This is a genomic window from Amycolatopsis sp. SB7-3 (assembly GCF_041021335.1).
Taxonomy (GTDB): domain Bacteria; phylum Actinomycetota; class Actinomycetes; order Mycobacteriales; family Pseudonocardiaceae; genus Amycolatopsis; species Amycolatopsis japonica.
In genome coordinates, this window is sequence record NZ_JBFPJQ010000010.1 from 55,108 (window position 1) to 111,082 (window position 55,975).

Annotated in this window: 56 protein-coding genes and 2 pseudogenes (2 of these 58 running past the window's edge); 37 read left to right on the forward strand and 21 right to left on the reverse strand. The window is 69.7% G+C overall.

Features of this window, described 5'->3' with window-relative positions:
• Positions 1-782, forward strand: the 3' portion of a protein-coding gene (locus AB8M46_RS38980) for a C40 family peptidase (RefSeq protein ID WP_394363419.1). It extends 271 nt beyond the left edge of the window; 782 of the gene's 1,053 nt are visible here — the last part of the coding sequence; its start codon lies off the left edge, out of view; it ends in the stop codon at positions 780-782.
• 77 nt (positions 783-859) lie between these two features.
• The gene (locus AB8M46_RS38985; RefSeq protein ID WP_199755070.1) at positions 860-2,017 is read left to right on the forward strand and encodes a glycosyltransferase family 4 protein; all 1,158 of its coding nucleotides are present in this window, start codon (positions 860-862) and stop codon (positions 2,015-2,017) included.
• A gap of 4 nt (positions 2,018-2,021) precedes the next feature.
• On the opposite strand, the gene AB8M46_RS38990 is transcribed toward AB8M46_RS38985, so the two are convergent.
• Positions 2,022-2,645, reverse strand: coding sequence for a uridine kinase (locus AB8M46_RS38990; RefSeq protein WP_394363420.1), 624 nt, complete (start codon positions 2,643-2,645; stop codon positions 2,022-2,024).
• Positions 2,646-2,769: 124 nt separating this feature from the next.
• Here AB8M46_RS38990 and AB8M46_RS38995 point away from each other — a divergent pair, with 124 nt between their 5' ends.
• From AB8M46_RS38995 to AB8M46_RS39040, 10 genes are all read left to right on the forward strand, one after another.
• Positions 2,770-3,123, forward strand: coding sequence for an SRPBCC domain-containing protein (locus tag AB8M46_RS38995; RefSeq protein ID WP_016336029.1), 354 nt, complete (start codon positions 2,770-2,772; stop codon positions 3,121-3,123).
• 24 nt (positions 3,124-3,147) lie between these two features.
• Positions 3,148-4,347: a cytochrome P450 gene (locus tag AB8M46_RS39000; RefSeq protein WP_378426761.1), complete on the forward strand. Its 1,200-nt coding sequence runs from the start codon at positions 3,148-3,150 to the stop codon at positions 4,345-4,347.
• Positions 4,348-4,372: 25 nt separating this feature from the next.
• Positions 4,373-5,653, forward strand: coding sequence for an adenosylmethionine--8-amino-7-oxononanoate transaminase (locus AB8M46_RS39005; RefSeq protein WP_394363421.1), 1,281 nt, complete (start codon positions 4,373-4,375; stop codon positions 5,651-5,653).
• Positions 5,654-5,892: 239 nt separating this feature from the next.
• The gene (locus tag AB8M46_RS39010; RefSeq protein WP_037344769.1) at positions 5,893-8,145 is read left to right on the forward strand and encodes a bifunctional SulP family inorganic anion transporter/carbonic anhydrase; all 2,253 of its coding nucleotides are present in this window, start codon (positions 5,893-5,895) and stop codon (positions 8,143-8,145) included.
• 284 nt (positions 8,146-8,429) lie between these two features.
• Positions 8,430-10,628 (forward strand): bifunctional SulP family inorganic anion transporter/carbonic anhydrase, encoded by a 2,199-nt coding sequence (locus tag AB8M46_RS39015; RefSeq protein ID WP_152611084.1) that lies wholly within the window; start codon positions 8,430-8,432, stop codon positions 10,626-10,628.
• A 55-nt stretch (positions 10,629-10,683) separates the two neighbouring features.
• On the forward strand, positions 10,684-11,400 hold the full coding sequence (bioD, locus tag AB8M46_RS39020; protein WP_394363443.1) for a dethiobiotin synthase: 717 nt from the start codon (positions 10,684-10,686) through the stop codon (positions 11,398-11,400).
• Positions 11,401-11,484: 84 nt separating this feature from the next.
• A complete protein-coding gene (bioB, locus tag AB8M46_RS39025; RefSeq protein WP_394363422.1) occupies positions 11,485-12,501 on the forward strand; it encodes a biotin synthase BioB in 1,017 nt (338 codons plus the stop codon).
• Positions 12,488-12,691 carry a hypothetical protein gene (locus AB8M46_RS39030; protein WP_081809725.1) on the forward strand — a complete coding sequence of 68 codons (204 nt, stop codon included), beginning with the start codon at positions 12,488-12,490 and terminating at the stop codon, positions 12,689-12,691. The genes bioB and AB8M46_RS39030 overlap by 14 nt, the downstream gene beginning before the upstream one ends.
• 150 nt (positions 12,692-12,841) lie before the next feature.
• Positions 12,842-13,447, forward strand: a complete 606-nt coding sequence (locus AB8M46_RS39035) for a DUF2567 domain-containing protein (RefSeq protein WP_394363423.1) — start codon at positions 12,842-12,844, stop codon at positions 13,445-13,447.
• Between the two features lie 48 nt (positions 13,448-13,495).
• On the forward strand, positions 13,496-14,554 hold the full coding sequence (locus tag AB8M46_RS39040) for a M48 family metallopeptidase (protein ID WP_037344775.1): 1,059 nt from the start codon (positions 13,496-13,498) through the stop codon (positions 14,552-14,554).
• A gap of 93 nt (positions 14,555-14,647) precedes the next feature.
• On the opposite strand, the gene AB8M46_RS39045 is transcribed toward AB8M46_RS39040, so the two are convergent.
• Together AB8M46_RS39045 and AB8M46_RS39050 are read right to left on the reverse strand one after the other, a co-directional pair.
• The gene (locus tag AB8M46_RS39045; RefSeq protein ID WP_016336020.1) at positions 14,648-15,364 is read right to left on the reverse strand and encodes an LON peptidase substrate-binding domain-containing protein; all 717 of its coding nucleotides are present in this window, start codon (positions 15,362-15,364) and stop codon (positions 14,648-14,650) included.
• Between the two features lie 40 nt (positions 15,365-15,404).
• The gene (locus tag AB8M46_RS39050) at positions 15,405-16,040 is read right to left on the reverse strand and encodes an NUDIX domain-containing protein (RefSeq protein WP_016336019.1); all 636 of its coding nucleotides are present in this window, start codon (positions 16,038-16,040) and stop codon (positions 15,405-15,407) included.
• A gap of 115 nt (positions 16,041-16,155) precedes the next feature.
• On the opposite strand from AB8M46_RS39050, the gene nadA reads away from it, so the two are divergent.
• Genes nadA through AB8M46_RS39070 form a run of 4 tightly spaced genes read left to right on the forward strand, consistent with a single transcriptional unit; the run spans position 16,156 to position 20,921 of the window.
• Complete coding sequence (nadA, locus tag AB8M46_RS39055) at positions 16,156-17,166, forward strand: quinolinate synthase NadA (protein WP_063277377.1); 1,011 nt, start codon at positions 16,156-16,158, stop codon at positions 17,164-17,166.
• The gene (locus tag AB8M46_RS39060) at positions 17,163-18,818 is read left to right on the forward strand and encodes an L-aspartate oxidase (RefSeq protein ID WP_394363424.1); all 1,656 of its coding nucleotides are present in this window, start codon (positions 17,163-17,165) and stop codon (positions 18,816-18,818) included. The genes nadA and AB8M46_RS39060 overlap by 4 nt, the downstream gene beginning before the upstream one ends.
• Complete coding sequence (nadC, locus tag AB8M46_RS39065) at positions 18,815-19,705, forward strand: carboxylating nicotinate-nucleotide diphosphorylase (protein ID WP_378429046.1); 891 nt, start codon at positions 18,815-18,817, stop codon at positions 19,703-19,705. The genes AB8M46_RS39060 and nadC overlap by 4 nt, the downstream gene beginning before the upstream one ends.
• 46 nt (positions 19,706-19,751) lie before the next feature.
• Entirely contained in the window at positions 19,752-20,921 is a 1,170-nt protein-coding gene (locus tag AB8M46_RS39070) for a S8 family serine peptidase (protein ID WP_394363425.1), read from the forward strand.
• A gap of 64 nt (positions 20,922-20,985) precedes the next feature.
• Here AB8M46_RS39070 and AB8M46_RS39075 read toward each other — a convergent pair whose 3' ends face one another.
• The 6 genes from AB8M46_RS39075 to AB8M46_RS39100 form a co-directional block, all read right to left on the reverse strand.
• The gene (locus AB8M46_RS39075) at positions 20,986-21,363 is read right to left on the reverse strand and encodes a hypothetical protein (protein ID WP_037344784.1); all 378 of its coding nucleotides are present in this window, start codon (positions 21,361-21,363) and stop codon (positions 20,986-20,988) included.
• A 10-nt stretch (positions 21,364-21,373) separates the two neighbouring features.
• Complete coding sequence (locus AB8M46_RS39080; protein ID WP_394363444.1) at positions 21,374-22,720, reverse strand: alpha/beta hydrolase; 1,347 nt, start codon at positions 22,718-22,720, stop codon at positions 21,374-21,376.
• 29 nt (positions 22,721-22,749) lie between these two features.
• Positions 22,750-24,054, reverse strand: coding sequence for a WXG100 family type VII secretion target (locus AB8M46_RS39085; protein ID WP_394363426.1), 1,305 nt, complete (start codon positions 24,052-24,054; stop codon positions 22,750-22,752).
• On the reverse strand, positions 24,051-24,455 hold the full coding sequence (locus tag AB8M46_RS39090; RefSeq protein WP_037344789.1) for a hypothetical protein: 405 nt from the start codon (positions 24,453-24,455) through the stop codon (positions 24,051-24,053). Before AB8M46_RS39090 ends, AB8M46_RS39085 begins: the two co-directional genes overlap by 4 nt.
• A gap of 109 nt (positions 24,456-24,564) precedes the next feature.
• The gene (locus AB8M46_RS39095) at positions 24,565-24,867 is read right to left on the reverse strand and encodes a hypothetical protein (protein WP_005155348.1); all 303 of its coding nucleotides are present in this window, start codon (positions 24,865-24,867) and stop codon (positions 24,565-24,567) included.
• Positions 24,868-24,888: 21 nt separating this feature from the next.
• The gene (locus AB8M46_RS39100; protein ID WP_076153289.1) at positions 24,889-25,230 is read right to left on the reverse strand and encodes a WXG100 family type VII secretion target; all 342 of its coding nucleotides are present in this window, start codon (positions 25,228-25,230) and stop codon (positions 24,889-24,891) included.
• A gap of 230 nt (positions 25,231-25,460) precedes the next feature.
• On the opposite strand from AB8M46_RS39100, the gene AB8M46_RS39105 reads away from it, so the two are divergent.
• Positions 25,461-26,405, forward strand: coding sequence for a hypothetical protein (locus tag AB8M46_RS39105; RefSeq protein ID WP_394363445.1), 945 nt, complete (start codon positions 25,461-25,463; stop codon positions 26,403-26,405).
• 63 nt (positions 26,406-26,468) lie between these two features.
• On the opposite strand, the gene AB8M46_RS39110 is transcribed toward AB8M46_RS39105, so the two are convergent.
• Positions 26,469-27,173 carry a trypsin-like serine protease gene (locus AB8M46_RS39110; RefSeq protein WP_052120975.1) on the reverse strand — a complete coding sequence of 235 codons (705 nt, stop codon included), beginning with the start codon at positions 27,171-27,173 and terminating at the stop codon, positions 26,469-26,471.
• Between the two features lie 176 nt (positions 27,174-27,349).
• Here AB8M46_RS39110 and cpt point away from each other — a divergent pair, with 176 nt between their 5' ends.
• Entirely contained in the window at positions 27,350-27,877 is a 528-nt protein-coding gene (cpt, locus tag AB8M46_RS39115; protein ID WP_394363427.1) for a chloramphenicol phosphotransferase CPT, read from the forward strand.
• On the opposite strand, the gene AB8M46_RS39120 is transcribed toward cpt, so the two are convergent.
• Positions 27,864-28,280 carry a neocarzinostatin apoprotein domain-containing protein gene (locus tag AB8M46_RS39120; RefSeq protein ID WP_394363428.1) on the reverse strand — a complete coding sequence of 139 codons (417 nt, stop codon included), beginning with the start codon at positions 28,278-28,280 and terminating at the stop codon, positions 27,864-27,866. The genes cpt and AB8M46_RS39120 overlap by 14 nt on opposite strands.
• Before the next feature lie 215 nt (positions 28,281-28,495).
• Here AB8M46_RS39120 and AB8M46_RS39125 point away from each other — a divergent pair, with 215 nt between their 5' ends.
• Positions 28,496-29,248: a hypothetical protein gene (locus tag AB8M46_RS39125; protein WP_394363429.1), complete on the forward strand. Its 753-nt coding sequence runs from the start codon at positions 28,496-28,498 to the stop codon at positions 29,246-29,248.
• Positions 29,249-29,599: 351 nt separating this feature from the next.
• On the opposite strand, the gene eccCa is transcribed toward AB8M46_RS39125, so the two are convergent.
• Positions 29,600-33,541, reverse strand: a complete 3,942-nt coding sequence (eccCa, locus tag AB8M46_RS39130) for a type VII secretion protein EccCa (protein ID WP_394363430.1) — start codon at positions 33,539-33,541, stop codon at positions 29,600-29,602.
• A gap of 152 nt (positions 33,542-33,693) precedes the next feature.
• Here eccCa and AB8M46_RS39135 point away from each other — a divergent pair, with 152 nt between their 5' ends.
• Genes AB8M46_RS39135 through eccD form a run of 6 tightly spaced genes read left to right on the forward strand, consistent with a single transcriptional unit; the run spans position 33,694 to position 39,131 of the window.
• Positions 33,694-34,473, forward strand: a complete 780-nt coding sequence (locus AB8M46_RS39135) for a WXG100 family type VII secretion target (RefSeq protein WP_037344800.1) — start codon at positions 33,694-33,696, stop codon at positions 34,471-34,473.
• 20 nt (positions 34,474-34,493) lie between these two features.
• Positions 34,494-35,540, forward strand: a complete 1,047-nt coding sequence (locus AB8M46_RS39140; protein ID WP_125735315.1) for a hypothetical protein — start codon at positions 34,494-34,496, stop codon at positions 35,538-35,540.
• An 18-nt stretch (positions 35,541-35,558) separates the two neighbouring features.
• Complete coding sequence (locus AB8M46_RS39145; RefSeq protein ID WP_125735314.1) at positions 35,559-36,908, forward strand: WXG100 family type VII secretion target; 1,350 nt, start codon at positions 35,559-35,561, stop codon at positions 36,906-36,908.
• 14 nt (positions 36,909-36,922) lie between these two features.
• Positions 36,923-37,432 (forward strand): hypothetical protein, encoded by a 510-nt coding sequence (locus tag AB8M46_RS39150; protein WP_038522815.1) that lies wholly within the window; start codon positions 36,923-36,925, stop codon positions 37,430-37,432.
• Positions 37,429-37,758, forward strand: a complete 330-nt coding sequence (locus tag AB8M46_RS39155) for a YbaB/EbfC family nucleoid-associated protein (protein WP_016336001.1) — start codon at positions 37,429-37,431, stop codon at positions 37,756-37,758. The genes AB8M46_RS39150 and AB8M46_RS39155 overlap by 4 nt, the downstream gene beginning before the upstream one ends.
• Positions 37,755-39,131, forward strand: a complete 1,377-nt coding sequence (gene eccD, locus AB8M46_RS39160; protein WP_125735313.1) for a type VII secretion integral membrane protein EccD — start codon at positions 37,755-37,757, stop codon at positions 39,129-39,131. The genes AB8M46_RS39155 and eccD overlap by 4 nt, the downstream gene beginning before the upstream one ends.
• A gap of 142 nt (positions 39,132-39,273) precedes the next feature.
• Here the strand turns inward: eccD and AB8M46_RS39165 are convergent, their stop codons facing one another.
• On the reverse strand, positions 39,274-40,347 hold the full coding sequence (locus AB8M46_RS39165) for a type VII secretion protein EccE (RefSeq protein WP_394363431.1): 1,074 nt from the start codon (positions 40,345-40,347) through the stop codon (positions 39,274-39,276).
• A 147-nt stretch (positions 40,348-40,494) separates the two neighbouring features.
• Here AB8M46_RS39165 and eccB point away from each other — a divergent pair, with 147 nt between their 5' ends.
• From eccB to AB8M46_RS39180, 3 genes are read left to right on the forward strand one after another with little or no spacing between them, the layout of a single operon-like run.
• Positions 40,495-41,919 (forward strand): type VII secretion protein EccB, encoded by a 1,425-nt coding sequence (eccB, locus tag AB8M46_RS39170; RefSeq protein ID WP_394363432.1) that lies wholly within the window; start codon positions 40,495-40,497, stop codon positions 41,917-41,919.
• Positions 41,920-41,926: 7 nt separating this feature from the next.
• Positions 41,927-42,655 carry a response regulator transcription factor gene (locus tag AB8M46_RS39175; RefSeq protein ID WP_161791127.1) on the forward strand — a complete coding sequence of 243 codons (729 nt, stop codon included), beginning with the start codon at positions 41,927-41,929 and terminating at the stop codon, positions 42,653-42,655.
• Positions 42,652-43,308: a response regulator transcription factor gene (locus tag AB8M46_RS39180; RefSeq protein ID WP_037344813.1), complete on the forward strand. Its 657-nt coding sequence runs from the start codon at positions 42,652-42,654 to the stop codon at positions 43,306-43,308. Before AB8M46_RS39175 ends, AB8M46_RS39180 begins: the two co-directional genes overlap by 4 nt.
• Before the next feature lie 21 nt (positions 43,309-43,329).
• On the opposite strand, the gene AB8M46_RS39185 is transcribed toward AB8M46_RS39180, so the two are convergent.
• A complete protein-coding gene (locus tag AB8M46_RS39185; protein WP_394363433.1) occupies positions 43,330-44,226 on the reverse strand; it encodes an SMP-30/gluconolactonase/LRE family protein in 897 nt (298 codons plus the stop codon).
• Positions 44,227-44,294: 68 nt separating this feature from the next.
• Here AB8M46_RS39185 and AB8M46_RS39190 point away from each other — a divergent pair, with 68 nt between their 5' ends.
• Positions 44,295-44,783 (forward strand): Lrp/AsnC family transcriptional regulator, encoded by a 489-nt coding sequence (locus tag AB8M46_RS39190; RefSeq protein WP_394363434.1) that lies wholly within the window; start codon positions 44,295-44,297, stop codon positions 44,781-44,783.
• Here AB8M46_RS39190 and AB8M46_RS39195 read toward each other — a convergent pair.
• Positions 44,731-45,525 carry a carbon-nitrogen hydrolase family protein gene (locus AB8M46_RS39195; protein WP_350596780.1) on the reverse strand — a complete coding sequence of 265 codons (795 nt, stop codon included), beginning with the start codon at positions 45,523-45,525 and terminating at the stop codon, positions 44,731-44,733. The genes AB8M46_RS39190 and AB8M46_RS39195 overlap by 53 nt on opposite strands.
• Positions 45,526-45,609: 84 nt before the next feature.
• On the opposite strand from AB8M46_RS39195, the gene hisD reads away from it, so the two are divergent.
• The 3 genes from hisD to hisB are packed head-to-tail and all read left to right on the forward strand — an operon-like array spanning position 45,610 to position 48,628.
• On the forward strand, positions 45,610-46,935 hold the full coding sequence (gene hisD / locus AB8M46_RS39200) for a histidinol dehydrogenase (RefSeq protein WP_394363435.1): 1,326 nt from the start codon (positions 45,610-45,612) through the stop codon (positions 46,933-46,935).
• Complete coding sequence (locus tag AB8M46_RS39205; protein WP_037344823.1) at positions 46,932-48,032, forward strand: histidinol-phosphate transaminase; 1,101 nt, start codon at positions 46,932-46,934, stop codon at positions 48,030-48,032. The genes hisD and AB8M46_RS39205 overlap by 4 nt, the downstream gene beginning before the upstream one ends.
• On the forward strand, positions 48,029-48,628 hold the full coding sequence (gene hisB, locus AB8M46_RS39210) for an imidazoleglycerol-phosphate dehydratase HisB (RefSeq protein ID WP_007029930.1): 600 nt from the start codon (positions 48,029-48,031) through the stop codon (positions 48,626-48,628). The genes AB8M46_RS39205 and hisB overlap by 4 nt, the downstream gene beginning before the upstream one ends.
• A 17-nt stretch (positions 48,629-48,645) precedes the next feature.
• Here hisB and AB8M46_RS39215 read toward each other — a convergent pair whose 3' ends face one another.
• The 3 genes from AB8M46_RS39215 to AB8M46_RS39225 are packed head-to-tail and all read right to left on the reverse strand — an operon-like array spanning position 48,646 to position 50,023.
• Positions 48,646-49,218, reverse strand: coding sequence for a dihydrofolate reductase family protein (locus AB8M46_RS39215; RefSeq protein WP_037344827.1), 573 nt, complete (start codon positions 49,216-49,218; stop codon positions 48,646-48,648).
• A complete protein-coding gene (locus tag AB8M46_RS39220; RefSeq protein ID WP_394363436.1) occupies positions 49,218-49,688 on the reverse strand; it encodes an SRPBCC domain-containing protein in 471 nt (156 codons plus the stop codon). Before AB8M46_RS39220 ends, AB8M46_RS39215 begins: the two co-directional genes overlap by 1 nt.
• A complete protein-coding gene (locus AB8M46_RS39225) occupies positions 49,685-50,023 on the reverse strand; it encodes an ArsR/SmtB family transcription factor (protein WP_394363437.1) in 339 nt (112 codons plus the stop codon). Before AB8M46_RS39225 ends, AB8M46_RS39220 begins: the two co-directional genes overlap by 4 nt.
• Positions 50,024-50,111: 88 nt before the next feature.
• Between AB8M46_RS39225 and AB8M46_RS39230 the strand changes: the two genes are divergently transcribed.
• Both AB8M46_RS39230 and AB8M46_RS39235 read left to right on the forward strand, forming a co-directional pair.
• Entirely contained in the window at positions 50,112-50,267 is a 156-nt protein-coding gene (locus AB8M46_RS39230; protein ID WP_016335988.1) for a hypothetical protein, read from the forward strand.
• A gap of 43 nt (positions 50,268-50,310) precedes the next feature.
• Positions 50,311-50,747: pseudogene (locus AB8M46_RS39235) on the forward strand (NADAR family protein).
• A 59-nt stretch (positions 50,748-50,806) separates the two neighbouring features.
• On the opposite strand, the gene AB8M46_RS39240 reads toward AB8M46_RS39235, so the two are convergent.
• Positions 50,807-52,987: an MMPL family transporter gene (locus AB8M46_RS39240; protein ID WP_394363438.1), complete on the reverse strand. Its 2,181-nt coding sequence runs from the start codon at positions 52,985-52,987 to the stop codon at positions 50,807-50,809.
• A 160-nt stretch (positions 52,988-53,147) separates the two neighbouring features.
• On the opposite strand from AB8M46_RS39240, the gene AB8M46_RS39245 reads away from it, so the two are divergent.
• Complete coding sequence (locus AB8M46_RS39245) at positions 53,148-53,717, forward strand: TetR/AcrR family transcriptional regulator (RefSeq protein ID WP_016335985.1); 570 nt, start codon at positions 53,148-53,150, stop codon at positions 53,715-53,717.
• 46 nt (positions 53,718-53,763) lie between these two features.
• Positions 53,764-54,636, forward strand: a complete 873-nt coding sequence (locus AB8M46_RS39250) for a hypothetical protein (RefSeq protein WP_394363439.1) — start codon at positions 53,764-53,766, stop codon at positions 54,634-54,636.
• Here the strand turns inward: AB8M46_RS39250 and AB8M46_RS39255 are convergent.
• Together AB8M46_RS39255 and soxR are read right to left on the reverse strand one after the other, a co-directional pair.
• Positions 54,610-54,932, reverse strand: a pseudogene (locus AB8M46_RS39255) (hypothetical protein). The gene AB8M46_RS39250 and the pseudogene AB8M46_RS39255 sit on opposite strands and share 27 nt — an antisense overlap.
• Before the next feature lie 47 nt (positions 54,933-54,979).
• On the reverse strand, positions 54,980-55,441 hold the full coding sequence (gene soxR, locus AB8M46_RS39260) for a redox-sensitive transcriptional activator SoxR (protein WP_016335982.1): 462 nt from the start codon (positions 55,439-55,441) through the stop codon (positions 54,980-54,982).
• Positions 55,442-55,493: 52 nt separating this feature from the next.
• Here soxR and AB8M46_RS39265 point away from each other — a divergent pair, with 52 nt between their 5' ends.
• Positions 55,494-55,975, forward strand: partial view of a transketolase gene (locus AB8M46_RS39265; protein WP_394363440.1) — the 5' portion only. It continues 211 nt past the right edge of the window; 482 of the gene's 693 nt are visible here — the first part of the coding sequence; its start codon is at positions 55,494-55,496; its stop codon lies off the right edge, out of view.

Here is a 55,975-nt window from a genome sequence, read left to right on the forward strand (position 1 = left end):
AGCTCGGTATCAAGGCGGCCGGTGACGAGAAGACCTTCCAGGCCGAGGTGAACAAGTTCGCCGGTGCCTCCTTCACCAGCGGTGTGCAGCTGAACAAGCTGTCGTCGCTGCTGTCGGGCGCGTCGACCCAGGACTTCCTGGAGCGTTCCTCGGCACTCGAGGTCCTCGCCGCGAACAAGAACACCGCTCTGACCAACCTGAGCGGCGCCGTCGCCCAGGCCGCGGCCGCGGCCAAGCAGGCGGCGGACGCCCAGAACGCGGCCACCGCCGCCCGTGACACGGCCGCCAAGCTGACCACGGACATCGAGGCGCGCCAGAAGACGCTGAACGACCAGCTCAAGGAGATCGAGCGGGCCGGCGGCAACCTGAGCGCCTCGGATCGCAACGCCCAGAAGGACAAGGGCGGCGCGTTCCCCAACCTGCCCGCCCCGGGTCCCGCCGCGGCGGCGGCCCTCGCGGCCGCGAAGAGCAAGCTCGGCAGCCCGTACGGCTGGGGTGACACCGGACCGTCGTCCTTCGACTGCTCCGGTCTGATGCTCTGGGCGTACAAGCAGGCCGGTCTGACCCTGCCGCGGTCCAGCCGTCAGCAGTCGACCTTCGGCGCCCCGGTGCAGAGGTCGCAGCTCCAGCCGGGCGACCTGGTGTTCTACAACTCGCCGGTCTCGCACGTCGGCATGTACGTCGGCAACGGCATGATGGTGCACGCGCCGACCACCGGTGACGTCGTCAAGGTGTCGCCGCTGCAGAACAACTACGTCGGCGCCCGTCGCCCGACGGCCTGACGAACAGACGACAAGGGGCGGTACCGCGCGAGCGGTGCCGCCCCTTTCGCATGCGGAGGGCCAAGTAGCCTGCAGGGGTGCTGAGGACGCTGCTGGTGACCAACGACTTCCCGCCCCGGCCGGGCGGTATCCAGAACTACCTGAACTCGCTGGCCACCCGCCTGCCCGCCGACGACCTCGTCGTCTATGCCCCCTCCTGGGAATCGAGCACCGGCTCGCACGGCGAGTTCGACGCCGCCGCCCCGTTCGAGGTGGTGCGCCATCCGACGTCACTGATGCTGCCGACCCCGGACGTGCTCAAGCGGGCGAAGGAGATCATGCGCGCCCGCGACTGCGAGGCCGTCTGGTTCGGCGCCGCGGCGCCGCTGGCGCTGCTGGGGCATCCGCTGCGCTCGGCGGGCGCGCGCCGGGTGCTGGCGTCGACGCACGGCCACGAGGTCGGCTGGTCGATGCTTCCTGGTTCACGGCAGGCACTGCGGCGGATCGGCGACACCGTCGACGTCGTCACCTACGTCAGCAAGTACACACGTTCCCGCTTTTCGGCCGCTTTCGGCCCGATGGCGGGGCTGGAGATGCTCCCGTGCGGCGTCGACACCGCGCTCTACCGGCCGGATCCGGCCGCGGGCAAGGAGATCCGCGAACGGCACGGGCTCGCCGACCGGCCGACGATCGTCTGTGTTTCGCGGCTGGTGCCGCGAAAAGGCCAGGACATGCTGATCAAGATCCTGCCCGAGCTCCGCAAGCGGATCCCGGACGTGGCGCTGCTGCTCGTCGGCGGCGGCCCCTACCGCAAGACGCTCACCGGGCTCGTCGGAGCGCTGGGGGTCGAAGACAGTGTCGTCATCACCGGATCGGTGCCGTGGAAGGAGTTGCCCGCGCACTACAACGCGGGCGACGTCTTCGCGATGCCGGCGCGGACGCGCGGGAAGGGGCTCGACGTCGAGGGTCTTGGCATCGTGTACCTGGAAGCCTCCGCGACCGGATTGCCGGTCGTCGCCGGGAATTCCGGCGGGGCGCCGGAAACGGTGCTGGACGAGGTCACCGGGCACGTCGTCGACGGCCGCGACGAGCAGCAGCTGCGGGAGACGCTGGCGGCGTTGCTGGCCGATCCGGTGCGAGCACGGCGGATGGGGGCCGCCGGTCGCGACTGGGTCGGCGAGAACTGGCGGTGGGACACCATGGCGAGCCGGCTTTCCGGCCTGCTCGACGGCGACCCCGTCGCGGCGGTGCGCTGACGAATCAGGGTTCGTAGCGCGCCGGATGCTTCGGATCGTCGACGCGGATCACCACGTCCGACAGCGCCGACGGATCGACTTCCTGTTCGTAGCGCGCGTAAGCGGGGAGCGCCCAGGCGTCCGGCACCCGCCGCCTCAGCGCGCCGGGGGAGAGCCACAGATGCACGCTCAGGTCGAACGCGAGCCCCGCGCCGAACAGGAACTCCCCGTCCAGCAGGACGACGCCGCCCTCGGGCAGTTCGACGCGTTCGGCGCGCGTGGCGCGATCGCGGACCGGATCCCACAGCGACGGGAGGACGAGACCGCTGCCGTCCTCGGCGAGCGGGTCGAGCACTTCACGCCGCAGGGCGCCGAGGTCGAGCCAGTCGCTGTAGCGCGAGTCCGGATCCTCTTTTCCGCGTTCGAAGCGCAGTGAAGCGGGACGCAGGAAGTCGTTCGCCGAGATCCGCAACACCGCGTGACCGGCGATCCGCAGGGGATCGACCAGGGCGTCGGCGAGTTCTGTGGTGTTGGTCGCACCGGCCGCGCCGTCGATGGCGACCGCGATCCGGCGGCGGCCCGTGATCGAGGTGATGCGTTCGGTCAGTTCGGACACCAGCAGAGCGGGAGAAATCGGACGGTAGCGCACGGGAAGACATCCTCCACCCGGACCGGTGACTGCCGCACGGTACACCCGATGGGATGATGGCCCGGTGACCAAGACAACGGCCAAAACAGCCGGAAGTGGTTGGCAGGTAGGCGTTTCCCAGACGGTGCCGTACAGCGGCACCCAGGTGTGGGACTTCCTGGTCGGACGCGAGGGTGTGGGCATCTGGCTCGGTCCGGGCGCCGAACTCGGCCACGAGCTGGGCGCGGCGTACGAGACGGCCAACGGGACGACCGGCGAGATTCGCGGCCGCTCCGAAGGCGACAAGCTCCGGCTGACCTGGCGTCCGAAGGACTGGGACCACGACTCGACCCTGCAGATCACGGTGAGCGGCACCGACCAGAAGACCACGCTCCGTTTCCATCAGGAATGGCTCGCGGGCGCCGACGAACGCGAGGAACAGCGGGCATACTGGACCGAAGTGACCGAGCGAGTCGTGGCCGCGCTGGCCGAACGCTGACCGGCGCGCCGGGGAGGCGTACCGATGGGGGAACCGAAGAACCTGGAGTGGGATCTCGTCCAGGAACCACACCGGGTTTCGGCGCTGCTGCGCGAAGAGGGCCCGGCCCGCAAGGTCCGCCTGCCGCGCGGCCTCGAGGCCTGGATCGTCACCGGATACGCCGAAGCCCGCGCGATCCTCGCGGATTCCCGCGTGGGCAAGGATCCGGCGGCCATCCAGCGGCTCTTCGAACGTGACGGCTTCGTTTCCGCGGCCGACAGCGCCGTACGCGCGCTCGGCGCGCACATGCTCAACTCGGATCCGCCGGACCACACCCGGTTGCGCAGACTGGTCAACCAGGCCTTCACCTCGCGTACGGTTTCCCGGCTGCGGCCGAGGATCGAGCAGATCACCGCGGAACTGCTGGACGGCATCGGCGACGCCGAGCGCGTCGACCTGCTGCCCGTTTTCGCCGTCCCGTTGCCGATCCGGGTGATCTGCGAACTGCTCGGCGTCCACGCGGGCGACCAGCCGGCGTTCGCGACCTGGTCGAACACGATGGTCGCCTGGTCGACGCCGGAGGAACTGCAGGCCGCGGCCGCGAAGATGCACGCGTACCTCGTCGACCTCATCGAAGAGAAACGCGCCGAGCCCGCCGAAGACCTGCTTTCGGGCCTGATCCACGCCAGCGACGAAGGCGATTCGCTCGCCGCGGACGAATTGCTGGCCATGGCGTTCCTGCTGCTGGTGGCCGGGTTCGAGACGACGGTCAACTTGATCGCGAACAGTGTCTTGGCGCTGCTTCGCGAGCCGGAACAGCTGGCCGCCCTCCGCGCCGATCCCACGCTGCTGCCCGGCGCGGTCGAGGAGTTCCTGCGCTACGACGGCGCGATCCACCTGGCGACCATCCGGTTCACCAAGGAAACCGTGTCCGTCGGCGAAGTCGAGATCCCGGCGGGTGAGTTCGTCCTCGTCTCCCTGCTCGGCGCGAACCGGGACGCCGGACGCTTCGAAGAACCGCACCGCCTGGACGTCACCCGCTCGGCGGCGGGGCATCTCGCGTTCGGGCACGGCATCCACCACTGCGTCGGCGCCCCGCTGGCCCGTCTGGAGGCCGAGATCGCCTTGCGCGGGCTGCTGGAGCGGTTCCCCGGCCTCGGCTTGGACGCCGAGCCGGAAACGTTGCGGTGGCGGGAAAGCACCCTGGTCCACGGGCTGGAAACCCTCCCTGTGCGCCTGCGCTGAGGAGGGCGTGTCGTAGGGTCGCCGGATGGACGCCGCCGAACTCCTCGCGCTCGACGCGGAACACGTCTGGCACCCGTACGGGCCGATGCCGAGCACGATCGATTCCCTGCTGGTCCGCGAGGCGAGCGGGGTCCGGCTCACCCTCGACGACGGCCGCGAACTGGTCGACGGCATGTCGTCCTGGTGGGCGGCGATCCACGGCTACCGGAACCCGGTGCTGGACGCGGCGCTGGCGGAGCAGGCGGGCCGGATGAGTCACGTGATGTTCGGCGGGCTCACCCACGAACCGGCCATCAGGCTGGCCAAGACGCTGGTCGACCTCGCGCCGGAGGGGTTGCGGCACGTCTTCCTGTGCGACTCGGGCTCGGTGTCGGTCGAGGTCGCCGTCAAGATGTGCCTGCAGTACTGGCAGTCGGTGGGGCGCAAGGAAAAGCGGCGCCTGATGACCTGGCGCGGCGGCTACCACGGCGACACCTTCACGCCGATGAGCGTCTGCGACCCCGAGGGCGGGATGCACTCGCTGTGGCGCGGGATCCTGCCGGACCAGCTGTTCCTGCCCAAACCGCCCGGCGGTTTCGCCGACGAGCCGGATCAGGACTACCTCGATCTGCTCGCCATCGAGATCGGGCGGCACGCGGGCGAACTGGCCGCGATCATCGTCGAGCCGGTCGTGCAGGGCGCCGGCGGAATGCGGTTCCACCCGCCCGCGTACCTGCGCGCGCTGCGCGAGATCACCGAAGCGAACGACGTCCTGCTGATCTTCGACGAGATCGCCACCGGTTTCGGCCGCACCGGCCGGATGTTCGCCGCCGAGCACGCCGGGGTCACGCCCGACGTCCTGTGCCTCGGCAAGGCACTGACCGGTGGGTACCTGACGATGGCGGCGGCGCTGTGCACGCCGGAGATCGCCGACGGGATCTCGCGCGGTGAGCTGCCCGTGCTGGCACACGGCCCGACGTTCATGGCGAATCCGCTGTCCTCGGCCGTCGCCAACGCCTCGCTGGGGATCCTGGCCGAAGGCGGCTGGAAGTCCGACGTGCCGCGGATCGAGGCCGCGCTGAAGGCCGGGCTCGAACCGGCGCGCGAGCTGCCCGCGGTCGCCGATGTGCGGGTGCTCGGCGCGATCGGCGTGATCGAACTGAACCATCCCGTGGACATGGCGGTGGCGACGGAGGTCCTCACCGGGAACGGGGTCTGGTTGCGCCCGTTCCGCAACCTGATCTACACGATGCCGCCCTACATCTCCGAGGCGGAAGACCTCGTCGCGATCACTTCCGCAATGGTCTCGGCCGCACAAAAAGCGTAAAAACGGCGAAGTTCAGCCCAAAGAGTGTGACAGCGGCCACAGCAATCCGGAGAGGCCACGCTCGGTACAGAGCGTGGTCGCGAGTTGATCTTGGTCAAGCGAACGGGCGAGTCCGATCGGGGTCCTTCTCGGGTGCTTTGCCCTGAAAAGGCGGTATGCCCTAGTTCGCGGGCGCACAAGCAAACCTGAGAAACCTTTGCGTAGCGGACTTTTGCGCGCCGATCGGGTTTCCTGCCCCCATGATCGACATCGTTGGTGACGAGCACGACACCGGGCCTCCGGGCCGCCGTAACCCCGCATCGACCCTCCTGAAGAACCTTCGCCACGACGTCCCGGCTTCGGTCGTCGTCTTCCTCGTGGCCGTCCCGCTTTCGCTCGGCGTCGCCCACGCCGCCGGAGCCCCCTTGCTCGCCGGACTCGTCTCCGCCGTCGTCGGCGGGATCGTCGCGAGCTTCTTCGGCGCCTCCGCCCTCCAGGTCAGCGGTCCCTCCGCCGCGCTGACCATCGTCATCGCGGAGACCATCGCCTCCTTCGGCTGGGCCGCCACCTGCGCGATGACCGCCGCGGCGGGCGTGGTCCAGATCCTCTTCGGCCTCACCCGCGTCGCGCGGGCGACGCTGGCGATCTCGCCCGCGATCGTGCACGGCCTGCTCGCCGGGATCGGCCTGATCCTCGTCCTCGGCCAGTTGCACGTGGTGCTGGGCGGTGTGGCGCGCAGTTCCACGATCGAGAACATCCTCGCGCTGCCAGGCCGGATCGTCGGCCACCACGACCAAGCCGCGCTGGTCGGCGTGGTCACCGTCGGTGTCCTGCTGGCGTGGACCCGGCTGCCGCGTTCGGTGCGCCGCGTCCCCGGCCCGCTGGCCGCCGTCGCGCTGGCGACCGGCCTTTCCGTCGCGGCGGGGATGGACCTGCCGCGCGTCGACCTCCCGAACGGGCTGCCGGGGCTGGGTTTCGTCCCCCAGGCGCCGTCCGGATCCGTGGCGGCGATCATCGCCGCCGTCCTCTCCATCGCGCTCATCGCCAGCCTGGAGAGCCTGCTGTCCGCCGTCGCCATCGACAAACTCCGCGACGGGCCGCGCACCGACCTCAACCGCGAACTGGTCGGCCAGGGCCTCGCGAACGTCGCCGCCGGTTCGCTCGGCGGCTTCCCGGTCACCGGCGTCGTCGTGCGCACCATGACCAACTTCGAAGCGGGCGCCCGCACCCGGATGTCGGCGATCCTGCACAGCGTCTGGATCCTCGGCTGCTGCCTGTTCCTGGCGGGCGCGCTGCGGTTGATCCCGCTCGCGGCGCTCGCCGGTCTCCTCGTCCACGTCGGCGCGAAACTGGTCAACCTCACCAATCTCCGCGAGGTCCGCCGCCACGGCGACCTGCCGGTCTATCTCGCGACCCTGCTCGGCGCGGTCGCCGTCAACCTGCTGACCGGCGTCGCCGCGGGGATCGCGGTGGCGCTCGCCTTGATGCTGCGCCGGATGTTGTTCTCCGGGATCCACGTCGAACGGGACGGCTCGCGCACCCGCGTCGTCATCGAGGGCGCGCTCACTTTCCTTTCCGTGCCAAGGCTCACGACCGTCCTGGCCGAAGTCCCCGAGCGGGCGGAGGTGACGCTGGAGCTGTTCGTCGACTACCTCGACCACGCCGCATTCGACTGCCTGCGCGGCTGGCAGCGCGCGTACGAACGCGCCGGGGGAACGGTGATCGTCGACGAGATCGGGCATCCGTGGTTCGAACGCGGCAAGGCGGGCGTGCCGACCGTGCGCCGCGGCGTCGCGTCCCGGGTGGTGCCGCGCTGGCTGGCGCCGTGGTCGCAATGGCAGGCCGAACATCTCGAACTGCCGAGCCAGCGCGGCGGCAGTGTCCCGTTGTGCCGCGGCACTTCGGAGTTCCAGCGGCGGACGGCGCCGTTGCTGCGGAGCACCTGGGACGGGCTCGCGAACGGACAGCAGCCGCATACGCTCTTCATCACCTGTGGCGACGCGCGGATCGTGCCGAACCTGATCACCACGAGCGGGCCGGGCGATCTGTTCACCGTGCGGAACATCGGGAATCTCGTCCCGCGCGCGGAAGCGGATTTCTCGGTGGGGGCGGCGATCGAGTACGCCGTCGGGCTGCTGCGGGTGCGGGAAGTGGTGGTGTGCGGGCATTCCGGCTGTGGCGCGATGAAGGCGTTGCTCGGGGACGCGCCCGACGGCCTCGCGCACCTCGGCGGCTGGCTCCGCCACGGCGAGGCGACCATGCGGCGCAGGGAAAGCGAAGGGCCGGTGCTGCTCGACGGCGAACGACCGGCGCACGAAGGCGATCGGCTCGCGCTGCACAACGTGGTGCAGCAGCTGGAAAACCTGCGCTCGTATCCGGTGGTCGACGCCGCGCTGGCGAGGGGGGAACTGCGGCTGACGGGGATGTACTTCGACGTCGGGAAGGCGAACGTGTACCTGCTCGACGAAGCGCTGCGGTCGTTCACGTCGGCGGCGGCCCCGGTGAAGTCCTGAGGCAGGGCGATCACGCGTGATCAGAGGCGTAACTCGCGTGATCGCGCGAGTTACGCCTTCAATCACGCGAGATTCGGCTTCGATCACGCGAGATCGGGGTATGGGTTGACCGGGCGCCCAACCGATATTTCCCAGGATTCGGGACCAGGCAAGGCTTTTCGCAACGCCGGAGACATCTCTGGGCAACGAATCGGGGCGAAAGTGGGCCACGCCACCCGTCCGTAGGGTGATATTCACTCGATCAGGTGGTGCATATCGGACAATTCACCAGTTTCCTGGTGATCATGCTGGTGTCCACGAAAAAGCCCCTCGCCGTGCTTCGTCACGACCTGCCCGCCTCGTTGGTGGTGTTCCTCGTCGCCGTCCCGCTTTCCCTCGGGATCGCTCTCGCGTCAGGGGCGCCGATCGTCGCGGGGCTGATCGCCGCCGTGGTGGGAGGTGTGGTCGCCGGAGCCCTCGGCGGCTCCGCGCTTCAGGTCAGCGGCCCGGCCGCCGGCCTGACGGTGATCATGGCCGAGACCATCGCGACCTTCGGCTGGGCGACCACCTGCGCGATCACCGTCGCCGCGGGCGCGCTGCAGATCCTGCTGGGGCTGAGCCGCATCGCCCGCGCGGCGCTCGCCATCTCGCCCGCCATCGTCCACGGCATGCTGGCCGGGATCGGCGTCACGATCGTCCTCGGCCAGCTCCATGTCGTGCTGGGCGGATCGGCGCAGAGCTCGGCGCTCGAGAACATCGCGCAACTGCCAGCGCAGATCGTCGGCCACCACGACACCGCCGCGCTGATCGGCGTGCTCACCATCGGCATCCTGCTCGTGTGGCCGCGGCTGCCCAAGGCCGTCCGCAAGGTGCCCGGCCCGCTCGCCGCGATCGCGCTGGTGACCGTGCTTTCCGTCGCCACCGCGATGACGTTGCCGCGCGTCAACCTGCCGGGTGACCTGCTCAATATCCGCTTCGCGCCCGAATTCCCGGACACCGGCTGGGGCGCGTTCGCCGTCGCGGTGGTCACCATCGCCCTGATCGCGAGCGTGGAAAGCCTGCTGTCGGCCGTCGCCGTCGACAAGATGCACACGGGGCCGCGGTCGAACCTCGACCGCGAACTGATCGGCCAGGGCGCCGCGAACATGACTTCCGGCGCGCTCGGCGGCCTCCCGGTCACCGGGGTGATCGTCCGCAGTTCGACCAACGTCGCCGCCGGCGCCCGCACCCGGGCGTCCGCGATCCTGCACGGCGTCTGGATCCTGGTGTTCGTCGCCGCGTTCGCCGGGCTCATCCAGAACATCCCGCTGGCCGCGCTGGCCGGTCTGCTCGTCCACGTCGGCGCGAAACTGGTGAACCCCGGCCACATGAAGCAGGTCCTCAAACACGGCGACCTGGGGCTGTACCTGGTGACGCTCGCCGGTGTCGTCGTCTTCGACCTGCTCACCGGCGTCCTACTCGGCATCGCGCTTTCGGTGCTGCTGATGCTGCGGCGCACGGTGTGGTCCGGGATCCACGCCGAGCGCGACGGCGGCGAATGGCGCGTCGTCGTCGAGGGCGTCCTGACGTTCCTTTCCGTGCCGAGGCTCAGCCGTGTGCTCGCGACCGTGCCCGACGGCGCGAAGGTGACCCTGGAACTGGTCGTCGACTACCTCGACCACGCCGCCTTCGAGAGCCTGTCGAACTGGCAGCAGGGCCATGAACGCGCCGGCGGCACGGTGATCGTCGACGAGGTCGGGCATCCGTGGTTCGCCAAGGGCAAGTCCGGCGACCCCACGCTGACCCGGACAGCGGCGGCGCGGTCGGTGCCGCGGTTCCTCGCGCCGTGGTCCGACTGGCAGGCCAAGGACGTCGAACTGCCCGGCCAGCGCGGCGGGCCCACCCTGCGCGGGGCGACCGAGTTCCAGCGGCGCACGGCCGCGCTCATGCAGCCGGCGCTCAGCAAACTGGCGGGCGGCCAGTCGCCGCACACCCTGTTCATCACCTGCGGGGACGCGCGGATCGTGCCGAACATGATCACCACGAGCGGTCCCGGCGACCTGTTCACCGTGCGCAACATCGGGAACCTGGTGCCCGCCCGCCGGGCCGATCCGTCGATGGGCGCCACCGTCGAGTTCGCCGTCGGCGTGCTGAAGGTGCGCGAGATCGTGGTCTGCGGTCATTCCGGCTGTGGCGCGATGCAGGCGCTGGCCACCGGAGCCCCGGACGGCGCGCCGATGCTGGCCTCCTGGCTCCGGCACGCCGAGCCGAGCGCGCACCGCGACGCCACGGTGACCCTCGACGGCGAACGCCCGGACACCGAGGTCGACCGGCTGGCGCTCAAGAACGTGCTGCAGCAGCTGGAGCACCTGCGGCACTATCCGCTGATCGCCGAGGCGGAGGCACGCGGCGAGCTGCACCTGACCGGGATGTACTTCGACGTCGGGGCGGCGCAGGTCTACCTGTCGGACGAGGGGAGCCCGTCGTTCACCCCGGTCGGGGCCGTCACCACATCCGGGGGCTAACGGAAGCCGTTCAGCGGGACTCGATCCGGACCCACTAAGTTCAACGCACGTGAGCATGCTGGTCATGACCGGCACCGGTACGGGTGTCGGCAAGACGATCTCCACCGCCGCCATCGCCGCTCTGGCCGCCGGTCAGGGCCAGCGTGTCGCCGTGCTGAAACCCGCGCAGACCGGAGTGGGCCCGGACGAGCCGGGCGACCTCTCCGACGTCCTCCGCCTCGCCGGCCCGGTCACCACCCGCGAGCTGCGGAGGTACCCGGATCCGCTGTCGCCGGAGGCGGCGGCCAGGCTTTCGGGACTGCCGACGCTTGCCCCGAGCGAGATCGCCGCCGCGGCGAGCGACCTCGATGGCGACCACGACCTGACCCTCATCGAGGGCGCGGGCGGGCTGCTGGTCCGGTTCGACGCCGACGGAGCCACCCTGGCCGACGTCGCGTGGTCGCTGGGCGCGCTGGTCATCATCGTCGCCGAGGCCGGGCTGGGGACGCTCAACGCGACCGCCCTGACCGCCGAGGTCGCCACCAAACGCGGGCTGACCGTGGCCGGGGTGATCATCGGATCCTGGCCGGACGAGCCGGATCTGGCGGCGGTGTCGAATCTGCGTGACCTGCCGGTCGCCGCCGGGGCCCCGCTGCTGGGCGTGCTGCCCGCCGGGCTGGGCACGGCCGGACCCGAGGAGTTCGCCGAGCGGGCCAAGGCGGGGCTCTCGCCGTGGTTCGGCGGGGAGTTCGACCCGGAATGCTTCGTCGGCCGCGCGTCGGCGCAGAAGTGACCTGCGTCGCTGTGGCCGAGCCGCCCGGTCATGCACGATGATGTGCCTTCGCTTCACCGCCCCACCCCGAACAGGAGCCGCCTCGTGACCACTGCCCCGGAGACCGTCGACATCCTCGCCGTGGCGCGTGACCAGGTCCTCGAGCGCGGCGTCGGGCTCGGCGAGGAGCAGATCCTCGAAGTCCTGCGGCTCGACGACGAGCACCTGACCGACCTGCTGGCGCTGGCCCACGAGGTCCGGATGCGCTGGTGCGGCCCCGAGGTCGAGGTCGAGGGCATCATCAGCCTCAAAACCGGCGGCTGCCCGGAGGACTGCCACTTCTGCTCGCAGTCCGGCCGGTTCCCGACGCCGGTGCGGTCGGCGTGGCTGGACATCCCCGGCCTGGTCAAGGCCGCCCGCCAGACCGCCGAGACCGGCGCGACCGAGTTCTGCATCGTCGCCGCGGTCCGCGGCCCCGACAAGCGGCTGCTCTCGCAGGTCCGCGAGGGGATCAAGGCCATCCGCGAGGACGGCAACGACATCCAGATCGCCTGTTCGCTCGGCATGCTCACCCAGGAGCAGGTCGACGAACTCGTCGAGATGGGCGTGCACCGCTACAACCACAACCTGGAGACCGCGCGCTCGCATTTCGCGAACGTCGTCACCACGCACACGTGGGAAGAGCGCTGGGAGACCCTGCGCATGATCCGAGAGGCGGGCATGGAGGTCTGCTGCGGCGGCATCATCGGCATGGGGGAGAGCGTCGAGCAGCGCGCCGAGTTCGCCGCGCAGCTGGCCGAGCTGAACCCGGACGAGTGCACGATGAACTTCCTCATCCCGCAGCCGGGCACGCCGTACGAGGACTACGAGGTCGTCGAAGGCAAGGACGCGCTGCGCACCGTGGCCGCGTTCCGGCTGGCGATGCCCCGCCCGCTGCTCCGCTTCTCCGGCGGCCGTGAGCTGACCTTCGGCGATCTGGGCACCAAGCAGGGCATGCTCGGCGGCATCAACGCGATCATCGTCGGCAACTACCTGACCAACCTCGGCCGCCCGGCCACCGCGGACCTGGCGATGCTCGAAGAGCTGAAGATGCCGGTGAAGGCGATCAGTGACGTCCTCTGACCCAGCGGCGTACTGCGTCCACTGTGGACAGACGTCCGACGGTGGCGCGGAACATCCGGCCTGCCACAACCCCAGAACGGCACTCGAGCCGCCGCGGTACTGCACGTACTGCGCGCGGCGGATGGTCGTCCAGATCACCCCGGTCGGGTGGACGGCCCGGTGCAGCCGTCACGGTGAACTCGCCGGCTGACTTCCCGCATTTAGTCCTCTGGATGCGGTAGTTGCACGCGCAAGCATCGCGTTCAGAGGACGAAACGCGGGGCGATGTGTGCCGGGTCGCGTGCGCAGGGGGCGTCATTGGTTACGCTCTGCACAAGCAGCTCGAGGGAGGAGTCCGGGGTTGGGCGAGACGACGGGTAAACCGGCGCACCTGTCTTCCAGCGTGCCCGACCCCTGGTCGGTGCCGGTACTGCCGAGGCCACGCCGCCCGTTCCCCAAGGTCGTCGTCAAGGCGGATCTGCTGCCGGCGGTCAGCGTCCTGTCCACGGCGGGGCTGCTCGGCTTCCCGCTGGCCTGGCTGTGGTCGCGGCTCGCGCCGCCCCAGCGGATGCGGGTGATCAACGACCACGGCGGTCTCGCCCCGCTGGAGCTGGAAAGCTGGCACCGCTTCGACGACCTCGCCGTCTACGGTTTCCTCGCGCTCGGCGCCGGGCTGCTGATCGGCGTCGTGACCTGGCTGCTGCGGGAACGCCGCGGGCCGGTCGTGTTGATCGCCGCGACCGGCGGCGCGACCCTCGCGGGCTGGCTGGGGACCACGATGGGCGTCTCGTTCGCCAACGGCCGCTACGAGATCGGCGCGGCGCCCGCCGTCGGCGACGTCATCGCGAAGGCACCGCAGATCGAATCCCCGTGGATCATGCTCGCCGCGCCGTTGATGACGACGCTGGCGTACACGCTGCTGACCGCGTGGAACGGACGGGAAGACCTGGGCCGCCGCCTCGGCTGACGGATTTCCTCTAGGGTGGGCCAGGACACATCTCTAGGGGGCTTTCTCTTGACCGACGACATCGAGGTTTCCCGGCACAACGCCGTCCGCTTCCCGGGTATCAGCCCGCGCGCGTACGAACACCCCGTCGATCGCGGCGCACTGGCCACCCTGCGCGCCGTTCCGGGGTTCGCGCAGGTCGTGAAGGCGGTTTCCGGTTTCTACGCCGAACGCGGTGAGCGGCTCATGGCGCTCGCGTCCGCGATCCGGGTCGGCCCGAAGCAGTATCCGGAGCTGGACAGGCTGCGCCACGAATGCGCCGAAACACTCGACCTCGACCGCGTGCCGAACCTGTTCGTCGCCCGCAGTCCCGAGGTCAACGCACAGACGATCGGCATGGACGAGCCGTTCATCGTGCTCAACACCGCGGCCGTCGAGGCGATGGACCTCGCGTCGCTGCGGTTCGTGATCGGGCACGAGATGGGGCACGTGCTGTCCGGGCACGCGGTGTACCGCACGATCATGATCCGGCTGATCGGCCTGCAGATGTCGATGTCGTGGACGCCGGTGAGCGCGATCGGCATCCGCGTCGTCATCGCGGCGCTGCGCGAGTGGTACCGCAAGGCCGAACTGTCCTGCGATCGCGCCGGACTGCTGTGCTCGCAGGATCCGACGGCGGCGCTGCGCTCGCAGATCCTGGTCGCGGGCGGGATCGACCCGTCGAAGATCGACATCCCGGCGTTCCTGCAGCAGGCGTCGGAGTACGAGTCGGTCGACGACATCCGCGACAGCTATCTGAAGCTGCGTTACGTCGAGACGATGTCGCATCCGCTGGCCGTCGTGCGTGCCGCCCAGTTGCAGAAGTGGGCCGCGTCCGAGGAGTACCGGGGGATCCTGGCCGGCGAGTACCCGCGCCGTGACGAGGACGCGCCTTCGTCCACCTGGACCGACGACCTGAAGTCGGCCGCGAAGTCGTACAAGGACTCCTGGAACAGCTCGACCGACCCGCTGACGAAGGTGTTCAGCGACGTCGGCGAGGCGGTGTCCGGGGCGGCGGGCAAGGTGTGGAGCAAGTTCGGCACCGGCAACGGGTCGGACGAGGGGTCTTCTTCGGAGTCGGGCAAGTAGCGCTTCGCGGATGTCATGAAAGGGCCGTTCAGGACGTTTCTTGTCCTGAACGGCCCTTTCATGACATGGGAGCGGGCGGCGACCCGCGACGGCTCAGTTCAGGTTCGACGGGCGCGTGAACTCGCCGAGTTCCCCCGGCGGCATCGGCACCGCGCCCAGCGTGCTCAGGAACCCGGCCTCCCTCGTCAGCAGGCGGCACGCGATCCGCAGCCGCCGCAGCGGGTTCGTCTCCTCCAGCAGGCGCTGCCGGTCCTCCAGCGGGAGCAGGCAGTCGGCGGTGAGCCGGTAGGCGAGCGCCGCGATGTCGCCGTCCTCGGGCGGGGTGGTCCAGTCTTCGTCGTTCCAGGCGGACTCGCAGTAGCGCCGGTGCGCGGCCTTCGCGACGTCGGCGAGCCTGGTCACGGTGTCGCCGTGCACCGTGGCGATGCGGTCGTCGGGTACCCATTCGACCGAGCCGATCAGGTACGGCGCGGAAACGCGGTCGATCTCCAGCAGCCGGAACCGGCGCCGCGCGGTGGTGACGACGTCGAATCTGCCGTCCGGCAGCCGTTTCGCCTCGCGCAACACCGTGCTGCAGCCGAACTCGTGGACGTGTTCGGGCCCGCTGACCTCCCTGATCATCGCCGAACGCAGTGCGACGACCCCGAACTCGCGGTCCGGGACGACTTCGGCGACGAGGTCGGCCATCAGCTGCCGGTACCGCGGTTCGAAGATGTGCAACGGGAGGTGTGTTCCGGGCAGAAGCACGGTCTGTAGCGGGAACAGCGGCAAGATCGCCTTCCCGGTGGACTCCTCGCTCGGCTCGGTCACCCGTTCAAGGTACGGGGACCGGGAGGAGTTCGCAGGGCGGTCACTTCCCGGTGGGCGGACGGAACACCGCGAACGGGTCGGTGATCTGCATCCCCTTGCCCGCGAAGGAGAACAGCGCCGCCGGACGGCCGCCGCTGCGTCCGGGCGGAGCGGTGTGGCCGGTGGGCAGGAGCAGCCCGCGCCGGGACAGCACACGCTGCAGGTTCGTCGCGGACACGCGGTAACCCAGCGCAGCCGAGTACAGCCTCCGCAACGCCGAAACGGTGAACTCTTCCGGGGCGAGTGCGAAGCCGAGGTTCGTGTAGCAGAGCTTCGAGCGGAGCCGGTCCCGCGCGCGCAGGACGATGGACTCGTGGTCGAACGCCGTCCGGGGGAGCTCGGAAACGTCGTGCCACTCGGTGTCTTCGGGGATCTCGGGGTCCACATCGGACGGTACGAGGCCGAGGAACGCCGTCGCGACGACGCGGGGGCCCGGCACCCGGTCCGGCGCGCTGAAGACCGCCAATTGCTCCACATGCTTCAGCTGGCGTACGTCGACCTTCTCCGCGAGCTGCCGCCGGATGGACGCCTCGACGTCTTCATCCGGGCGAAGCCTGCCGCCGGGAAGGGACCAGCGACCGAGGTGCGGATCGAGCGCGCGCCGCCACAGCAGGACCCGGAGTGTGTCCGAGCGCACTTGAAGGACCGCTCCCAAAACCTCGTGGGCGAGGGGGGTCTGGGTGTTAAGATGACTTCGCACGGTTTTCGATTATAAGGCGAAAACCGGAGACAGGTCCAGGAGGGCCAGAACGATGACGAGCACCCTGCAGAACGACTTGACTCCGTACGGTGGCGTGGTCGCCGACGCGGCTTGGGCGGAGGAGGTGCGCAGCCTCGCGCGCAAACGCGACGCCGTCCTGCTCGCGCACAACTACCAGGTCCCCGAGATCCAGGACATCGCCGATTTCACCGGTGACTCCCTCGCGCTCAGTCGTATCGCGGCGAGCAGTGACGCGTCGACCATCGTCTTCTGCGGCGTGCACTTCATGGCCGAGACGGCGAAGATCCTGGCGCCGGAGAAGACGGTCCTGATCCCGGACGCGCGGGCGGGCTGCTCGCTGGCGGACTCGATCACCGGCGCCGAACTGCGCGCCTGGAAGGCCGAGCACCCCGGCGCGGTCGTCGTCTCCTACGTGAACACCACGGCCGAGGTCAAGGCGGAGACCGACATCTGCTGCACGTCGTCGAACGCCGTCGACGTGGTCGCCTCCATCCCCGCTGACCAGGAGGTTCTCTTCCTGCCGGACCAGTTCCTCGGCGCGCACGTCAAACGCGTGACCGGCCGCGAGAACATGCACATCTGGGCCGGGGAGTGCCACGTGCACGCCGGGATCAACGGCGCCGAGCTCGCCGAGCGGGCTTCGGAGAACCCGGACGCCGATCTGTTCATCCACCCGGAATGCGGCTGCGCGACCTCGGCGCTGTACCTGGCGGGCGAAGGCGCCGTCGCCCCCGAGCGGGTCAAGATCCTCTCGACCGGCGACATGGTCCACGCCGCCCGTGACACCAAGGCGAAGTCGGTCCTCGTGGCCACCGAGATCGGGATGATCCACCAGCTGCGCAAGGCCGCGCCGGAGATCGACTTCCGTGCGGTGAACGACCGGGCGTCCTGCCGGTACATGAAGATGATCACGCCGGCCGCCCTGCTGCGGTCGCTGCGTGAGGGTGCCGACGAGGTCCACGTCGACGCCGAAACCGCCGCCCGTGCCCGCGCTTCCGTGCAGCGCATGATCGAGATCGGGCAGCCTGGCGGCGGAGAATGAGCGACCCGGTTACCGCTCTCCAGGCGAAAACCCACCCGGTCTGGGAGGCCGCCGCCGATCTCGTGGTGATCGGCAGCGGGGTGGCCGGGCTCACCGCCGCGCTGCGCGCGCACGAGCTTGGCCTGCACGTCCTGGTGGTCACCAAGGCGACGGTCTCCGACGGCAACACCCGCTGGGCGCAGGGCGGCATCGCGGTCGTGCTGGAGGGCGAGCACGAGCGAGGCGACTCGGTCGGCAAGCACGCCGAGGACACGCTCACCGCTGGTGCCGGGCTCTGTGACGAGGACGCCGTCCGGTCGATCATCGCCGGCGGCCCGGCCGCGGTGGCCCGGCTGCGGGCCGAGGGGGCGCGCTTCGACCCCGCGGCCGAAGGGCGGCCCGAACTGGCCCGCACACGGGAAGGCGGGCACAGCGCGTTCCGCGTCATCCACGCGGGTGGCGACGCGACCGGCGCGGAGGTCGAACGGACACTGGTCGCGACGGCCGGAGGACGGCGGATCCCGGTGCTGGAGCACCACATCGCCGTCGACGCGATCCGCACGCCCGCGGGCGAGGTCGTCGGGGTGACCGTCCTGGACCACAACGGCGTGCCCGGCGTCGTCCGGGCGTCCGCGGTGCTGCTGGCCAGCGGCGGACTGGGGCAGCTTTACCAGGCGACGTCGAATCCGGAGCTCGCCACGGGGGACGGGCTGGCGCTGGCGTTGCGCGCGGGCGCGCAGGTCGCGGACGTCGAGTTCGTCCAGTTCCACCCGACGGTCCTGTTCACGCCCGGCGCGCGTGGCCGGCTCCCGCTGGTCACCGAGGCGGTACGCGGCGAGGGCGCGACCCTGCACGACGCGACGGGTGCCTCGGTGATGCGCGGGGTCCACCCGCTCGGGGATCTCGCGCCCCGGGATGTCGTTTCCGCGGCCATCACACGCCGCATGGTGCAGGCGCCCGGCGGCGTCGACGACCACGTCTTCCTCGACGCCACCGGGATTTCCGGCTTCGCCAAAAGGTTCCCGACCGTGCACGCGGCGTGCGCGGCGATCGGGCTGGACCCGGCGAAGGAGCCGATCCCGGTCACGCCCGCGGCGCATTTCGCGTGCGGCGGCGTGGTGACCACTGTGGACGGACGGTCTGGTGTTCGCGGTCTCTACGCCGCGGGCGAGGTCGCGAGGACGGGGCTGCACGGCGCGAACCGCTTGGCCTCCAACAGTTTGCTCGAAGGTCTGGTGGTCGGGCAGCGGGTGGCGGAAGCGGTCGCCATCGACCTCGCCGCCGGCCTGCTGGGTGACCCGCGCCGCGGTGTGCTCCTGCCTCCGGTGAAGGCCCCGGTGGCCGATCGGGACGCGCTGCAGCGGGCGATGAGCCGGTACGCCGCCATCGGCCGCGACGCCGAAGGGCTGTCGGTCGTCGGCTCGGTGCTGGATCTTTCGGTGATCGAGAGTCCTTTGTGGACGCCAAAGACCGTTGAGGACGCGGCGCTCACCCTGGTGGCGGAGGCCTTGGTCGCGGCGGCCGCGCGCAGGACGGAGTCCCGCGGCTGCCACGTACGGACCGATTTCCCCGAACGCGACGACGACAGCTGGCAGCGCGGTCAGCTCATCCGGCTCAGCCCGTCGGGGCAGCCGGTGCTGGCCGATCCGATCGCTTTGGAGGGTGTGGCATGAGCGAATTCTCCCCGTGGGTGGTCAAGGCGCTGGCCGATCACGGCCTCGACGTCGCCGACGTGCGGCGCGTCGTCACGACGGCGCTGGCCGAGGATCTGCGGTACGGGCCCGACGCGACGACGAACGCCACCGTGCCCGAATCCGCGCGTGCGCTGGCCGAACTCACGCCGAGGACGGCCGGGGTGGTCGCCGGGATCCCGGTGGCGCTGGCGGTGTTCGACGTCGTGCTCGGTTCGAGCCTGGAGATCCTGGCCGCCCGTGACGACGGCGATCGGCTGACCGCCGGTGAGCCCGCGCTGGTCGTGCGCGGTCCGGTGCGGGGCCTGCTCACCGCCGAACGCACCGCGCTGAACCTGCTGTGCCACCTGTCCGGTATCGCCACCGCGACCGCCGCCTGGGTGGCCGCGGTGGAGGGAACCGGTTGCCGGGTCAGGGATTCCCGCAAGACGCTGCCCGGGCTGCGGTTGCTGGAGAAGTACGCCGTCCGCGCGGGCGGCGGGGTGAACCACCGGCTCGGGCTCGGCGACGCGGTGCTGATCAAGGACAATCACGTGGTCGCCGCCGGTTCGGTGACCGCCGCGCTCGCCGCCGCGCGCGAGCACGCGCCCGAACTGCACTGCGAGGTCGAGGTCGACGACCTGGCCCAGCTGGAGGAGGCGCTCACCGCGGGCGCCGACGAGGTGCTGCTGGACAACTTCACGCCCGACGAATGCGCGAAGGCGGTCGACCGGCGTGACGAGGTTTCCCCGAAGACCCGCCTGGAATCCTCGGGCGGTCTGCGGCTCGACGTCGCGCGGGCGTACGCGGAGTCCGGTGTGGACTTCCTCGCCGTCGGGGCGCTCACGCATTCCTCACCCGCACTCGACCTCGGGATGGACCTGCGCTGACCTCCGGCACTAGAATTCCCTTGTGTGACAAGGGGATTCTGGAGGAATGGTGGGCTTTGCCGGTAAAAGTGCCGTCGCGGGATGCGTCGGTTTCATGGCACTGCTCGGCACCCCCGTCCCGTCGACGGCGGTCGCCGAGCAGTGCGCCAACCCGACGGGCACCTACACCGCGGCCGTTCCGTGGGGCCAGCGGCTGATCGATCCCGTGCGGCTCTGGCCGCTGTCCCGCGGCACCGGCCAGCTGGTCGCGGTGATCGGCACCGGCGTCGACGGCGGCAACGGCCAGTTCGCGCCGGGGCAGCTGCTCGGCGGGCAGGGCACCGAGGCCGAAGACTGCGACGGCCGGGGCACGATCGCCGCCGGGATCGTCGGCGCGCAACCGGATCCGTCCACGACGTTCACCGGGATCGCGCCCGGTGCCAAGATCCTGCCGATCCGCTACACCCAGGTGAACGGCGGCGGCGACCCCGGGCAGCTCGCGGGCGCCATTGAAACGGCGCTGAACCGCGGCGCAGGGATCATCCTCATCGCCGTCCCGGCCGCTTCCGATAGTCCCGCGCTGACCGGCGCCGTCTCGCGCGCCAAGGAGAAGGGCGCGCTGATCGTCTCGCCCGCCGCGGGGACCCAGCAGGGCCAGACGTCGTACCCGACGGCCACACCGGGGGTTCTCGCCGTGGGTTCGACGAACCAGGCGGGGGAGGCCGTGCAGACGGAATCCGGTTCGTACGTGGGGATTTCCGCGCCCGGCGCCGAACTGGTCAGCACGTCCGCCGGCGCGGGCGGGACGGTGGCGCACCGGTGGCCGGTGAGCGATCCGAGCCTGGCCGCCGCGCATGTCGCCGGGGTCGCCGCGCTCGTGCGCGCGTACCACCCCGAGCTGTCGCCGGAGCAGGTCGTCGCGCGGCTGACGCTGACCGCGCACCGCGGTCCGAGCGGTGGACACGATCCTCGCCGGGGCTGGGGCGCGATCGACGCCTACGCCGCCGTTTCCGCCTCGATCCCGGCCGGTACGCCCGGCCCGGGAGGACCGCCGAGCGTCGGTCCGGACACCTTCGTGGTCCCCGCGGCGGCTCCGGCACCCACCAGTGCGGACAAGGTTTCGGGTGTGCTCGCCATCGCCGGGGTGGCCCTCGCCATCGCGGCGGGCGTCGTGGTGGCCGCGGTCCGGCGGGGCAAGCGCCGGGGCTGGAAACCTTCGCGATTCCGCGCCTCGTGAGCGGCAGCGGTGTACTGGGGGACACCGCCACCGCTCACGAGGTCTTTCGCGACCCCCTGGGGTTTTAGGGGACGGATACGCAGGCGGTCGAGCCCACGATGGCCACGCCGTCGCCGACACGGGAGACGTGCACGTTGAAGTCGGCGCCGTCGCGGCTGAACTGCGCGATCAGCTCACGCGGGTTGCTGCGGTCGCGCCACCGCCAGCCCTGGCTCTCCAGCATGGGCAGGACGTCGTCGACGAGTTTGCGGATCGCGTCGGTCGCGTCGTCCACGCGGAGGCCGTACTGCCAGCAGAGCGACCGGCCCGGCTGGGTGGGGTCGCAGTCCAGCTCGCCTTCCACGGTGCGCTCCGCGCTGGTGCCGAAGGTGCCCGCGACACCGTCGATGACCGCGGTGAGGTCCTCGGCCAGCGGGTCGAGCTCGGTGTGCTTCGTGATCATGAACAGTCCCTCACAAGCCTCGTCCGACGCCTTCGATGACCATCTCGCGCAGCGAGCCGCCGGTGAAGCCTTCGTGCGTGACCGCGCCGCCCGTGATCACACCGTAGATGTTGTTCCACGAATCGGAACCGGGTTTCAGCACACCGCTGTGGGAATCGAACCCCCACTGCAGGTCGCCGTTCGCGTCGCGGCCGGTTTCCAGTTCGACGACGCCGGGGAAGCGGTCGGGGTCCGCTCCGTGCCCGGCGCCGAGCCATTCGATGAGGCCGGCGTTGCCCTGCGCGATCACGATCGGGTCGAAGGGGGCCGTCATGGAGTACCGCTGTACACCGGCCTGGCTGGCCGGGAGGTCGCTCGGGCTCCAGATCCCGTGCCCCATACCCGCGGACTCGACGTGCAGCACCTGATCGGCCTTGAGCCCGAGCTGCTCGGCGAGCCCGACGGTCGCGCCGCCGTAACTGTGCCCGACGGCGGTGACCACCACACCGGGTCCGGCGTGGCTGTCGATCTGGCCGCGCAGTTCGTCGCCGAACGCCTTGAGATCGGGCGCCATCGTCTGCGCGTAGTGCGCGGCCGGGCCTTCGGTGACGACGTTCTGGGGGAAGACCCCGTCGGCCCAGACCACCATCGCGGTCCGGCCGGTGGCGTCCGCGGCGACCAGGCTCTTGCCGAGGTCGGCGTAGCTCTGGAAGTTGTCGAACGAGGTGTTGACGCCGGGGACGAACAACCCGACGTTGCGGGTGCCCGGCTCGATGCGGCCGACCAGTTCGACGATGCGCCCGTTACCGGACGGGTCGAACCTCAGGATCTGCCGGTCGTTGGCGAGGATGTCCTCGTACAGCGCGATCCGCGTGCGCGCGCTCGCGATGTCGTCGGCTTTCCCACCCTGTGCGAGGAGATTCGCGAGCCGCTCGCGTTCGGCGGTCAGCGCGTCGGTGACCTTCGTGCGGTTCTCGGCGATCGCGGTGGCCCACGAGCCGGTGTCGGCCGCGCCGCCGACGCCTGCCGGATTCCCGGCCTTGGGCAACGGGTTCTCCGGCATCAGCGACCGGTACGAGGCGGCGACCTGGACGTCGGCGCGCCGGTAGCCGCCGCCCGCGGCCGTCAGTCCCTGGTGGATGACCGTCGCCTTGATGATCTGGCCGTCGAGTTTGCCCGAGACGTCTTTGATCGTCTTGGTGTACGTGGCCGAAGCCGCGCTGGAAGCCGAAACCTGGCCGAACGCGGTCGCGGGGACGTTCTCACCCGCCAGCGCGGTCTGCGCGGTCTTGAGCACGCCGGCGCGCTGTTCGAGTTCGGCCGCCGCCGCTTCGAGCCTGGCGGGGGCGACTCGGTAACCGCCCGCACTGGATGCCATCACCGAGCCGCCTCTCCTGGTCGGGAAAATCAGTACTGTTCGGGTTCTTCGCCGAGCACGGCGGGAGCGACCGGGGACGACTGGCCCCAGACGTTCTCGGTCTCCACGAGCCACGGCGGGATCCGTCGTCCGGAACCCATGTCGCCGCCCGCGCCCATGCCCATCGGCATCATGGGCATCATCGGCATCGCGCCCTTGGCCGCCGCCGCGCCCGCGGCACCGGCCGCTCCGCCGGCGAGCCCGCTCATCGCGCTGCCCGAGCCGCCGTCGCCCGCCAGACCGGAGAACGCGGCCGGGGCCTCACCGGGGCCGGAGAACCCGCCACCGCCACCGGCGCCGATCGCGTCACCGTCCAGCGACGGCGCGCCGCCACCGCCGATCGGGATACCGCCGCCGGCGCCACCCGCGGTCGCGCCGGCCGCACCGGCACCGCCGCCCGCGGGCTCGCCGTTCTTGTCCTTGTCGTTCTTGCCGTTCGCCCACGCGGGCACCCGCGGCATGATCGAGCCGAACCGGCCGAACGCGGCGGCCGAAGCCGCGGCGAGACCGGCGGTGAACATGTCGCCGAACAACGGGTTCGACTTGGGCGGCTGGCCGGGCTGCCCGGTGGTGGGCGGCGTGGAGCCGTCCGAGGGCAGCGGATGCGTGTTGTCGCCGGGAACGACGCCGACACCCGGCGTCCCGCCGATGTTGTTGCCGACCGAACCGCCGGGGGCCGTGCCGCCACCGGTGACCGGCGGCGGGGTGACGGCGTTCGGCGAGGCCGGAATCGACTCCTCGGCGGTGGAGTACTCACCCGCGAGCTGCGTCATCACGACGATCGCCTTGCTGTGCGCCGCGCTGGCCGCGCTCGCCGCCTGCTGCTGCGCTTCGACGTTCGCGATGGCCTGCTGACGCTGCTGGGCGGCGTTGATGATCGTCGCCTGCGACGAATCCGGCGGCAGGAGCGGCGGATTGACGGCCAGCGCGAGATCGGCGGGGGAGACGTCCGGCACCGCGACCGGCGGCGGCATCTCCTTCTTGGCCTTCACCAGCGCGTCCGCCGCGTCCTCGAGGAGGTGGTTCATCGCGTTCGCGGTCTGGGCGACCTTGCGGATTCCGCCGACGAGGTCGGTGATCATCGTGTGGTACTTGTCGGCCGCTCCGCCGGTCCAGCTGGTGGAGAAGTCCTTCAGCTCGCCGGTCAGGTTCTCGGCCTGCTCGAACAGCCCGGAGCCGGTGGACTGCCATTTGTGGGCCGCGTGGCGGGCCGTGTTGGGGTCGCCCGCCTGCAGCATCGCGTAGAGCTGCTGGTGCGAATACGCGGCGAAGTTCGTGTGCGCGGTGTCGGTCATCCCTTGTTCCCCCCGCCGTTCGAGCCGCTGTTACCGCCCAGCACGCCCCCGAGGACGTTGAGCAGCGGATCGAGCAGCCCGGTCTGCTGGCTCGAGTGGTGCATGTCGCCCGCCACCGAATCGTCGGCCGCCGCGTAACCGTCGGCGACGGTCGTCGTGACGTCCTGCGCGAACGTGATCGCGCCCTTGACCTGATCCAGCAGGCCCTGCATCTCGGCGACGGCGGCCTGGTGCGCCTTGTTGAGTGAACCCGCCTCCCCGAACTCGCCGAACAGCAGCGGCTGTTCGCTCAAGGTCAGCAGGAAGTCGTTCGGCTTGGACATCGCGTGGATCTGGGTCTCCAGTTCCCGCACGAAGTCCTTCAGTGATTCCAGATGGACGTAGTACGACTGGTCTTGCATTGATCCCGGCTCTCTCGAAATCGGCCATGCCAACAAGGGACGACTACGCGCAAAGCCGGCCGGCCGGTGCCGAGGGGGGTGAAAGCACCGGCCGGCCGACGGTTGGGGATCAGCCGGCGAACAGGCCCTGGTTGCGGTTCTCCAGGCTGTGCTGGAGATCGTGGGCGTCGCCGACCTTGCCACCGAACTGCGCGATGATCGCCACGATGTCCGCGGTGGCCTGGCGCAGGCGGGTTTCAGACGCACGGGCGGCCTCACCGGCGGAGCTGCCGGAGGCGTACCAGGTCTGGGTGATCGGCTGCAGGTTGGTGTGCAGCTGTTCGAGCTGTGAGGTGAGCGCCTTGGCCTTGGCGGCCAGCGAGGCCGAGCTGTGCTGCAGCGCGGCGAAGTTGATTTCGACGACGTCAGCCATGATTGGTGGTCCTCTCGCGGATCAGGGGTTCAGCCGGTGGATCACGGTCTGGTCGACGACTCCGCTGACGCCGGTGAGGCTTTCCCGGACCTGCTCGTCACCCGAGTTGTAGTTCCGGTTGCTCTCGTGAACGAGGCGCGACATCGTGTTGAGCTCGTTCACGGCGATGGTCATCTTCTCCTGCAGGCGGCGCTGCAGGTCCCAGAACGCGACGGCCTGGTCACCCTTGTAGTTGTGCAGGGTCTGGGTCAGCTCGCTCTCCAGGCTGGCCATCGTGGTCTTGGCGTTCGACGCGGTTTCCTCGAACCCCTGGACGGCGCGCGCCATCGCAGCTGCGTCTGCCTGATATCCCGTACCGGTCATTGATGGGCCACCTCCTCTCATCTCGCTGGAAATCCCGGTGAGCACCAGGGGACGCCCTGTCTGCTCTTGTGAAGGACACGCTAGAAAAGAGGGGAGTGCGGTCAAACGGCACAACTGCCGGTCGCGGTGACGGCACTATTACCCACAGGTCGGCGGTAGGGCTTTCCCCACCCTCGATCAGGGGGAGTACTCCAGTGTCCGGATCGGAGCTTCGCGGCACCCTCGAATCCATGGTGGACAAGGGATCCAGGGCAGTACCGCACCGCCCGTTGATGATCTTGACGGCGGCGATGGCGGTACTCGGCGTCATAGCGCTCGGGGGCCTGGTTTTCGACGATCGCAGCCTCGTCAACGCGCCCCTTTGGCTCAAACCGCTCAAGTTCACGATTTCCGTCGGGCTCTACGCGGTGACCCTGGCCTGGCTGATCGGGCAGCTGACCCGCGGCAAACGGCTCGGCTGGTGGCTCGGGACGGTGTTCGCGGTCGGCCTCGGCATGGACATGGCGCTGCTGTTCTGGCAGATCGCCGTCCGCGGGCGGACGCTGCACTTCAACCGGGAGACCCCGGTCGACCAGTGGATCAACAACATGGTCGCGAACGGCGCCTTCACCGGCTGGGCGGCGACGGCGGCCATCGCGATTCTCCTGTTGTTCCAACGTCTTCCCGACCGGGCGATGAATTCCGCGTTGCGCGCGGGTGCCGCGTTGTCGGTCGCCGGAATCGGGATCGCGCTGCTGATGTTCGGGCCGAACGAACAGCAAATGGCCCAGTTCCGCGCCGGCGAACGGCCGTCGATCGTCGGTGCCCACGCGGTCGGTGTGCCCGACGGCGGGCCGGGGCTGCCGGTGCTGGGGTGGAGCACGGTCGGCGGGGACATGCGGATCCCGCACTTCTTCGGCATCCACGCGATCCAGGTGCTGCCGCTGGTCGCTTTCGGGCTGCTCAAACTCGCCGGGCGGTATCCGGTGCTCGAATCGGAATTCGTCCGGCGGAACCTGGTGCGGACCGCTTCGGCGGGCTTCGCGGGATTGCTCGTGCTGCTCACTTGGCAGGCTCAGCGAGGACAATCCATCGTGCACCCGGACTTCTGGACGCTGGTCGCCGGCACCGGGATCATCGCCGTCGTGGCGGCGGGTTCGGCGCTTTCGCTTCGGCAGATGCACCAACTGGTCTGACGCTCAGTGTGTCTACTTTGGACTGGGGGCCGTTCGCACGCGAACGGCCCCCAGTCGGTCGTCTCAGACTCCCGCGGTGGTGCGGATCCAGCTGCGGCTCGCCGCGACACTGGCGTAGTTCTGGGTGCCCTGCGGGTTCGTGCCGGAGTTGCTGCCGGTCGAGCAGACGCCGACCTGGACGCCGTTCGCGAGCTGCGGGCCGCCCGAGTCGCCGTGCCAAGCGGAACCGTTGATGCCGACGCTGGCGATGGCCTGGCCGCCGTACGCGTCGCTGCTGGTGCCGGTGATGCGGACGTTGGCCGTCTTCAGGACGCTCGAAGGTGGGTTGTTGCCCTGGGTGCGGCCCCAGCCGTAGATCTGGTTCGTGGTGCCGTTGGCCGGGTTCGCGGTGCCGAGCTTCATGTAGGTCGTGCTTACCGCGGTCGTGAGATGCAGCAGGGCGATGTCGCCACTCGGGGCGGCCTTCTGCTGGTCGACGTCGGCCTCGGTGCCCTGGTTCAGGTTGACGTTGCCGACCTTGACGTGCATGCCGGGCTTGTTGAGGCAGTGCTTCGCGGTGAGGACCCACTGCGGCGCGATGATCGTTCCGGAGCAGTTGAAACCGCCGAACGCGGTGGCGTCGTCCCAGTAGATCTGGGCGCCCCACGGCGCGGAACTCACGGTGCCGCCGCCGATGATGTCCTGGCCCGCGTTCGCGGCGGGGGTGGCGGCAAGGGTCAGCGCCGCGGCGGCGCCCGCCACCGTTGCGACGATCTTGGACATACGCATGAATACGCCCTTCGGCCTGCGTCGGGGAAACCGTTTCGAGTCGAAACGGTTTCACCAAGTTAGGTCGCGGTAAGGGTTTTAGTAACCTACCGAAGTCGGTAACCGCCGTGACGAATGTATTGGTGCGTCCGTTGTATCCGTTTTGCTGGAAAAGTGTTCGTCTTTAGGCTGTCGGAGTGACGACCAGGGTGATCGTGCTGAACGGCGGCTCCAGTTCCGGCAAGTCGGGGATCGCCCGCTGTCTGCAAGCGGTACTGCCGGACCCCTGGCTCACCCTCGGCGTGGACACCTTGATCAGCGCCATGCCCGCCGCGGTCGACGAGGGGATCGACTTCGCCGAGGACGGCGGGGTGAGCGTCGGATCCGGGTTCCGGCGGCTCGAAGACGCCTGGATGGCCGGTGTCGCGGCGATGGTGCGGGCGGGGGCCAAGGTTGTCATCGACGACGTTTTCCTGGGTGGCGCCGCATCGCAGCAGCGGTGGCGCGACGCGTTGGACGGGCTCGAAGTGCTCTGGGTCGGCGTCCGGTGTGACGGTGCCGTGGCCGCCGGGCGGGAGATGGCTCGCGGGGACCGGGTCGCGGGAATGGCGGAGGCACAGGCCGAGATCGTGCACCGGGGCGTGGTCTACGACGTCGAGGTGGACACCGGAGCGAACGAGGCTCTGGCCTGTGCCAGGGAGATCGCCTCCGCTATCGGAAGGTGAGCTGCACCTTGACCAATTCGCCGCCCGTGGAGAAATCGCTGCCGACGACCGAGCAACCCCCGCTCAAGGTCTTGCAATCGTAAGCGCGGTCGTCGAACGACATATGCCGGTAGACCGTGGCGGTGGTCGAGATGACGCCGTTGGCGTCCGCCGTCGGATATCCGATGACGTAACAGCTGCCGTCCTCGGTGGGGCATTCGAGCAGCAGGATCTGGCGGTTGGCGTCGAGACCGCCGGCCGTGACGGTCACGGTCTGTTCGGCGGCGAGATTCGTCGACGGTGACACGGACATCGTCCAGCCTCGCGTCTGGGCCGCCGCCGTGCCGGACAGGCCGACGACGGCGATCGCGGCGGTGACAGTGCTGGTGAACGCGCTGGTGGCCGCGCGCCTCGAAAGTTTCACAATTCCCCCTCGTGTCCGATTCGCTTTCCCAGCCTGCCGTCGTTATGCGAGAGGCGTCAACCCCTTCGATTCGTTATCACGCGCGTCACAATCGAGTGCGCCGGATTTCTGAGGCGGATGACAAGCGCGCGGGTATGGATTGCCTGGTGCGAACGGCGCCGAGTACGGTTCGGTCCGCTACCTCGATTCCGTTGGCTGTGAAGGATTTGAGCCCTATGACTCTGGCGAATCGACGCGCCTTCCGGCTGCTCACGGCCGGCGTGGTGCTCTCGCTGGGAGCCTTTTCGCTGAGCTCGGCTTCCGCCGCCCAGGGCGAGGTCGACGCTCCGCGTGCGGACGCGCCCACCATGGCCGCGGGTTTGAAGGCGTCGTATTTCGTGCGGAATACCGTGTCGCGGATCGCGAAGCTGAACTCTCAACTGGCTACCGGTGAGGGACGTTTCGATGGCACTGTCGACTCGGTGAAAGAAACCCTCACGGGGTCGATCACTTTGCCACCCACAGTGGGCGCGTATTTCGTGGCTTTTCGCTTCATGCCGGTGACGAGCACTGTCAGCCTGGTTTCCGAGGGCGACCAACACGGGGTATTGGTGAAGAACCCCGGCGACGCGGGTGTGGTGGCCCCGAGGCTTTTCCCGGACGGCAAGAAGTACCTGTCGGTGATCATCGACCTGACGCTCAGTCTCGGCCTTCGCCTGAGCGACACCAAGGTCGATGCCAAGGTGCTCGATCTGGGACCCAATTGCAAAACGGCGGCTCCGCTGACGATCAAGGTCAAGGGATTGACGGGGTTGCAGGACACGGCGCCGCCGACGGTGCTCACGAGCAGCTTCGAGATCCCGCCGTTCTCGGGATGCGGGGTGCGGGAGGATCTGGACAAACTGCTGACCGGCATGATCTCCGGGCCCGGCAACGAGATGAGCACCACGATCGCGGTGCGGTGCATCAGTACTTGTCCTGAGGGGTAGCTGTTCGTCGGGGAGGTCTGGCATGCCCCTCAGGCTGTCCAATAAGGACACTTTTCGAGGAAAAAGAGTCTGATTTGGGCACTTTGCGCAGTGTGGCCCTGGGGTCGTGAGTGGCAATGGTCGTTCTAACCCTCTTTACCACTCACGACCCCCGCAGGAATCGGACTCCATGACATCAATCGGGCGCGCAGTCCGCGCAAGGTGTCCGTTGTGGACACATCGCGCCGGGGACATCCCCGCGAGTCATTCCGTAATCCCGCGCGGTTGGGGGGCTGCGGTGTAGGTGCGGCCGGTGGGGGTCGCGGCAAGCAACTCCAGACGCTGTTCGTACCAGCCGGCTACCGCCGGTGCTCAGTCCTCCACCGGCTTCGTCCACGCCACCTGCACCAGCCCGGTCCCATGCCGCCGCGACACCAGCACACCCCGCCCGGCTGGCTGCGGTCCCGGCTTCACGTCGCCGAGCAGCGCCCCTTCATCCCGCGAACCGGACATCACGAGACCGGGCGAACCCAGCTCCCGGATCCGTTGCAGCACAGGCTCGAACAGGGATCGTCCGGCGCCGCCGCTGCCGCGCGCGATGACGAGGTGGAGGCCGATGTCCCGTGCCTGCGGCAGGAATTCCAGCAGCGGCTGCAACGGGTTCCGGCCGACGGTCGCGACCATCTCGTAGTCGTCGACGAGCACGAACAGCTCCGGACCGCGCCACCAGGACCGGTTCCGCAACTGCTCCGGCGTGACGTCCGCGCCGGGCAGCCGGTTCCGCATCGCCTGCTGGCACTGCTCGATCAGCCCGCTCAGCACGGTTTCCGAACCCGCGTAGCCGAGCAGATGCGAATCCGGCACCGCGCCCAGCATCCCGCGCCGGTAGTCGGCGACCACGATCGCCGCTTCCTCCGGGGAGTACTTCGACACGATGCCCTGCGCGATCGCGCGCAGGAGCGAACTCTTGCCGGATTCCACATCGCCGAAGGCCAGGAAGTGCGGTTCGGTGGCGAAGTCGAGATGCACCGGCCGCAGGTTCGATTCCGCGATGCCGAGCGTGACCTGCTTGCGGGGCCCGGCTTCCAGCGAGTCCAGCGGGACCTCGGCGGGCAGCAGCCGGACCTGCGGCGCCGCTGCACGAGTCCAGGCCGCCGAAATCCGGCGGTTCAGATCCAGCCCGCCGGCGCCGACGGTGTCCGGCCGCTGGTCCGAGTCGATCCGCGGGAGCGCCGCGAGGAAATGCAGTTTGTCCGCGGTCAGTCCGCGTCCCGGCCGGTCCGCCGGGACGTTCTGCGCGATCTTGCGGTCGATCAGCGAGTCCGCCGGTTCACCGAGCCGCAGTTCGAACTTGGTGCCGATCGCGTCCCGCAACGGCGCCCGCATGCCCATCCACTGGTTGATCGAGACGACGACGTGGATACCGAAACCGAGCCCGCGTGACGCGAGGCTGGTGATCTGTTCCTCCAGCTGCTCGTATTCCTGGCGGATCGTGGTCCAGTTGTCCACGAACAGGAAGACGTCGCCGAATTCGCGGCCTTCCGTGCTCTCCCGGAACTCCGAGCGCCGCTGCCGGAACGTCGTGATCGACTCGATCCCGTTGGCGGAGAAGAACTCCTCGCGCTGTTCGAGCAGGGTCGTCAGCTCCGCCACCACCCGCCGGCACCGCTGGGCGTCGCGCCGCGTCGCGTAGCCGGACACGTGGGGCAACCCGGCGATCGGCGCCAGCGCGCCACCACCCATGTCCAGCACGAACAGCTGGACCTCGTCCGGTGTGTGGGTCAGCGCGAGCATCGCGGCGATGTCGCGCATCAGCGTGCTCTTGCCGCTCTGCGGCGCCCCGACGATCAGCGCGTGCCCGGCGGCGCCGGAGAAATCGGCCCAGAGCATGTCGCGCCGCTGCTCGAAGGGCTTGTCCACCAACGCGACCGGGATCATCAGCTTGCCGTTGCCGCCCCAGCCCAGCGGGCACAAGCCGCGTTCGGGGTCTTCACCGAGCGGAGGCAGCAGCTGGTCCAGGGTGGGCGGTTCGGCCAGCGGAGGAAGCCAGATCTGGTGCGCCTCCGGGCCTTTGCCTTCGATCCGCGAGATCATCGCGCCGATGATCGTCTCGCCGGTGCCCTTTTCGACCGGCTCCTCGGCTTCTACGGTCACCGGGATCTCGACCGGCGCCAGCGTGAACGGCATCAGGCCGAGACTCCGGCCGTCCTTGCGCACGATCTTGCTGCGCGGCGGCAGTTCCCCCGAGACGTACGCGGCCTTGAGCCGGATGAGGGTGTCGTTGTCGGACTTCAGATACGCCGAACCCGGCACGGGCGGCAGCTGATAGGCGTCCGCGACGCCGAGCACCGCGCGGCTCTCCGACGCGGAGAAGGTCCGCAGGCCGATCCGGTACGACAGATGCGAATCCAGCCCGCGCAGCCGTCCTTCCTCCAGGCGCTGCGAGGCCAGCAGCAGATGGATCCCGAGGCTCCGGCCCAGCCGCCCGATCGCGACGAACAGGTCGATGAACTCCGGCCGCGACGACAGCAGCTCACTGAATTCGTCGATGATCACCAGCAGCGACGGCAGCGGCCGCAGGTTGACGCCCGATTCCCTGGCCTTTTCGTAGTCCCGCACCGACGCGTAGTTCCCGGCGGCGTGCAGGAGCTCCTGACGCCGCAACAGTTCGCCGTTCAGCGCGTCCGCCATGCGGTCGACCAGCGCGAGGTCGTCGGACAGGTTGGTGATGACGGCGCAGGTGTGCGGCAGCCCGGTCATCCCCGCGAACGTCGCGCCGCCCTTGAAGTCGATCAGCGCGAGGTTGAGCTTCTCCGAAGAATGCGTGACGGCGAGCGCGGTGACCAGCGTCCGCAGCAGCTCGCTCTTGCCGGATCCGGTCGCGCCGATGACGAGACCGTGCGGACCCATGCCGCCTTCCGCCGATTCCTTGAGGTCGAGTTCGACGGGCCTGCCTTCGGGGTTGACACCCAACGGGATCCGCAGCCGGTCCCGTGCCGAACGCGGTGCCCAGGTGACCGCGGTGTCGGTGTCGCGCGGATCGCCGATACCGAGCAGCCCAGCCAGCCCGAACGTCGCCGACATCGGCGCCTCGCTGACCACCGCCGCCCCCTGGAACAGCGGCGTCAGCATCCGGGACAGCGCCTCGGCGGCCCCACGGTCCAAGGTGTCCGGCTTGCCGAGGAACCCGAGCCGCTGCTCCGTCCCGTCGCCGACGACCATGCCGAGCTGATCGGGACTCATGTGCAGGCTCAGCAGCCGGTCCGACGAGACCGAACGCGGCTGCTCCGTGCCGATCTCCACCACGGTGACGCCGAGCCTGCCTTCTTCGGCGACGAGCCGGGTGTCGCCGTGGACGTGCCCGCCGTCGACGATCACGACGATATGCGGCAGGTCCAGCCGGGTGTCCGGTCGCCGGGTGAACGCGGGCCGGTCGGCGAGGTCGGGGCCGAGGAGGTCGGCGAGCTTTCCGGAGTCCGCGTCCACGAGCCGCCGCGGACCGGCGGCGTCGGCCGCGATCGAGGCGACATGCGGCAGCCACTTCGCCCATTCCCAGTCGTGCAGCCTGTCGTCCTTGACGCACAACGCGATCCGCAGGTCACCGGGCGAGTGGAAGGTCGCGAGCTGGGTCAGCAGCGCCCGCGCCGTGCCGAGCGTGTCCGGGCGGCGGCCGGACAGGCTGACCTGCGCGAACGACCGCAGCGAGATCGCGACCGGGAGCCCGTCCACCGTCGAGTAGGTGCGGATGAAGTGCTTGAGGTTCGTCGAGCACACCGGGTCGAGGTCTTCCAGCGGCACGGTCTGCGGCGCCTTGAGCGGTGTGGCCAGCCGCTGCGGCCCCGTCCCGACGCGCACCTGCCCGAACTGCGGATCGGATTTGCGGCGATCCCACAGCTTCCCGGTCTCGATGTACGCCCACAGATCCGCCGGGTCGGGCTGCAGGGCGGCCATCGCCGCGCGCTGGTTGTCCGCGATCTCGCGGACCTGGCCGCGCAGACCGGTCAGATACCGCTGGTAGTCCCGGCGTTCCTCGTTGATCTGCGCCTTCTTCTGCGCGCCGCCGCGGCCGAGCGACATCACCACCATGCCCACCATCGCGGTGAGGAACAACGCGCCGAAGATGTAGGTCATCACCCCGCCGTCGCGTCCGATGTAGACGAACGACATGGCGCCCATGCCCAGCATCATCGGCATGAACATCAGCAGCTGCATGGCTCCGCCGGAGGAGCCCTTCGGCAGCATCGGCGGGGACTGCAGGACGATCTCACCGGGCTGCTCGCCCAGGGCCGGCAGGCGGTCGCGAGTGGCGCTCATCAGGGTCTTTCTGGCCGCTTGTGGGTAATCCTGCCGATCATTCTGGCCACTCGTGCCGCCCTTGCGGTGGGTACTTTTGCCGTCCGCTCACGTCTGGTGGCGAACTTACGCTGCTGGTCACGCAGACGTGGGGGAACGAGAGAAGGAGAGCCATGGTCGGCACGGGCGAGTACCGGGCGGAGCCCGAGGCCATGCGCTCGGCGGTCGGGAACCTGGGCGGCATCATCATGCAGGGCATCAACGTCGTCGCCGACCTCGAACGCACCGTCCTGCAGCCGATGTCGTTCGCCACGTTCGGCAGCGCGGTGGCGGCGGCCAACACGGCGATGCAGAGCCAGCAGGTGGTCGCGGTCCGCACCCTGCTGCAGCTGCTGCAGCAGATCAACGGCTTCATCAAGAGCAGCGCCGACGCGTACCAGGCCGCCGACGAGGCGGTCGCGGGCGGATACGGCGGCCGCCCCGGCGGCGGTGCCGGATCGACGTCCTCGTCGATCTGGGGGAACTCGCACGCCTCCGAGCTGGCGACCCTGGCCATCAACGACAGCGCCGGCGCCAACGGCGAGCCGTCTTCGGTCGGCAACGTGCTGCGCTACCTGGAGGACGCGCGGCTGGGGCAGCTCGGCGACCACCCGATCACCGACACGCGGTTCCACGGCGTTTCGGATTTCAACGACTGGCTGGCCGGCGACGCCGACAACCAGGCGCGGGTCGGGGTCATCGAGGTCTACGCGGGTACGGCTCGCAACTTCGGCGACGTACCGGGCGGTGTGCACAGCGGCGACGTCGTCGTGGTCGAGCCGCTCCTGTTCTCCGACAGCAAGCCGATCATCGCCATCGCCGGAGAGGGCGGGCTGCTCTACAACCACGGACTCGTCGAAGCGGATATCAACGGCCTGGCGAAGGTCAGCGTCTACCGCCCGGCTTCCGTCTGACTTCGGGCCTGAGGAGCGACATGCTGACTTACCCCAATTCCAGCGCGATGGACGCCACGGCGTCCTCGGGCGGGCCGATCACCATCCTGCCGCAGATCCTCACCGGCCAGCCGGAGCAGATCGCGAAGCACGTGCTCGAGGTGCTCAAGAAGGCCAACGAGTTCCTCACCATGTACAACGAGGTGACGAAGGCCGCCGAGCAGCTGGGCAAGATCTGGTCCGGCGGCGCGTCGGACTCCGCGCTGAAGAAGATCACCGATTCCCTGAACTCGCTGACCAAGATCATCCAGGTCGTGCAGAAGGGTGCCGAGCTGCTCGGCATCGCCGGGACGCTGATCAAGACCGCGCAGACCGCGTACAAGGCGGTGGTCTCGGCGGTGAACCCGACGGTCGCGGGCTTGATGTCGAATCCGTGGACCTACGGTGCCGCGGTCGCGCTTTCCACCGCCACCAGTGCTTCGCTGCGCGCGTTCATCACCGCGATCGGCGCGCTGCTGAAGGCGCTCGGCGTGGTCGACCTCGCCAACCAGATCACGCAGATCGCCACCATCATCGGCGAGGTCCAGAAACTGTTCGGGCACAACGACGCCGGTGACAACGGCGCGGCGGGCAACTCGGCGGTCTCCGGCACCCCGGTCACCAACCCGCAGGCGCCGGGTTCGGTCGCCAGCGGTTCGGGGCAGGCCGCGATCGGTGGTTCCGGTGGCGGCGCGGGCGGTGGTTCGACGCCGGGCGAGACGCCGCCGTTCACCCAGTACCGGCCGCCGGCGTTGGGCGGCAACGGATCCCAGGGCAACTGGCCGGGTGGCGCCGACGCCTGGATCCCGGTGGACAGACCCTCGGGCGGCGGCGCGGGTTCGCCGGGCTCGTTCCCGGGAGCGGGAGCGGTCGCGGGCAACGGGAACACCGTCACCATCACCACCGACCTGAGCACCGGCAAGTCCACCGTGCAGGCGCCGGGTGGTCAGGACATCGACATCGACATCGACATGAACTACGGCGGGAAGCACTTCGAGCAGCACATCGACATCGACGCAGGCGCGGATTCACCGGCGAAGGGCAGGTAAACCGTGTGGGGGAGCGGTGTGGTCGACGCTTCGGGCGTCGTCAGCTCGATCCTGTCGAATTACCGGCGGCTCGTGGTCGAGTACCAGCGAAGGGTCACCGGTGACCCGTCGGCGTTGACCGCGGCCGGTCAGCGGTGCGGCGACCGGGCGTCGACGGTGTCCGGCCGGGCGGACGAGATCGGCAAGGCGTCGAAGGCGCTCAACGCGTCTTGGGAAGGCGACGCCTACACGGCGTTCTCCGTCTCCGCCGCGAAACTGTGCCAGGAACTCGGCGAGCTCGGCGCGAAACTGAGCGACCAGTCGAACCGGCTGCGGGCGGGAGCGCAGGCGCTTCAGGGCGCGAAGTCCTGTGTGGACTCGATCCTCGCGCAGTTCGACCAGTACGCCGCGCAGCTCACCAGCCAGGCGCGGACGGCGAACGCGAACGCGGTCAACGCGTTCATCTCCGCCGCCCGCCAGCTCGGCGAACGCGCGGCGCAGGCGGCGCAGGAGATCGCCGACGAGCTGAGCGAGGAACTCGCGCGGCTGTTCCCGCCGGAGGGCACCGGCCGGATCGAGCACGAGCTCGGCAAATGGGGTCGCGGCCCGTTGTACTGGCTCAACGGCGAAGCGCTCGACGGCCGCAAGCGCCCGCGTTCGCATCCTTCGTGGTTCGGCAATTCCGGCTGGAAGAAGCTCACCTGGGACGGCCTCGAAGGCACGCGCGCCCCGCGGGCGGGCGACACCCCGTTCGGCAGGCCGAAGCCGGAGACCCTGGGCGGAAAGGCCTGGGGCAACACCGAGATCACCTACGCCAAGTGGAAGCAGGAGCAGGACGGCTTCACTCCGGGGTGGGACGCCAAGATCTCCACGCAGGGCTGGGACTTCAAGGCGTCCGGGCACGCCGAATTGGCCGCCTTCAAGGAAGAACTCGAAGGCAAGAAGGAATGGGGCGTCGCTTCGGCCAGTGCCAAGGGGACCGCGTTCGTCGGCGGTGAGGTGAACGGATCGCTGCAGGCGGGCGCGCACGGGGTCGGCGTGCACGCCAACGCCTTCGTGGGCGGCAAGATCGAAGGCGAGCTCGCGGCGGACGTGGCGGGCGTGGGCGTCGGTGCGAGCGGCACCCTCCAATATGGACTCGGTGCGCAGCTCGACGGCCAGGCGGTCTACGACGCCGGGCACATCAAGGTCAACTTCAAGGCGGGTGTCGCGCTCGGGCTCGGTGCCGGGGTCGGCGCGAAGATCGACATCGACCTGCCGAAGATCGCGGACACCTTCGGCGAGTACGGCGGTGCGGCCGTCGACGCGGTGAGCGGCGCGGCGGGCCAGGCGGCGGACGCCGTCGGCGAGGCGTGGGACGACGCGATCTCCTACGTGGGCACGTGGTGACGGGGATGAACGACATGGCGACGCAGGACCGGGTCTCCCTTCCGCTCGGCTTCGACATCCCCGACGGCTGGGTGCCGGTCGAGCCGTCGTCCGTGGGTGCCGAGGGCGCCGTCTTCGTGGCGGTGCACCGCGGGACCGCGTCGGAGTTCACCCCGAACATCACCCTGAGCGTCGGGCAACGGCCGGACCAGGCGCAGATCACCGACATCGCCGACGAGGCCGTCGAACGGCTCGGCCGGTCCATGGCCGCGCTCGAAGTGGTGCGGCGCAAGGTGATCGGCACCGGGATCGCGCCGGGCGTGACGCAGGTGCTGCGTATCCGCACCGGCGAAGGGCAGGACCTCGTCCAGACGCAGGTGCAGCTGACCGTGCCGGGGGCGAGCCCGGCCGAGCGGCTGATCCTCGAGATCGCCTGCACCGCGACCCCCGAGGCGGCCCGCGGCCTCGGCGACGACTTCCGGCGGTTCGTGGGCAGTGTCCACGTCCGGCGGGATACCACCGCAGATGAAGGAGAAGACTCGTGACCACCGACCCCTACGCCATGCCGGACATGGACGAGTTGCTGGACCAGGTCCGCAAGCAGACCGAAGAGGTGCAGCGCATCCAGCGTTCGGTCGAGGCGATGGAGGTCAAGGCGCACTCCCGGCAGAACGAGGTCACCGTCGTGCTGCGCGGGGACGGCCGGTTCACCTCGATCGACATCGACCCGCGCGCGGTGCGTCAGTACGACGCGCGCAACCTTTCGGAGATCGTGCTGGAGGCGGTCAACAACGGGCTGCAGAAGCTGGCCGAGGCCAGCAGCGCGAAGTTCGCCCCGGTCATCGAGTCCGCCAAGTCGATCGAAGCATGACGGCCGCGATCGCGGGCTCCACCCGGCGCGTCACGGTGGTGACACCGCGGGCGCGCGTCGATGTGGCGCTGCCGCAACAGAGCACGTTCGCCGAACTCGTCCCGCAGCTCGTGCGGCTCGCGGGTGCTTCGGGGCAGGCGTCGGCCGAACATCCCGGCTGGGTGCTGTCCCGCCTCGGCGGCGCGCCGCTCGCGCTCGGGCTCACCGTGGCCGCCGCACAGGTGCGCGACGGCGAAGTACTCCATCTGACCCCGCGGGAACGCCCGCGGGGTCCGCTGCTGTTCGACGACGTCGTCGATTCGATCGCCAGCGTCGCCGAGGCGGGCACCGGCCGCTGGGGACCGTCGGTGGCACGCAAGGCGGGCATCGTCGCGTCCGTGGTGCTGCTGCTCGCCGGTGGGCTGCTGGTGCAGGCGGCGGCGTCCGGGAGTGTGCTCGCGCCGATCGGGACCGGGCTGCTCGCGCTGGTCCTGGTTCTTGGCGGTGGCGCGCTGAGCCGCGCGTACGGCGACGCGGAGGCCGGTGCCGCCGGTGCCCTCGCCGGGGTCGGCGCGGCCCTGCTGGCCGGGATGTCGATCCTGTCGCCGCATCCGCTGTTCTCCCTGTCGGCGGGACCGCTGGCCGCCGGGCTCGCGGTGGTGACCGTGTACGGCGTGATCGCGGCCGTTTCGGTGGCGGACCGGTTGCCGTGGTTCGTCGCGGTGACCGTCGCGGCCGGACTCGGCGCGATCACCACCGCCGTCGTCCTGCTGGCCGACGTCCGCCCGGTTTCGGCGGCCGCCGTGGTCGCCGTCGTGGCGACGGCACTGGCCGCGGTGGCGCCGATGATGGCGCTGCGGCTCGGCAGGCTGCCGCTGCCGCGGGTGCCGGACGACATGGACTCGTTCCGCGCCGACGAGAACCCTTCACTCGGCGAGGACATGGTCGGCGGGACGACTTACGCGCAGGCGTTGCTGACCGGGCTGCTCGTCGCGCTCGGGCTCGTCGTGGTCTCGGCGTCGGTGGTCCTGTCGTCGTCCGGCGGGGCCTGGGAAGCGGGGCTGTGCGCGCTGCTGGGCCTGGCGCTGATGCTGCGCTCGCGTGCGTTCGCCGGCCGTTCGCAGCGGCTCGTGCTCGTCGGTTTCGGGGCGGCGGCCTTGGTGGCGGCCGGTTTCTGGCTCGCCGCGAGTGGTCCGCGCTCGTTCGTCTTCGCCGCCGGTTGTGCCGTCGTCGTCGCGGCGGGCGTCTGTCTCACCTACGCGACGCGTGTCGCGAAGGGACGGCGTTCCCCTTACTGGGCAAGGACTCTCGATATCGTCGAGTTCCTGGTGCTGCTCTCGCTGATCCCGTTCGTCGGCATGATCGCGGGCGTCTACGAGGCCGTCCGAGGCTGATCCCTCTCTTCCCGCATTTCGTCCTCTGAATGCGATCGTTGCGCGACGTGACGATCGCATTCAGAGGACGAAATGCGTCACGTCCGTGGAGGATTCCTTCCCTACCCTCAGAGAAGAAAGGAATCCTCCACGGACCGTCCCCTCAGTTCTCCAGCGCCAGCGGCAGGGTCCGCCGGACCGCCGCCGCGTGCCGTCCGTGCAGCGGGGTCACCGCGATCCCGTTCGGCCGCACCGTTTCCGCCCCCGGCCGCCCGCCGACCCGGATGGTCACCTCGGACTTCTCGCGCCCGCCGGGGGAGCGGTACAGCGTGTACGAAGTCGCGGTGAACGCCGAGCCGGGGACGTGAAGATCCAGTGTCCGCGCGAGATCCCGCTCGGACCGCGGCCGGTAGCAGACCTGCGACGCGCCGCCCCAGTCCCAAGAACGCCAGCCGTCGACCGGCGCGCCCTGGCCGCTGCCGAGCGCGACACGCAGGTTTTCCGCCACCTCACCGGCTTCGAGCACGGTGCTCTCGAACCCGGCTTCGGCCAGCGCGCCCATGAGCGACAGCGCCGCGCACGCGGTGCTCCGCAACGCGCCCAGTTCCCCGCCGCCCCTGGCGAGCGCCGCGATCGGCGCGTCCTCGGGCCGGTACCGGACGGTGAGCCAGCGAACGCGCAGCACCGACTGTCCATTGGGGACTGTCCAGGTCAGCAATTGCGCGCTGGACAAAGGGATTCCGGTGCTCGTGTACGCGTCACGTAGGATGCCGACGAGCAGGTCCGGCGTCGGCGCCACGGCACCGGGGGTGAGCCGGACGATCGCGCTCCATCCGTCGCTCACCTCGGCGACGCCGAACCGGTTGCCCGCGCGGTCGACGTGCTGACGCACCCGGACCGGGCCGGCGAGCCGGTGCAGCGGATCGGGGACTTCGGGCTTCTCCCGGCGCTTCAGCCGGTAACCGGCCCAAGTGAGCAGCCAGCCCGCGACATGGCGTCCGGCGAAACGGACCGAGGTCGTCAGCACGAGGACGCCGGCGACGGCGGCGATGCTGATCCGCGCGGCCTGCGGGATCCCGTCGACGGTGAAGGCCAGCAGGATCGCGATCCCGGCGATCTCCCAGAGCGCCGCCTGCAGCGGGCGGACCGGCAGCAGCCAGGGCAGGGGTGCCGCACCCGCGACACCTCGCGCGGGCGCGTGTTCCTTGACCGGGCGGGCCGGGGCATCAACCGACAAGGACTTCCCCTTCTCCGTGCACGCGCCCGACGGTAACCCCGCCCCGCGCGGGGGAGGGGCGTAAAAAATACCCTCACCGCGAACCTGGGCCGGACCTAACGTGAGCACCCTCGGAACGGGTGGGCACGAACGGCGGGGGACGGGAGCGTGTGGACGCAGCGGGACCAGATCCAGGCCTACCAATTCCTTCGCAGGAGACTGGTTTCGGCACTGGTCTCGGCTGACGCCAACCATCCGGTCGCCCCGAGCCGCAGGCTCGTCATCGGCACCCTGTGCGGACTCGGCGTGGCGTTGCTGGTCACCGCGGTGTTCGGCGTGATCGGCCTGCTGAACCCCTCCGGCGGCAAGGACTGGCTGGCCGGCGGCAAGGTGATCGTCGAAGAGGGCACCGGCGCGCGCTACATCCTCGGCCAGGACGGCGCTCTGCATCCGGTGCTCAACTACGCCTCCGCGCGGCTGATGGCGGGCGGCAACGGCGAGGCCACTGTGACCGTCCCATCGGACAAGCTCGCGAAGGCGCCGAGGGGTTCGCAGATCGGCATCCCCGGCGCTCCCGATTCGCTGCCCGCGGCGGCCGCGCTCGTCAAGACCCCGTGGACGAGCTGCTCGCGCACGACCCAGGACGCGCCCGCGTCCGCCGAACCGGAGACGACGGTGCTCCTCGGCGCGCCCGCCGCCGGGATCGACCTGCCGAGGGATCAGGCCGTCGTGGTCCGCGTCCCCGAGGGGGAGCGCTACCTCGTGACGGCCGGGCGCCGCTACAAGCTCACTTCCGAAGCCGCCACGGCGTTGCAGTTCGACACCTATCCGGCGATCGCGGTGTCCTCCCGGTGGATCGGCACCGTCGCCGCCGGACGCGATCTGGCCTACCGCGCGGTCGAAGACGCCGGGCGGCCCGGCCCGAAGGTCGGCGGCTTCTCGACGAAGGTCGGCTCGGTGCTCGGCGTCGTCGACGCGATGGCGTCGCCCAACGACGCGACGTCGTACTACCTCGTCCGTGCCGAAGGGCTCGAACCGATCGGCCAGACCGAGGCGAGCCTGCTGATCAACACCCCGCAGAACGCCGACGCCTACACCGGCGTCCCGGCGCCCGTCGCGGTGCGCGCGGCCGACGTCGCCGCGGTGGCGAAGGTCGGCACGGCGAGGGCGGGTGGGGCCGATCCCGCGGAGTATCCCGACCGGATCCCGCGAAAAGCGCCCGTTACCGGACAGTCCGTGACGTTATGCGCACAGGGTTCTCGAATCGTTATCTCCGCACAGGTCCCGTTGCCGCAAGGTGCGAAGGCGATCCCGGTGACTGCGCGGACGGACGCGTTGGTCGCCGATGCCGTCTTCGTGCCCCCGTCGGGAGGCGCGGTGGTGGCGGAATCCGGTTCCGGCACGGTCTACGTCGTCACCGACACGGGCCAGAAGTACCCGGTGGCGAGCACTGAGGCACTCGCTTCCCTCGGCTACGGCCAAGCCGAACGGCAACCGGTTCCGAATGGATTGCTGGCACTGGTTCCACGCGGTCCCGCGCTGGATCCGGCGCAAGCGGGTCGTGCGGTGTCCGCGGCGGGTGGGACGGGGTGATCGGAACGTGCAGCTGACCGAAGACAGGCCGGAGACCGACCGGGTCGACGTCGCGGTGATCGAAGACCATCCGTTGTACCGGCACGCCGTCGTCCGGGTCCTCACCGAGGCCGAAGGCATCGAACTGGGCGCGGTGGTCGATTCGGTCGCCCGGTTCCACGTCCACCCGCAGCCGCCCGGCAGCGTGGTGCTGCTCGACCTCGGCCTGCCGGGGATCGCCGGGGCGGCGGCCGTGCTCCAGGTGTGCGAACTGGGGCATCACGTGCTCGTGGTGTCCGCCCAGGCCGAACCCGAGCAGGTGCTCGGCGCGATCGCGGCCGGTGCCAAGGGTTTCCTGTCCAAGGACGTCGACGTCGACGAGCTGCTGACCGCGATCAGGACGGTCGCGCGCGGCCGGGCCTACGTTTCCGCGGTGGTGGCCGGAATGATCATCAAGGACAACGCCGACCGTCCCGCGTCCGCTCCGGACGTCGCGCTCTCCGCGCGGGAGAAGCAGGTCCTGCGGCTCGTCGCGGCGGGCGAACGCGACGTCGACATCGCCCGCATCCTGGGCATCGGAGTCCGGACGGTCCGCGGTTATCTGGACCGGATCCGTGACAAACTCGGAGAGAGAAGGCGGGCCGGTCTGGTCCGCAAGGCCATCCAGCTCGGGCTCGCGTCTCCGCCGGAGGTGCCCGGTCCGTCTCGGCCGGTCGCGCCCCGCGCCGACGCGGGCGGATTCGAAGGACGCCGGTGAACGCAGACGAGCAGCAGCCGAAACGCAGTACGCCGATCAACGTCGGGGTGATCGAGGATCATCCGCTGTACCGGGACGCCGTCGCGCGTGTCCTCACCGAAGCGCCCGACATCGAGCTGGGCGCCGTCGCGGACTCCGTCGCGCGGTTCGCCGTCCAGGAGCAGCCGCCCGGCAGCGTGGTCGTCCTCGACCTCAAGCTGCGCGGTGTCCAGGACGCCGCCGCGGTGCTCGAAGTGGGGCAGATGGGGCACAAGGTGCTCGTGGTGTCCGCGCACGCCGAGCAGCCCGAGGTCCTGGGCGCCATGCAGGCCGGGGCGAAGGGCTTCCTGTCCAAGGACGTCGATGGCGACGAACTCCTGCGCGCCATCCGCACCATCGCCGACGACAACGCGTACGTGTCGCCGACACTGGCCGGGATGATCATCCAGGACAGCGAAGACCGCCACGCCGGGCCCAAGATCGTCCTGTCCGAGCGGGAGAAGCAGGTCCTGCGGCTCGTCGCGGCGGGCGAACGGGACGTCGACGTGGCGGAGATCCTGAACATCAGCGTGCGGACGGTGCGGTCCTACCTCGACCGGATCCGGGACAAGACCGGCGAGCGGCGGCGCGCCGGTTTCGTCCGCGTGGCGATCCGGGAAGGCCTGCTGCGCTAGACCCCCTCCGCGTTTCGTCCTCTAAATGCGGGGGGCCGAGAAGTTCACCCGCAGCGTGTACACCGAACTGGACGCGGTGATGAACAGGTCGTTCCGCCGCGGCCCGCCGAAGGTCAGGTTCGAGCAGACCTCCGGCACCCGAAGCTTCCCGATCCGCGTGCCGTCGGGTGCGAAGCAGTGCAGGCCGTCGTGCGCGGCCGCCCAGACCCGCCCCGCGGCGTCCAGGCGCACGCCGTCGAAACCGCCGGCGTCACTGGTCGCGAAGACCTCGCCGCCGGAAAGCCGGCCGTCGTCCACCGAGAAAACCCTGATGTGGCTGGGCTTCTGCCGCGTGTCCGCGATGTAGAGCAGCGACTCGTCGAGCGAGAACGCCAACCCGTTCGGTCGCGAGAAGTCGTCCGCGACGATCCGCACCGAACCGTCCACCGGATCGACGCGATAGACGTGACAGGCGCCGATCTCGCTCTCGGCTTGATGGCCCTCGTAATCGCTGTCGATGCCGTAACTCGGGTCGGTGAACCAGATCGCGCCGTCCGAGGACTCGACGACGTCGTTGGGGCTGTTGAACCTCTTGCCCTGATAGGTCTCCGCGAGGACGGTCGTCGTGCCGTCGTGCTCGGTGCGCGTCACCCGGCGGTTGCCCTGTTCGCAGCTGACGAGCCTGCCCTGCCGGTCGACGGTGTGCCCGTTGTGGAATCCGGCGGGCTCGCGGAACACCCCGACCGCGCCTGTGGTCTCGTCCCAGCGCAGGACCCGGTCGTTCGGGATGTCGCTGAACACCAGGTACCGCCCGGCGGGGAAGTAGGCGGGTCCCTCGGTCCAGCGGCAGCCGGTGTGCAGCCGCCGCATCCACTCGTCCCCGTTGACGCGGGCGAACCGCTCGTCGAGCATTTCGAACTGCGCCTTGACCATGTCCATGAGAACCCCAGTGCTCCGAATGAGATATTGCGATCATCATGAACCGCCGAACTTGATATGGTCAAGGCATGGATGACGTGGATCGCATGTTGCTCACCGCGTTGCAGCAGGACGCGACTCAGGCGTATGCCGCGCTCGGCAAGACGGTCGGGCTGTCCGCGGGCGCCGCGCACGAGCGGGTCCGCAAATTGCGCGAACAGGGCGTCATCCGGCGCACGACCGTCGACGTCGACCCGGCGGCAGTGGGCCGGGGCGTGATGGCGTTCGTGCTGGTCGAGGCGGGCTCGTGGATGGGCGACGCGCCGACCAAGGCCGCGCTGGAAGCGCTGCCGGAGGTCGTCGAGGCGCACATCATCGCGGGCCCGGCCTCGCTGCTGGTGAAGGTGCGCACGCCGACCACCGAAGAGCTGCAGGCGTCCTTGCGCAGGCTGTACGCGATCGAGGGCGTGACCGGGACACAGACGATCGTGGTGCTCGAATCCTTCTTCGAGCGCTCGGTGGACGCTACAGGCGACGGTTCGCCAGAACCCCCGTCGCCGCCCGCGCCTTCCCGCTGACCGCGGGGTCGACGTCGACGATCACCAGTTCCGGCCCGGCGCCCAGCTGGGTGTGGAGGCGGCCGAAGCCATCGGACACCGTGGAGTAGCCGATCCCGGTCGGCGCCTTGGGGTTCACCGGGGTCGAGGTCGTGGCCGGATCGGCCTGCCCGCAGCCCAGCACCCAGCAGCCGGAGTCGAGCGCGCGGGCGCGCACCAGCACCTCCCACTGCTCGCGTTTGCCCTCGCCCGCGCCCCAGGACGTGGGCACGAGGACGATGTCGGCGCCGTCGTCGGCCAGCTTCCGGAAGAGTTCGGGGAAGCGGATGTCGTAACAGGTCGCGACGCCGAAGGTCACGCCGTCGACCTCGAAGGTGGCCGGGGCGGTCCCCGGGGCGACCGTGTCCGACTCGGCGAACCCGAACGCGTCGTACAGATGGATCTTGTCGTAGCCGAAATGATGCCCCGCGCCGGTGACGAGCAGCGTGTTGCTCACGCGTCCGTCGGGCGACGGCGTGAACATGCCCGCGACGACCACGACGCCGTGCTCGTCGGCGAGAGCCGCCACTGTGGACGCCCAGGGACCGTCCAAGGGTTGCGCGACGGGCGCGAGCGGGATGCCGAAGCGCGCCATCGCCGCCTCGGGGAACACCACGATCCGCGCGCCCTCGGCCGCCGCGGCCGTCACGCCTTCGCGAATCAGCTTCAGGTTCGTTTCGGGATCCTCGGCCGCCGTGAGCTGGCACAACCCGATTCGCGGCACGGAGGCCTCCCTCATCGTGGGATCGCTGGTCACCACCCCAGTGTGCCTGCTCGGGGCGATCCGGCCACCTCGTACCCTTGACCCATGCTGAACCGTACCGACCTGCGTGGACAGGTCCCGTCCGTTGCCGAACTCAGGAGCACGCTCCCGCGTGCCGAGTACGACGTGGACGCGGCACTGCATCACGTACGGCCGGTGGTCGAGGCGGTCCGCGATCGCGGCGTCGAGGCGGTCCTCGAGTACACCGAGAAGTTCGACAAGGTCCGCCCCGGTGGTGTCCGCGTTGCCGCCTCTGAGCTCACGAGCGCGCTCGCGAACCTGGACCCGGCCGTCCGCGAGGCGCTGGAGGAGTCCATCGTCCGCGCCCGCAAGGTCCACGGCGATCAGCGCCGTCAGGACGTCACGACCGAGGTCGTCGACGGCGGCACCGTCACCGAGCGCTGGATCCCGGTCGAGCGCGTCGGGCTGTACGCGCCGGGCGGGCTCGCGGTGTACCCCTCGACCGTGGTGATGAACGTCGTCCCGGCGCAGATCGCCGGCGTCGGCACGCTCGTCCTGTGCTCGCCGCCGCAGGCCGCGTTCGGCGGGCTCCCGCACCCGACGATCCTGGCCGCCGCCGAACTCCTCGGCGTCGACGAGGTCTGGGCCGTCGGCGGCGCGCAGGCCGTCGCGCTGCTCGCGTACGGCGGCACCGACACCGACGGCACGACTCTGGAGCCCGTCGACATCGTCACCGGGCCCGGCAACATCTACCTCACCGCGGCCAAACGGCTGCTGCGCGGCATCATCGGCATCGACTCCGAGGCGGGCCCGACCGAGATCGCGATCCTCGCCGACGAGACCGCGGACCCGGTGCACGTCGCAGCCGACCTGATCAGCCAGGCCGAACACGACCCGCTCGCCGCGAGTGTGCTCGTGACCACGTCCGAGGAGCTCGCGGACGCCGTCGACAAGGAACTCACCGGTCGCGTCGCCGCGACCAAGCACTCCGAGCGGGTGACGGAGGCCTTGGGCGGCAAGCAGTCCGGCGTCATTCTGGTGTCCACTGTGGACGACGGGATCCGCGTCGTGGACGCATACGCCGCGGAACACCTGGAGATCCAGACCGCGGACGCGCGTGCGGTGGCGGCCCGTGTGCGCAACGCCGGCGCGATCTTCGTCGGGGCGTACGCGCCGGTCTCGCTCGGCGACTACTGCGCCGGGTCCAACCACGTCCTGCCCACCGGCGGGTTCGCGCGGCACTCGTCCGGGCTTTCGGTGCAGAGCTTCCTCAAGGGCGTGCACGTCGTCGACTACAGCCAGGACGCGCTGCGCGAGATCGCCGGCCGCGTCGTCGCGCTGGCGAACGCCGAAGACCTGCCCGCACACGGCGAGGCCATCACGGCGCGGTTCGAGGGGGAGCGGGCATGAGCATCGGCGAGGAGATCACGCTCGACGCGCTCCCGCTGCGGGAGGACCTGCGGGGCAAGACCCCGTATGGCGCACCGCAGCTCGACGTGCCGATCCGGCTCAACACCAACGAAAACCCGTACCCGCCGCCGGACGCACTGGTGGCTGACGTCGCCGAGGCCGTGCGCGCCGAGGCCGCTTCGCTGCACCGGTACCCGGATCGCGACGCCGTCGCGCTGCGCCAGGACCTCGCGGACTATCTCGCGGTGTCCACCGGTGTGCTGGTCTCGGAGTCGAACGTGTGGGCCGCCAACGGATCCAACGAGATCCTGCAGCAGATCCTGCAGGCCTTCGGCGGTCCCGGCCGGTCGGCGCTGGGCTTCGAGCCGTCGTACTCGATGCACCCGATCATCTCGGCGGGCACCCGCACCGACTGGCTGCCGGTGCCGCGCCGCGACGATTTCACGCTCGACACCGAGAAGGCGGCCGCGCTGGTGCGGGAACGCCGTCCGGACATCGTGTTCGTGACCAGCCCGAACAACCCGACCGGCGGGTCGATCCCGTTCGACGAGTTGCGCGGGCTGCTCGAAGCGGCGCCGGGCATCGTGGTGGTCGACGAGGCGTACGCGGAGTTCTCGTCGCAGCCGAGCGCCGTCGAGCTGATCGAGGAGTACCCGGCGAAGCTGATCGTTTCGCGCACGATGAGCAAGGCGTTCGCCTTCGCGGGCGGACGGCTCGGCTATCTCGCGGCGGCGCCCGCGATCGTCGACGCGCTGCAGCTGGTGCGCCTGCCGTATCACCTCTCGAAGCTCACGCAGGCCGCCGCGCGCGCCGCGCTGCGGCACGCGGACGCCACCCTCGCCTCGGTCGCCAAACTCGCGGCCGAACGCGATCGCGTGGTGGAATCGTTGTTGGGCTTGGGATTCACGCCGGTTCCGAGTGACGCGAACTTCGTCCTCTTCGGACGGTTCGCGGACGCGCCCGCGACCTGGAAGTCCTATTTGGACAACGGTGTACTGATCAGGGACGTCGGCATCGCCGGGCACCTGCGGGTGACCATCGGCACGCCGGAAGAGAACGACGCCTTTCTCGAGGCCAGCAAGGAGGTGCCGCGATGAGTCGCGTCGGCAAGGTGGACCGCACCACCAAGGAATCGTCCATTTCGGTCCAGCTTGATCTGGACGGCACGGGGCAGGTGGAGATCGACACCGGTGTCCCGTTCTACGACCACATGCTCACCGCGTTCGGCGTGCACGGCTCGCTCGACCTCAAGGTGCAGGCGACCGGTGACGTGCACATCGACGCGCACCACACCGTCGAGGACACCGCGATCGTGCTCGGCCAGGCGCTGCGGCAGGCGCTCGGCGACAAGAGCGGTATCCGCCGGTTCGGCGACGCGTGGATCCCGATGGACGAAACCCTCGCGCACGCCGCGATCGACGTCTCCGGGCGGCCGTACTGCGTGCACCTGGGCGAGCCCGAGCAGTTCAACAGCTTCACCATCGGCGGGAACTACCCGTTCGTGTTGACGCGGCACGTGTTCGACTCGCTGTCGTTCCACGCGCAGATCGCGCTGCACGTCCGCGTGCTGCACGGCCGGGACCCGCACCACATCGCGGAGGCCGAGTACAAGGCCGTCGCGCGGGCGCTGCGTGCCGCGACCGAGCCGGACCCGCGGGCGGGCGGCATCCCGTCCACGAAGGGCGTCCTCTAACCCCCGCATTTAGAGGACTAAATGCGGCCGGTGGGGCGGTAGGTGGTGAGCTGGACGCCGGACGGAGTCGTCGTCGAGCCGACGAAGTCCAGGGCCTGGGCAGGCGTTCCTTCGGCGAAGAAACGCTTGCCCGTGCCCAAAAGGAGCGGGTAGACGGCCAGCACGACTTCGTCCGCGAGTCCGTTTTCGAGCAACGTCGACGTCAACGTGGAACTGCCCGAGAGGATGAGGTCCGGTCCGTCCTGCGCCTTGATGCGGCTCAAGGCGGTGACGATGTCCGGCCCGATCCCCTCGAACGGGCCCCATTTCAGGCTTTCCGGCCGGTGGGTGACGACGAACTTCGTCGCCGCCTTGATCCGGTCCGCGAACGGCTCGCTCGGCGCGTCCGGCCAGAATTCCGACCAGAGGTCGTAGGTGCGGCGGCCGAGCAGCAGGTCGAAGCGTTCGGTGTGCGCGGCCAGGAGGGCTTCCCGGCCGGCGGGGGTCCGGTAGGGCATGTTCCAGCCGCTGTACGGGAAGCCGTTCTCGTCCTCGGAATGCTGGATCACGCCGTCGAGCGAGATGTGCTCGATGATCTTGAGCTTCCGCATCATGCCTCCAGCAGTGCGTCGAGCTGGGGCATCGCGGCGCGGAACCCCTCTTCCATCCCGGGAATCGTCTTTTCCATGGCTTCGACGCTGGAAAAGCGCGTCACATGGATCATCCGGGATCCCGTGGCTGTCGTCTCGAAGGTGAAAGTCATGGACGTGGGCATGTCCTCGTCGTCGCCGTCACCGTCCTCCGCCTCGAAGAAGTCGATGGGATTCACCGCGGCGAACTTCCAGGAATTGGGCCACTTCTCGCCGTTGGGCCCGGTCAGGAAGTATTCGGCGCGGCCGCCCGTCCGGAAATCGTGATGGGTGAACGTGGCGGGCGCGAACGGCGGCCCCCAGAAGCGTTCCAATTGTCTTGGATCCGCCCAAGCGGCCCAAAGGCGTTTTTGCGGAACGGGAAAGTCCGCCACGACGGTGAGCTGGAGGTTCTCGGGATCTTTGGTGACCGAGGTGATCGGCATCGTCATTCCCCTTCCCGGAGGACATCGTCGAGCTGCGCCACCCGTTGGTGCCAAAGGACTTCGTAGGAGTCGAGAAGCTCGGTGGCGCGCTTGAGCCGCTCGCGGTCGGTCGACACCAGCTGTTCGCGGCCGTTGGCGCGCTTCCGCACGAGCCCCGCGCGCTGGAGCACGGCGACGTGTTTCTGCACGGCGGCGAAGCTCATCTCGTAATGCGCGGCGAGCTCGGACACCGTCGGCGCTTCCGCGATCGCCCGCGCCAGGATGTCGCGGCGGGTGCCGTCGGCCAAGGCGCGGAAGAGCTGGTTGAGCGACTCCTCGCTCTCCTCACGAAGTACAACCATGTGGTTGTACGTTAGCCGGGTCCCGCCCCGGTGACAAGGGACGAGCCCGGCGCGGTCCGGCTCGCGGGCGTGTGGCAGGGTGGCGGTCGTGAGTAACACGACCATCGCTGTGCTGCTGTTCGCGCTCGGCGGCTTCCTGATCGGCGGCGTCTACGCGACCTGGAAGAGCGTCAAGTTCATGGCCGTCGTGCTGGGGATCGGCGCGCTGCTGGCCATCGGCGGCGCCATCGCCTGGCTGGCCTGAACGCCGTCCGCTAAATCGGCTGCGCGTCACGACGACGGCGAGCATGCTGTCCGGCATGTCCGGAAACCCGCGCTCGGTCGCCGAGGTCGTCCGGCTCCAGCGATCGGGGAGCCGCGTCAAGTTCCTGTACTTCTGGGGTCATCAGCCCCGGCGTGACGGCATGGTCGGGCCCGAATGCTTCAGCCAGTGGTGGCCCGCCCGGTTCACCGCCGACGGCGAAACCTTCCCGACGGCCGAGCACTACATGATGTGGCGCAAAGCGGTCCTGTTCGACGACGCCGAGAGCGCGGCGCGGATCCTCGGTGCCCGGCATCCGCGTGAGGCCAAGGCGCTGGGCCGCTGGTCGAGGCCAGCCCGCTGGACACCGTCTGGGGGATCGGGTTGGCGGCCGACCATCCGCACGTCGAAAACGCCGAACGCTGGCGAGGGCTGAACCTGCTCGGCTTCGCGCTGGGAGAGGCCCGCGCGGCACTCGGCTGAATCCGTGAAGGCCTCCTTGAGGGACCCAGAGTCACTCAAGGAGGCCTTCACGGACGGACCTACTTCGTGGCGTCGACCAGCTCCCGCTCATCAGGCGCATCCAGCTGCTTCGCGAGCTTCTCGCCCTCGACGTCGACATCGGGCAGCACGCGGTCCAGCCACTTCGGCAGCCACCACGCACCGCGGCCGAGCAGCGACATCAGCGCCGGCACGATGGTCATCCGGATCACGAACGCGTCCACCAGCACCCCGAAGGCCAGCGCGAACCCGATCGACTGGATCAGCGAGGATTCCGCGAGCACGAAGCCGGCGAACACGCTGATCATGATCAGCGCGGCGGCGACCACGACGCGGGAGCCGTGCCGGAAACCGGTCACCATCGCCTGCTGCGGGTCGGCCCCGTGGACGTATTCCTCCCGCATCCGCGTCACCAGGAACACCTGGTAGTCCATCGCGAGCCCGAACAGCACGCCGATCAGCAGGATCGGCAGCATGCTCATGATCGGCCCGGTCGTCTTCACGCCGAGCAGGTCGGTGAGCCAGCCCCACTGGAACACGGCCACCACGGCGCCGAACGTCGCGACCACGGAGCCGAGGAAGCCCAGCGTCGCCTTCAGCGGGACGACGATCGAGCGGAACACCAGCATCAGCAACAGGAACGCGAGCCCGACGATCAGCGCGAGATACGGCAGCATCGCGTCGGCGAGTTTCTCCGAGACGTCGATGTTGGCCGCGGTCTGGCCGGTCACGGCCAGCGACGCACCGGTGGCCGAGCCCAGTTTCGCGTTCAGGCCGCGGATGTCGCTGACGAGGTCTTCGGTCGCGGTGCTGCTCGGGCCGCTCTTCGGGATGACGGTCAGCAACGCCAGGTCACCGCCGCGGTTGGTCTTGGGCGGCGTGACGATCGGGCGCTCGGGGAGGCCGCCGATACCCGCGGCCGCCTGCTGGAGCGCGGCTTGCCGGTCGGTGCTGCCGCTCAGGTCGACGACGATCACCAGCGGGCCGTTGGCGCCTTCGCCGAAGCTGCGGGCGACGGTGTCGTAGGCCTTGCGCTGGGTGGTGTCCGGCGCGGCGGTGCTGTCGTTCGGCAGGCCGAGCTGCATGCTCGCGGCGGGCACGGCGACGATCGCGAGTCCGGCGATCGCGGCGATCAGTACCGGGATCCGGTGGCGGGCGACGAACTTCGCCCAGCGCTCGCCGTGCGTCGTCGTGCTTTCCTTGCGGCGCAAGCGGATCTTGCCGCCCGCCAGTTTGCCGCCCGCGAAGCCGAGGATGGCGGGCAGCAAGGTGAGCGCGATGACGACCGCGATCGCGACGGTGATCGCCGCGGCGATCCCCATCTCGCCGAGGAACGGGATGCCGACGACGGTCAGGCCCGCCAGCGCGATGATGACGGTCAGCCCGGCGAACACCACGGCGGAGCCCGCGGTACCGGTGGCGCGTCCGGCGGCCTCCTCCGGATCGCGGCCGATGGTGAGTTCGTGCCGATACCGGGAGACGATGAAGAGCGCGTAGTCGATGCCGACGGCCAGGCCGATCATCAGCGCGAGCACCGGCGTGTTCGTGTTCAGTTCGAGGAAACCGGACGCCGTGGTGATACCCGCCATGCCGATGCCGACGCCGATGAGCGCGGTCAGCAGCGGGATCCCGGCCGCGAGCAGCGAGCCGAAGGTGATGATCAGGACGACCGCGGCGACGGCGACACCGAGTCCTTCGGTGGCGTTGGTCGCGGGCATCGCCTGCACGGCGTCACCGCCGAAGTCCACTGTGTACCCGGCCGCCTTGGCGGCGTCCGCGGCGGCCATCAAGCCCTCGCGGTCGGCGTCGGTGAGCTCGAAGCCCGGCACGCGATAGCTGACCTGCGCCAGCGCGACGTGTTTGTCGGGGGAGATCGCCTGCATCTGTAGCGGGTTGACCACGCCGGCGACCTTCGGGGCGTTCTCGAGTCCCTTGACGAGTCCCGTGATCGCCGCCTGTCCGGCGGGGTCGGTGATGTCGCCGGGCGTCGAGATGACGACGCGCGCCGTCGCGCCACCGGCGGCGGCTTCCGGGAACCGGTCGGCGAGCTGGTCGATCGCCTTCTGCGACTCGGTGCCGGGGATGGTCACCGAGTTCGAAAGCTGGCCGGACAGGGTCAGCGCTCCCGCGCCGAGGGCCACCAGGACGGCGGCCCACACCGCCGTCACCAGTGCCCGGCGCCGGAACGAGAACCGGCCCAGGCGGTAGAGGAAGCTGGCCACGAAAGTCTCCCGTTCACTCGATCAGGTTCATTCCAAGCTAGCCGATCGGCTAGGGGCCTACAAGCCGATCGGCAAGTGTGTGACTAGCCGCACGGCTAGTACTCGTTTGGCCACGCGGGCACGCTTGACGTAATCTCCGACGGCTGAACGAGGAGGGAACATGGACGTCGTCCACGCGGAGGACACCCGCACGCGACTACTGGGCACGGCGTTGCGGTTGTTCACCGAACACGGCGTGGAAGGCACCTCGCTGCAGATGATCGCGGACGCCCTCGGCGTCACGAAGGCCGCCGTCTACTACCACTTCAAGACGAAGGCGGAGATCACCGAGTCGGTCGCCGAGCCCGTGCTGCGCGAGCTGGAGGGCATCGTCGACGACGCCCGCGCCCAGCGCACCCGGGGTGCGCAGATCGACCATCTGCTCGACGGTTTCGTCGATCTCGTGGTGCGGCACCGTTCGCTGGTCGCCCTGTTCTCCAGCGACCCCGGCATCGCCCGCGCGATCGAGAAGTCCGTGCACAGCTCGGACAGTTTCAAGAACCGGCTGCTGGAGATCCTGGTCGGCCCGGATCCGGATCTCACCGCGATCGTCACCGCGCAGGTGCTGCTGGCGGGGATCGCCGTCGCCGGCGGCTCGCCCGAGGTCGCGTCGCTCGACGACGAAACGCTGCGCGAAACGCTCCTGGCCGTCGGGCGCAAGCTCTACAACCGCCCGCGCCGCCGTTCGTGACCGATGTGTTCAAGACGGCGGCCGCGATCCACGCGACGCTGTCGGTATGAACATCGATCTGACGACGGCGGCCACGTTCATGGCCACTCAGACCCGACTGCTCGACAGGCGGCGCTTCGACGTCCTTTTCCGCGACGGTGACCCCGCGGCGGCGCTCGCCGCGCTGGAGGCGTACCGCAATCCCGACGGCGGTTACGGCCACGGGCTGGAACCCGACTGCCGCTCGGTGACGAGCCAGCCCGGTGGCGCGCTGCACGCTTTCGAGGTCTTCGCCGACGTCGGCCCGGCGACCAGTCCGCGCGCGGCCGGACTCTGCGACTGGCTCGAATCGATTTCCCTGCCGGATGGCGGGATCCCGTTCGCGGTCCCGATGCCGGATCCGTTCGGCAGCGCGCCGTTCTGGGCGAACGCCGATCCGTCGGTCTCCTCGCTGCAGATCACCGCGATCGTCGCGGTCACCGCCCATCGCGTCGCGGCGCACGATCCCGCGGTCGCCGCGCATCCGTGGCTGGCGAAGGCGACGAGCTACTGCCTCGGCGAGATCGAAAAGCTCGACGAGACACCGCACGCGCTCGTGCTCGCCTTCGCGATGAAGCTGGTGGACGCCCTGGGCGACACGCGTCTGGTCGAGAAGCTCGGCCGGTTCCTCCCGGCCGACGGGGTGGTCGCCGTCGGCGGCGGCATCGAAGGCGAGGCGATGCGCCCGCTCGATTTCGCCCCGGAACCCGGTGGCCCGGCACGGAAACTCTTCCGGCCCGAGGTCATCGAAGCGGATCTGCGGCGGGTGGCGGGCGGCCAGCACGAAGACGGGGGCTGGCGGGTCGACTACACCAGCTATTCGCCCGCGGCCGCGCTGGAGTGGAACGGCATGTTCACCGTGGGCACACTAGGGCTACTGAGGGCCAACGGCCTCGTCTAGCCGCCGCAAGAACTCCGGCGGAACGGCCGCGGTGAGCCACACACCGTTGGCGCTCACCTGGAATTCGTGTCCGGCGGCGGTCATTTCCCGCGCCCCGACGGCTCGCGCGGTGTCCACGGTCGCCGAGAGATGCACGGCGTGCCGGTTCATCGGCCGGAGCCCTCGCGCCGTTTGTCGTTGCCCTCGACGACTTCGTCGAGTTCGTCGGGGGTGAGGGTGATCCCGATGTCGCCGGGTGCGTGCCGCAGATGCCGGGGGAGTCGCTTCGAGACCCGGATGAGGTGTTTCTTGTCCATTTCGAGTCACAGTGACCCAACATCCGGCCCCCGCGTGGCAACGGAATTCAGATGCCGCCCTCGGACGCCGGGCGCAGTTTGCCCGCGCCGGGGCCGAACCGCGACATCTGGTCGTCGGCGTTGTAGAGCCCGCAGCTGCGCAGGGAAAGGCAACCGCAGCCGACGCAGCCGGTCAGCCGGTCACGCAGGCGCTGCAGCGCGTCGATCCGCGCGTCGAGCTCGTCCTGCCAGCCTCGCGAAAGGCGGGCCCAGTCGGCCTTGGTGGGGGCGTGGTCCTTGGGTAGGGTCTCCAGTGCCGAGCTGATGTCGTCCAGGCTGAGGCCGACCCGTTGCGCGGCGCGGATGAAGGCGATCCGGCGCAGCACCGAACGCGAGTACCGCCGCTGGTTGCCAGCCGAGCGTTCGGAGCTGATCAGCCCTTTGTCCTCGTAGAAACGCAAAGCCGTATGGGGCACGCCGCTGCGGTCGGCGACCTGTCCGATGCTCAGGTGTTCAGCCAATCTCGTCACGTCGCCAGGCTAGCCTTGACTTCGACCTAAGTCGAGGTTGCAACCTCGGTTCATGACCACTGACATCAAGACCGGCTACGAGGATCTGCCGCGGCTGATCTCGCTGATGACCGGGGACGAGAAGCATCAGGCCGCCGCGGAGTCCACTGTGGACGTCTTATGGGTGCTCTACGACCGTGTGCTCGACATCACCCCGGAGAACATCCGCGAGCCCGGCCGCGACCGTTTCCTGCTGTCGAAGGGCCACGGCCCGATGGCTTATTACGCGGTGCTGGCGAAGAAGGGATTCATCCACGAGGAGGAACTCGCCGATTGGACTTCGGCCGAGTCCCGGCTCGGCCACCATCCGGACCGGGCGAGGCTGCCCGTGGCCGAGATCTCCAGCGGTTCGCTCGGGCACGGCCTTCCGCTGGCCATCGGCACCGTGTTCGGCCTGCGCGCCAAGGGATTCCGTGACGCCAAGGTCGTCACCCTCGTCGGCGACGCGGAACTCGACGAGGGCTCCAACCAAGAGGCCATCGCGGTCGCCGGCCG

Coding starts and splice junctions, on each gene's coding strand:
- AB8M46_RS39000 (WP_378426761.1), top strand. CDS start 3,148: ATGGGGGAACCGAAGAACCTGGAGTGGGATCTCGTCCAGGAACCACAC.
- AB8M46_RS39005 (WP_394363421.1), top strand. CDS start 4,373: ATGGACGCCGCCGAACTCCTCGCGCTCGACGCGGAACACGTCTGGCAC.
- AB8M46_RS39010 (WP_037344769.1), top strand. CDS start 5,893: ATGATCGACATCGTTGGTGACGAGCACGACACCGGGCCTCCGGGCCGC.
- AB8M46_RS39015 (WP_152611084.1), top strand. CDS start 8,430: ATGCTGGTGTCCACGAAAAAGCCCCTCGCCGTGCTTCGTCACGACCTG.
- bioD (WP_394363443.1), top strand. CDS start 10,684: ATGCTGGTCATGACCGGCACCGGTACGGGTGTCGGCAAGACGATCTCC.
- nadA (WP_063277377.1), top strand. CDS start 16,156: ATGACGAGCACCCTGCAGAACGACTTGACTCCGTACGGTGGCGTGGTC.
- AB8M46_RS39060 (WP_394363424.1), top strand. CDS start 17,163: ATGAGCGACCCGGTTACCGCTCTCCAGGCGAAAACCCACCCGGTCTGG.
- nadC (WP_378429046.1), top strand. CDS start 18,815: ATGAGCGAATTCTCCCCGTGGGTGGTCAAGGCGCTGGCCGATCACGGC.
- AB8M46_RS39070 (WP_394363425.1), top strand. CDS start 19,752: ATGGTGGGCTTTGCCGGTAAAAGTGCCGTCGCGGGATGCGTCGGTTTC.
- AB8M46_RS39075 (WP_037344784.1), bottom strand. CDS start 21,363: ATGATCACGAAGCACACCGAGCTCGACCCGCTGGCCGAGGACCTCACC.
- AB8M46_RS39080 (WP_394363444.1), bottom strand. CDS start 22,720: ATGGCATCCAGTGCGGGCGGTTACCGAGTCGCCCCCGCCAGGCTCGAA.
- AB8M46_RS39085 (WP_394363426.1), bottom strand. CDS start 24,054: ATGACCGACACCGCGCACACGAACTTCGCCGCGTATTCGCACCAGCAG.
- AB8M46_RS39090 (WP_037344789.1), bottom strand. CDS start 24,455: ATGCAAGACCAGTCGTACTACGTCCATCTGGAATCACTGAAGGACTTC.
- AB8M46_RS39095 (WP_005155348.1), bottom strand. CDS start 24,867: ATGGCTGACGTCGTCGAAATCAACTTCGCCGCGCTGCAGCACAGCTCG.
- AB8M46_RS39100 (WP_076153289.1), bottom strand. CDS start 25,230: ATGACCGGTACGGGATATCAGGCAGACGCAGCTGCGATGGCGCGCGCC.
- AB8M46_RS39105 (WP_394363445.1), top strand. CDS start 25,461: ATGGTGGACAAGGGATCCAGGGCAGTACCGCACCGCCCGTTGATGATC.
- AB8M46_RS39110 (WP_052120975.1), bottom strand. CDS start 27,173: ATGCGTATGTCCAAGATCGTCGCAACGGTGGCGGGCGCCGCCGCGGCG.
- AB8M46_RS39125 (WP_394363429.1), top strand. CDS start 28,496: ATGACTCTGGCGAATCGACGCGCCTTCCGGCTGCTCACGGCCGGCGTG.
- eccCa (WP_394363430.1), bottom strand. CDS start 33,541: ATGAGCGCCACTCGCGACCGCCTGCCGGCCCTGGGCGAGCAGCCCGGT.
- AB8M46_RS39135 (WP_037344800.1), top strand. CDS start 33,694: ATGGTCGGCACGGGCGAGTACCGGGCGGAGCCCGAGGCCATGCGCTCG.
- AB8M46_RS39140 (WP_125735315.1), top strand. CDS start 34,494: ATGCTGACTTACCCCAATTCCAGCGCGATGGACGCCACGGCGTCCTCG.
- AB8M46_RS39150 (WP_038522815.1), top strand. CDS start 36,923: ATGGCGACGCAGGACCGGGTCTCCCTTCCGCTCGGCTTCGACATCCCC.
- eccD (WP_125735313.1), top strand. CDS start 37,755: ATGACGGCCGCGATCGCGGGCTCCACCCGGCGCGTCACGGTGGTGACA.
- AB8M46_RS39185 (WP_394363433.1), bottom strand. CDS start 44,226: ATGGACATGGTCAAGGCGCAGTTCGAAATGCTCGACGAGCGGTTCGCC.
- AB8M46_RS39190 (WP_394363434.1), top strand. CDS start 44,295: ATGGATGACGTGGATCGCATGTTGCTCACCGCGTTGCAGCAGGACGCG.
- hisD (WP_394363435.1), top strand. CDS start 45,610: ATGCTGAACCGTACCGACCTGCGTGGACAGGTCCCGTCCGTTGCCGAA.
- AB8M46_RS39205 (WP_037344823.1), top strand. CDS start 46,932: ATGAGCATCGGCGAGGAGATCACGCTCGACGCGCTCCCGCTGCGGGAG.
- hisB (WP_007029930.1), top strand. CDS start 48,029: ATGAGTCGCGTCGGCAAGGTGGACCGCACCACCAAGGAATCGTCCATT.
- AB8M46_RS39215 (WP_037344827.1), bottom strand. CDS start 49,218: ATGCGGAAGCTCAAGATCATCGAGCACATCTCGCTCGACGGCGTGATC.
- AB8M46_RS39220 (WP_394363436.1), bottom strand. CDS start 49,688: ATGACGATGCCGATCACCTCGGTCACCAAAGATCCCGAGAACCTCCAG.
- AB8M46_RS39225 (WP_394363437.1), bottom strand. CDS start 50,023: ATGGTTGTACTTCGTGAGGAGAGCGAGGAGTCGCTCAACCAGCTCTTC.
- AB8M46_RS39245 (WP_016335985.1), top strand. CDS start 53,148: ATGGACGTCGTCCACGCGGAGGACACCCGCACGCGACTACTGGGCACG.
- AB8M46_RS39250 (WP_394363439.1), top strand. CDS start 53,764: ATGAACATCGATCTGACGACGGCGGCCACGTTCATGGCCACTCAGACC.